Source organism: Seongchinamella unica (assembly GCF_004354085.1).
GTDB lineage: Bacteria > Pseudomonadota > Gammaproteobacteria > Pseudomonadales > Halieaceae > Halioglobus > Halioglobus unicus.
Genome location: NZ_SMSE01000003.1, coordinates 57,672 through 114,508 on the forward strand (window position 1 = coordinate 57,672; position 56,837 = coordinate 114,508).

The 56,837-nt window shown below is 58.7% G+C and carries 53 protein-coding genes and 1 tRNA gene (2 of these 54 cut by a window edge); 30 read left to right on the top strand and 24 right to left on the bottom strand.

The genetic code is table 11. From position 1 onward, the window contains the following. Positions 1-601, bottom strand: the 5' end (the start) of a protein-coding gene (gene hemA / locus E2F43_RS12330) for a glutamyl-tRNA reductase (RefSeq protein ID WP_133214292.1). The gene continues 758 nt to the left of window position 1, outside the view; 601 of the gene's 1,359 nt are visible here — the first part of the coding sequence; its start codon is at positions 599-601; its stop codon lies beyond the left edge, outside the window. A 183-nt stretch (positions 602-784) separates the two neighbouring features. Between hemA and E2F43_RS12335 the strand changes: the two genes are divergently transcribed. The 8 genes from E2F43_RS12335 (at position 785) to ychF (ending at position 7,595) form a co-directional block, all read left to right on the top strand. After that, positions 785-2,566 (top strand): tetratricopeptide repeat protein, encoded by a 1,782-nt coding sequence (locus E2F43_RS12335; RefSeq protein ID WP_133213149.1) that lies wholly within the window; start codon positions 785-787, stop codon positions 2,564-2,566. 17 nt (positions 2,567-2,583) lie between these two features. Then, positions 2,584-3,168, top strand: coding sequence for a lipoprotein insertase outer membrane protein LolB (lolB, locus tag E2F43_RS12340; protein ID WP_133213151.1), 585 nt, complete (start codon positions 2,584-2,586; stop codon positions 3,166-3,168). Beyond that, positions 3,165-4,013 (top strand): 4-(cytidine 5'-diphospho)-2-C-methyl-D-erythritol kinase, encoded by an 849-nt coding sequence (ispE, locus tag E2F43_RS12345; RefSeq protein ID WP_133213153.1) that lies wholly within the window; start codon positions 3,165-3,167, stop codon positions 4,011-4,013. The genes lolB and ispE overlap by 4 nt, the downstream gene beginning before the upstream one ends. A 1-nt stretch (position 4,014) precedes the next feature. Further along, positions 4,015-4,089, top strand: a tRNA-Gln gene (locus E2F43_RS12350). Between the two features lie 102 nt (positions 4,090-4,191). Continuing rightward, entirely contained in the window at positions 4,192-5,124 is a 933-nt protein-coding gene (locus E2F43_RS12355) for a ribose-phosphate pyrophosphokinase (protein ID WP_133214294.1), read from the top strand. A gap of 71 nt (positions 5,125-5,195) precedes the next feature. Further along, entirely contained in the window at positions 5,196-5,864 is a 669-nt protein-coding gene (locus E2F43_RS12360; protein ID WP_133213155.1) for a 50S ribosomal protein L25/general stress protein Ctc, read from the top strand. Positions 5,865-5,887: 23 nt separating this feature from the next. Continuing rightward, positions 5,888-6,475 carry an aminoacyl-tRNA hydrolase gene (gene pth, locus E2F43_RS12365; RefSeq protein WP_133213157.1) on the top strand — a complete coding sequence of 196 codons (588 nt, stop codon included), beginning with the start codon at positions 5,888-5,890 and terminating at the stop codon, positions 6,473-6,475. A gap of 25 nt (positions 6,476-6,500) precedes the next feature. After that, complete coding sequence (gene ychF / locus E2F43_RS12370; RefSeq protein ID WP_133213159.1) at positions 6,501-7,595, top strand: redox-regulated ATPase YchF; 1,095 nt, start codon at positions 6,501-6,503, stop codon at positions 7,593-7,595. A 294-nt stretch (positions 7,596-7,889) separates the two neighbouring features. Here ychF and E2F43_RS12375 read toward each other — a convergent pair whose 3' ends face one another. The 3 genes from E2F43_RS12375 to E2F43_RS19295 are packed head-to-tail and all read right to left on the bottom strand — an operon-like array spanning position 7,890 to position 9,895. Beyond that, the gene (locus tag E2F43_RS12375; protein WP_133213161.1) at positions 7,890-8,789 is read right to left on the bottom strand and encodes a transporter; all 900 of its coding nucleotides are present in this window, start codon (positions 8,787-8,789) and stop codon (positions 7,890-7,892) included. 47 nt (positions 8,790-8,836) lie between these two features. Beyond that, entirely contained in the window at positions 8,837-9,652 is an 816-nt protein-coding gene (locus E2F43_RS12380; protein ID WP_133213163.1) for an ion transporter, read from the bottom strand. Between the two features lie 60 nt (positions 9,653-9,712). Next, complete coding sequence (locus tag E2F43_RS19295; RefSeq protein WP_238946899.1) at positions 9,713-9,895, bottom strand: hypothetical protein; 183 nt, start codon at positions 9,893-9,895, stop codon at positions 9,713-9,715. 126 nt (positions 9,896-10,021) lie between these two features. Between E2F43_RS19295 and E2F43_RS12390 the strand changes: the two genes are divergently transcribed. Then, on the top strand, positions 10,022-10,825 hold the full coding sequence (locus E2F43_RS12390; RefSeq protein ID WP_133213165.1) for an enoyl-CoA hydratase: 804 nt from the start codon (positions 10,022-10,024) through the stop codon (positions 10,823-10,825). Here E2F43_RS12390 and E2F43_RS12395 read toward each other — a convergent pair. The 8 genes from E2F43_RS12395 to E2F43_RS12430 form a co-directional block, all read right to left on the bottom strand. Continuing rightward, positions 10,822-11,730, bottom strand: a complete 909-nt coding sequence (locus E2F43_RS12395; protein ID WP_133213167.1) for a hydroxymethylglutaryl-CoA lyase — start codon at positions 11,728-11,730, stop codon at positions 10,822-10,824. The genes E2F43_RS12390 and E2F43_RS12395 overlap by 4 nt on opposite strands. After that, on the bottom strand, positions 11,727-13,751 hold the full coding sequence (locus E2F43_RS12400) for an acetyl-CoA carboxylase biotin carboxylase subunit (RefSeq protein WP_133213169.1): 2,025 nt from the start codon (positions 13,749-13,751) through the stop codon (positions 11,727-11,729). The genes E2F43_RS12395 and E2F43_RS12400 overlap by 4 nt, the downstream gene beginning before the upstream one ends. 12 nt (positions 13,752-13,763) lie before the next feature. Then, a complete protein-coding gene (locus E2F43_RS12405) occupies positions 13,764-14,552 on the bottom strand; it encodes an enoyl-CoA hydratase/isomerase family protein (RefSeq protein ID WP_133213171.1) in 789 nt (262 codons plus the stop codon). Positions 14,553-14,577: 25 nt separating this feature from the next. Beyond that, entirely contained in the window at positions 14,578-16,188 is a 1,611-nt protein-coding gene (locus E2F43_RS12410; protein ID WP_133213173.1) for a carboxyl transferase domain-containing protein, read from the bottom strand. A gap of 13 nt (positions 16,189-16,201) precedes the next feature. Beyond that, entirely contained in the window at positions 16,202-17,371 is a 1,170-nt protein-coding gene (locus E2F43_RS12415) for an isovaleryl-CoA dehydrogenase (protein WP_133213175.1), read from the bottom strand. A 12-nt stretch (positions 17,372-17,383) separates the two neighbouring features. Then, on the bottom strand, positions 17,384-17,788 hold the full coding sequence (locus tag E2F43_RS12420; protein WP_133213177.1) for a MerR family transcriptional regulator: 405 nt from the start codon (positions 17,786-17,788) through the stop codon (positions 17,384-17,386). Between the two features lie 95 nt (positions 17,789-17,883). Further along, positions 17,884-18,768, bottom strand: a complete 885-nt coding sequence (locus E2F43_RS12425; RefSeq protein ID WP_133213178.1) for an HpcH/HpaI aldolase/citrate lyase family protein — start codon at positions 18,766-18,768, stop codon at positions 17,884-17,886. A 71-nt stretch (positions 18,769-18,839) separates the two neighbouring features. Then, the gene (locus tag E2F43_RS12430) at positions 18,840-19,193 is read right to left on the bottom strand and encodes a DUF3127 domain-containing protein (protein WP_133213180.1); all 354 of its coding nucleotides are present in this window, start codon (positions 19,191-19,193) and stop codon (positions 18,840-18,842) included. 202 nt (positions 19,194-19,395) lie between these two features. On the opposite strand from E2F43_RS12430, the gene E2F43_RS12435 reads away from it, so the two are divergent. From E2F43_RS12435 to E2F43_RS19305, 4 genes are all read left to right on the top strand, one after another. Continuing rightward, positions 19,396-20,157, top strand: coding sequence for an enoyl-CoA hydratase/isomerase family protein (locus E2F43_RS12435; RefSeq protein WP_133213182.1), 762 nt, complete (start codon positions 19,396-19,398; stop codon positions 20,155-20,157). 97 nt (positions 20,158-20,254) lie between these two features. Beyond that, a complete protein-coding gene (locus E2F43_RS12440; protein ID WP_238946900.1) occupies positions 20,255-21,649 on the top strand; it encodes an APC family permease in 1,395 nt (464 codons plus the stop codon). A 174-nt stretch (positions 21,650-21,823) separates the two neighbouring features. Beyond that, a complete protein-coding gene (locus tag E2F43_RS19300) occupies positions 21,824-22,321 on the top strand; it encodes a PfkB family carbohydrate kinase (protein WP_238946901.1) in 498 nt (165 codons plus the stop codon). Between the two features lie 38 nt (positions 22,322-22,359). Further along, a complete protein-coding gene (locus tag E2F43_RS19305) occupies positions 22,360-22,668 on the top strand; it encodes a PfkB family carbohydrate kinase (RefSeq protein WP_238946902.1) in 309 nt (102 codons plus the stop codon). Between the two features lie 3 nt (positions 22,669-22,671). Here the strand turns inward: E2F43_RS19305 and E2F43_RS12450 are convergent, their stop codons facing one another. Then, positions 22,672-23,778, bottom strand: a complete 1,107-nt coding sequence (locus tag E2F43_RS12450; protein ID WP_133213184.1) for a hypothetical protein — start codon at positions 23,776-23,778, stop codon at positions 22,672-22,674. A 111-nt stretch (positions 23,779-23,889) separates the two neighbouring features. Then, a complete protein-coding gene (locus tag E2F43_RS12455) occupies positions 23,890-27,345 on the bottom strand; it encodes a TonB-dependent receptor domain-containing protein (RefSeq protein WP_133213186.1) in 3,456 nt (1,151 codons plus the stop codon). Between the two features lie 503 nt (positions 27,346-27,848). Between E2F43_RS12455 and E2F43_RS12460 the strand changes: the two genes are divergently transcribed. The 5 genes from E2F43_RS12460 (at position 27,849) to E2F43_RS12480 (ending at position 35,379) form a co-directional block, all read left to right on the top strand. Then, the gene (locus tag E2F43_RS12460) at positions 27,849-28,502 is read left to right on the top strand and encodes an HD domain-containing protein (RefSeq protein ID WP_133213188.1); all 654 of its coding nucleotides are present in this window, start codon (positions 27,849-27,851) and stop codon (positions 28,500-28,502) included. A 48-nt stretch (positions 28,503-28,550) separates the two neighbouring features. Beyond that, the gene (locus E2F43_RS12465; protein ID WP_133213190.1) at positions 28,551-30,728 is read left to right on the top strand and encodes a CHASE2 domain-containing protein; all 2,178 of its coding nucleotides are present in this window, start codon (positions 28,551-28,553) and stop codon (positions 30,726-30,728) included. Then, positions 30,725-32,938, top strand: coding sequence for a SulP family inorganic anion transporter (locus E2F43_RS12470; RefSeq protein WP_133213192.1), 2,214 nt, complete (start codon positions 30,725-30,727; stop codon positions 32,936-32,938). Before E2F43_RS12465 ends, E2F43_RS12470 begins: the two co-directional genes overlap by 4 nt. 25 nt (positions 32,939-32,963) lie before the next feature. Further along, a complete protein-coding gene (locus E2F43_RS19310; RefSeq protein ID WP_238946903.1) occupies positions 32,964-33,344 on the top strand; it encodes a zf-TFIIB domain-containing protein in 381 nt (126 codons plus the stop codon). A gap of 478 nt (positions 33,345-33,822) precedes the next feature. After that, entirely contained in the window at positions 33,823-35,379 is a 1,557-nt protein-coding gene (locus E2F43_RS12480; protein ID WP_133213194.1) for an amidohydrolase family protein, read from the top strand. 222 nt (positions 35,380-35,601) lie between these two features. Here the strand turns inward: E2F43_RS12480 and E2F43_RS12485 are convergent, their stop codons facing one another. The 4 genes from E2F43_RS12485 to E2F43_RS12500 all read right to left on the bottom strand — a co-directional run bounded on the left by E2F43_RS12485 (position 35,602) and on the right by E2F43_RS12500 (position 38,923). After that, positions 35,602-36,285: a TetR/AcrR family transcriptional regulator gene (locus E2F43_RS12485; RefSeq protein WP_133213196.1), complete on the bottom strand. Its 684-nt coding sequence runs from the start codon at positions 36,283-36,285 to the stop codon at positions 35,602-35,604. Between the two features lie 109 nt (positions 36,286-36,394). Beyond that, positions 36,395-36,727 carry an AtuA-related protein gene (locus E2F43_RS12490; RefSeq protein WP_133213198.1) on the bottom strand — a complete coding sequence of 111 codons (333 nt, stop codon included), beginning with the start codon at positions 36,725-36,727 and terminating at the stop codon, positions 36,395-36,397. 1 nt (position 36,728) lies between these two features. After that, entirely contained in the window at positions 36,729-38,105 is a 1,377-nt protein-coding gene (locus E2F43_RS12495) for an acyclic terpene utilization AtuA family protein (RefSeq protein WP_133213200.1), read from the bottom strand. Continuing rightward, entirely contained in the window at positions 38,102-38,923 is an 822-nt protein-coding gene (locus E2F43_RS12500; protein WP_133213202.1) for an enoyl-CoA hydratase-related protein, read from the bottom strand. The genes E2F43_RS12495 and E2F43_RS12500 overlap by 4 nt, the downstream gene beginning before the upstream one ends. Before the next feature lie 224 nt (positions 38,924-39,147). On the opposite strand from E2F43_RS12500, the gene E2F43_RS12505 reads away from it, so the two are divergent. Genes E2F43_RS12505 through E2F43_RS12520 form a run of 4 tightly spaced genes read left to right on the top strand, consistent with a single transcriptional unit; the run spans position 39,148 to position 44,835 of the window. After that, positions 39,148-40,758, top strand: coding sequence for an acyl-CoA carboxylase subunit beta (locus tag E2F43_RS12505; RefSeq protein WP_133213204.1), 1,611 nt, complete (start codon positions 39,148-39,150; stop codon positions 40,756-40,758). Next, positions 40,758-42,755, top strand: coding sequence for an ATP-binding protein (locus E2F43_RS12510; RefSeq protein WP_275259658.1), 1,998 nt, complete (start codon positions 40,758-40,760; stop codon positions 42,753-42,755). Before E2F43_RS12505 ends, E2F43_RS12510 begins: the two co-directional genes overlap by 1 nt. A gap of 13 nt (positions 42,756-42,768) precedes the next feature. Continuing rightward, complete coding sequence (locus E2F43_RS12515) at positions 42,769-43,938, top strand: acyl-CoA dehydrogenase family protein (protein ID WP_133213208.1); 1,170 nt, start codon at positions 42,769-42,771, stop codon at positions 43,936-43,938. 9 nt (positions 43,939-43,947) lie between these two features. Continuing rightward, on the top strand, positions 43,948-44,835 hold the full coding sequence (locus E2F43_RS12520) for an SDR family oxidoreductase (protein ID WP_133213210.1): 888 nt from the start codon (positions 43,948-43,950) through the stop codon (positions 44,833-44,835). Positions 44,836-44,969: 134 nt separating this feature from the next. Here E2F43_RS12520 and E2F43_RS12525 read toward each other — a convergent pair whose 3' ends face one another. Beyond that, complete coding sequence (locus E2F43_RS12525) at positions 44,970-45,116, bottom strand: VOC family protein (RefSeq protein ID WP_133213212.1); 147 nt, start codon at positions 45,114-45,116, stop codon at positions 44,970-44,972. Positions 45,117-45,229: 113 nt separating this feature from the next. Next, positions 45,230-45,403 (bottom strand): hypothetical protein, encoded by a 174-nt coding sequence (locus tag E2F43_RS19080; RefSeq protein ID WP_165954303.1) that lies wholly within the window; start codon positions 45,401-45,403, stop codon positions 45,230-45,232. Between the two features lie 83 nt (positions 45,404-45,486). Between E2F43_RS19080 and E2F43_RS12530 the strand changes: the two genes are divergently transcribed. The 3 genes from E2F43_RS12530 (at position 45,487) to E2F43_RS12540 (ending at position 47,626) form a co-directional block, all read left to right on the top strand. Beyond that, complete coding sequence (locus E2F43_RS12530) at positions 45,487-46,317, top strand: phytanoyl-CoA dioxygenase family protein (RefSeq protein WP_133213214.1); 831 nt, start codon at positions 45,487-45,489, stop codon at positions 46,315-46,317. Positions 46,318-46,534: 217 nt separating this feature from the next. Further along, positions 46,535-47,110, top strand: coding sequence for an amidohydrolase family protein (locus E2F43_RS12535; protein WP_133213216.1), 576 nt, complete (start codon positions 46,535-46,537; stop codon positions 47,108-47,110). Between the two features lie 180 nt (positions 47,111-47,290). Then, positions 47,291-47,626 (top strand): hypothetical protein, encoded by a 336-nt coding sequence (locus E2F43_RS12540; protein WP_133213218.1) that lies wholly within the window; start codon positions 47,291-47,293, stop codon positions 47,624-47,626. Between the two features lie 182 nt (positions 47,627-47,808). Here E2F43_RS12540 and E2F43_RS19545 read toward each other — a convergent pair whose 3' ends face one another. After that, positions 47,809-48,300: a Tn3 family transposase gene (locus tag E2F43_RS19545; protein ID WP_133214298.1), complete on the bottom strand. Its 492-nt coding sequence runs from the start codon at positions 48,298-48,300 to the stop codon at positions 47,809-47,811. Between the two features lie 94 nt (positions 48,301-48,394). Between E2F43_RS19545 and E2F43_RS12550 the strand changes: the two genes are divergently transcribed. Then, positions 48,395-48,577 carry a hypothetical protein gene (locus E2F43_RS12550; RefSeq protein ID WP_133213220.1) on the top strand — a complete coding sequence of 61 codons (183 nt, stop codon included), beginning with the start codon at positions 48,395-48,397 and terminating at the stop codon, positions 48,575-48,577. A 577-nt stretch (positions 48,578-49,154) separates the two neighbouring features. Here E2F43_RS12550 and E2F43_RS12555 read toward each other — a convergent pair. Next, positions 49,155-50,498 (bottom strand): metal-dependent hydrolase family protein, encoded by a 1,344-nt coding sequence (locus tag E2F43_RS12555; protein WP_133213222.1) that lies wholly within the window; start codon positions 50,496-50,498, stop codon positions 49,155-49,157. Positions 50,499-50,858: 360 nt separating this feature from the next. Between E2F43_RS12555 and E2F43_RS19435 the strand changes: the two genes are divergently transcribed. Together E2F43_RS19435 and E2F43_RS19440 are read left to right on the top strand one after the other, a co-directional pair. Beyond that, positions 50,859-51,170: a transposase gene (locus tag E2F43_RS19435; RefSeq protein ID WP_275259662.1), complete on the top strand. Its 312-nt coding sequence runs from the start codon at positions 50,859-50,861 to the stop codon at positions 51,168-51,170. Further along, entirely contained in the window at positions 51,167-51,619 is a 453-nt protein-coding gene (locus E2F43_RS19440) for a transposase (RefSeq protein WP_275259663.1), read from the top strand. The genes E2F43_RS19435 and E2F43_RS19440 overlap by 4 nt, the downstream gene beginning before the upstream one ends. A 615-nt stretch (positions 51,620-52,234) precedes the next feature. Here E2F43_RS19440 and E2F43_RS12565 read toward each other — a convergent pair. Next, positions 52,235-53,755: a transposase gene (locus E2F43_RS12565; protein WP_133213224.1), complete on the bottom strand. Its 1,521-nt coding sequence runs from the start codon at positions 53,753-53,755 to the stop codon at positions 52,235-52,237. 396 nt (positions 53,756-54,151) lie between these two features. Further along, positions 54,152-55,105 (bottom strand): IS481 family transposase, encoded by a 954-nt coding sequence (locus E2F43_RS12570; RefSeq protein ID WP_133213226.1) that lies wholly within the window; start codon positions 55,103-55,105, stop codon positions 54,152-54,154. Positions 55,106-55,470: 365 nt separating this feature from the next. Here E2F43_RS12570 and E2F43_RS12575 point away from each other — a divergent pair, with 365 nt between their 5' ends. After that, positions 55,471-56,250, top strand: coding sequence for a type IV toxin-antitoxin system AbiEi family antitoxin domain-containing protein (locus E2F43_RS12575; protein ID WP_133213228.1), 780 nt, complete (start codon positions 55,471-55,473; stop codon positions 56,248-56,250). Continuing rightward, a protein-coding gene (locus E2F43_RS12580; protein ID WP_165954305.1) for a nucleotidyl transferase AbiEii/AbiGii toxin family protein crosses the window boundary here: on the top strand, positions 56,240-56,837 show its 5' portion. It continues 320 nt past the right edge of the window; only the first 598 of its 918 coding nucleotides appear in the window; the start codon lies at positions 56,240-56,242; its stop codon lies off the right edge, out of view. Before E2F43_RS12575 ends, E2F43_RS12580 begins: the two co-directional genes overlap by 11 nt.

The following is a 56,837-nucleotide window of genomic DNA, read 5'->3' on the forward strand; positions in this document are numbered from 1 at the left end:
TGACCAGCTCGATGGTTTCACCAGCCCCCACCAGCAGCGCCCGGCACTGGCTGAGGTCAGAAAAAATATGGCCGGCCAGGTCCACCGCCGCATAGGCCACAGACACCGGGTTTTCACCGATGGCGGTGTCGGTTCGAACCCGCTTGGCGATGCTGAACACGCGCTGGAACAGGCGGCTGAGCTCACTGCCAACCGTCCCTGACTCCACGGCAACCGCATAGGCCGACTTGAGCTGGCCAAATATCTGGGGTTCTCCGAGCACCATGGAATCCAGCCCGGCGGCGACCTGGGCAATGTGCTTCAAAGCGCTTTCACCTTCGTGGTGATAAGCCGACTGGCGCAACTCGTCCGAGGACAGGTGATGGTAATTGGCCATCCAGTCGATCAGTTGCACCGCCTTGTCGGCAAGGACGGTGCGGGCCGGGGCCAGGGCGTAAATCTCGGTGCGGTTACAGGTGGACAGAATGACCACTTCTTCCAGCTGGGCGGCGCTGCAGCAGTCGGCCAGCGCCTCATTGACCTGCTCCGGCGCAAAGGCCACACGCTCGCGCACCTCGACGGCGGCAGAGTTGTGATTTATCCCCAGGGCAATCAGGTTCATGGTGTCGGTCAATACTCCGCTGCGGGTGCGCTGGCCGCACCCGGTCATAAACCGGCGCACCTTAGCACATCCGGCTAAAATTGGCTGTGATTTTAACAAGTTAGCCCGAAAATAGCCCGTCGGCCGGCAGCCGGCACAGACCTTGGGTTTCGGACCCGGCCTGTGTCATCATAGGCGGCCCTGATGTCACGGATTGTTCGCGGTAACCCCATGCGCCGTTTTGCCACCATTGTCTTCGGCTCCTCGCTGTTGGCGGCCTGTGCCACGCACACCCCGCCGGAACCGGTGGCGGCGGTCACCGAGCCGCCCCCTGAGGAGGCGGCCGAAGTGCCTGAACGGGCCTTCCCCGCGGACAGCATTTACCCCCTGCTGGTGGCAGAATTCGCCATCCGTCGCCACGACTACCAGACGGCCCTGGATAACTACCTGCAGCAGGCAAACAAACTCCAGGATGCGGGCGTATCAAAGCATGCCACCCACCTGGCCCAGTTTATACAGGATAAGGAGCAGGCACTGGCGGCAGTGCAGCTGTGGCTTGCCGAGGACCCGGACGACCTGGAAGCCAACCACACCGCTGCGACCCTGCTGGCCGGTGCCCGACGGCCGGTTGAAGCTCTGCCCCATATGGCCTTTGTCGCCCGCGCCGGCAAACAGGCCAACTTCCCCCTGCTGCTGCAGGGCTTCGGGGAGATCACCGATGAGCAACAGTCGCAGCTGGTCCGGGGGCTCAACGAACTGCTGGCAGAATTCCCCCGGGACCCCGCGCTGTTACTGACCCTGGCACTGCTCAATACGGAATTTGAGCAGTACCAACAGGCCCTGGCCAGGCTGGATCGGTTGTTTGACGTTGAACCGGACCAGCACCAGGCCCTGCTGCTGGAAGCGAGAATACTGGCCCAGACCGGCGCAGCATCTCCCTTTGCCCGGATCGACAGCGCATTGAAGGCCAACCCTGAGGATTCGCGGTTGCGCCTGGAGTATGCCCGCCTGCTCACCACCACCGATATCGAGGCTGCCCGCAGCCAGTTCGAGGTGCTGTCGGTGCAGTCCCCGGGCGATGCCGACCTGCTGCTGTCGCTGGCACTGATTAACCGGGAGATCGGCGATGACCTGGCAGCCAAGGCCTACCTGAACAAGGTGCTGGCCACTGGCAAGCGCCAGGACGAAGCCTATTACTATCTGGGCCGCATCGCTGAAGACCAGCGACAACCGACGGAAGCGCTGGAGCATTACATGAAAATTGGCGACTCCCGGCAATATCTCGCCGCCAGCCAGCGCATCGGCCAGATTCTGGTCGAGGGCGGCCAGATCGACGCCAGCTATGCCTGGTTTGCGCGACAGCGACGGGAGCTGCCTGCCCGCAGCGAACAACTCTACGGCATTGAAGCCGATATCCTCAGCACCGCAGGGGCAAAGCTGGCAGCCATGGCGGTGCTCAACGCCGGCATCGAGGACTATCCGGATTCAGCCTCGCTGCGCTACGCCCGCTCCATGCTTGGCCAGCAGCAGGATGACCTGACATTGATGGAAGCGGACCTGCGGGCCATTCTCGCCCGGGACCCCAACAACGCCACTGCCCTGAATGCACTGGGCTACACCCTGGCGGACCAGACGGACCGTTTCGATGAAGCCTACAGGCTGATTTCGCGGGCATTGGAACTGGACCCGGACGAGCCGGCAATACTCGACAGCATGGGCTGGGTACTTTACCGACAGGGCAAGTACGAGCAGGCCATCGAATACCTCACCCGCGCCTACGCCGCCTTCCCCGACCCGGAGGTGGCCGCCCACCTGGGAGAGGTCCTGTGGGTCAGTGGAGACACCGAAAAGGCCCGGCAGATCTGGCGTGGGGCCCTGCTCAAGAACCCGGACCACCCGATACTGAAGGACACCCTCCAGCGCCTCGGTATTGATAACCTGCTTACCGCGCCGGAACCTCCCGGGGCTTCTGCCCGGGCCCTGTGAGCACGCTGCTGCGCCCAATGGCCTGGCTCCTGCTGCTGGCAATGTCCGGTTGTGCCGGCCTGCCCGGGCCCGCACCCGGCGAACAGAGCTGGCAGCGCCACCGCGAACAGCTGCAACAGCTGAGTCACTGGACCGCCAGCGGCAAAATTGCCTTGCGCACTCCCGACCAGGCCGAATCCGCGAGCCTGCTGTGGCAGCAAATGGGCGAGTCCAGCCACCTGCGCCTGTCCGGCCCCATGGGCATCAGCGCCACGACCGTGGACAGTGACGGCAGGCTCCTGGAGGTGCGCCAGGGCGAGGATTACAGCCGCTGGGACCTGGACGATCCGGGGCTGGGTGCTGAACATACCTGGGATCTGCCGGTGCGCTCCCTGCACCACTGGCTGAAGGGAATCCCGGCCCCGGAAGCGCCGGTTGAATCGCTGTTACTCGACGAGGCCGGGCAGCTGCCGCAGCAACTACAGCAGTCGGGCTGGACCATCGACTACCAGCAGTTCTCCAGCTTTGGCGACTACCTGTTACCGACCAGGCTCCAGCTGTCCCGGGGAGCGACAAAGGCACGGATAATACTGCGGGAATGGGGTGACCTGTCAGCGCCATGAGTAGCTCCCTGACCCTGCTTTCCCCGGCCAAGCTCAACCTGTTCCTGCATATCACCGGGCGGCGCGCGGACGGCTACCACCAGTTGCAAACCCTGTTTCAACTGCTGGACTGGGGCGACACGCTGACCTTCATCTCCAACAACAGTGGTGAAATCACCCTCTCCGGCAGTGAGCTGGACATCCCGGCGGAGCAAAACCTGATTATTCGCGCCGCCCAGGCCTTGCCCCGTGCCCACCGGGACCAGGGGGTGCACATCATACTGGACAAGCGGATTCCCGAGGGTGGCGGCCTGGGCGGTGGCAGCTCCAACGCCGCCACCACCCTGCTCGCCCTCAACCAGCTCTGGCAACTCGGACTGGCTACCGTTCCGCTGCAGCAGTTGGGGGTAAGGCTGGGGGCGGATGTCCCGGTGTTTACCGCCGGCCATACCGCCTGGGCGGAAGGGGTTGGCGACATATTGACGCCCGTGGAATTAGCCGAAACCTGGTACCTGGTCGTCGTACCCCCGTGCCATGTTTCCACCGCGGAAATTTTTTCAAATGAGCGATTGACACGGAACACGTCTCCCATCAAAATAGCCGCCTTTTTCGAGGGCCACTCCCGCAACGACTGCCAGAAAATCGTTAGAGAACTCTACCCGGAGATTGATAACGCTTTGAATTTTCTGGAGAATTTTGGAGAGGCCAGATTGACCGGCACCGGCGCCTGCGTGTTCGCACGCTTCCCGGATGAAAGCCGGGCCAGGTCAGCCCTTGGCCAGTTACCAGACTCGATGACGGGTTTCGTAGCGAAGGGCATTAACGAGTCGCCAGTGTTAAGCGCACTGGCTGGTCCCAAAGATTGATTGGGGTGTCGCCAAGCGGCAAGGCACCAGGTTTTGATCCTGGCATTCGGAGGTTCGAATCCTCCCACCCCAGCCATATTCAAGGTGCCATGCATCCTGTGGTGTATGGCACTATTTTTATGTGCGGCAGTTTTCTCGAACACACCATGAAAGGTAACGCTTAGTGTCCTCGAAAATGATGGTCTTCACAGGCAACGCCAACCCGGAGTTGGCGCAAAAAGTTGCCAGCCGGTTGTATTTGTCACTGGGTAACGCTGACGTGGGCAAGTTCAGCGACGGCGAAATCGCCGTTGAACTGAACGAGAACGTGCGGAGCAAGGATGTATTTGTCGTCCAGTCCACCTGCGCTCCCACCAACGACAACCTGATGGAATTGCTGGTGATGATCGACGCACTGCGTCGCGCCTCGGCCGACAGCATCACTGCGGTGGTGCCCTACTTCGGTTACGCCAGGCAGGACCGGCGAGTGCGCTCCGCCAGGGTACCCATTACCGCCAAGGTGGTAGCGGACATGATGGTCAGCGTCGGCGTCGACCGCGTACTGACCATGGATCTGCACGCAGAGCAGATCCAGGGCTTCTTCAAATGCCCGGTAGACAATGTATACGGCTCACCGATATTGAATGACGATATCGTGGCCCAGAATTATGAGAACCTGATTGTGGTATCGCCGGACATCGGCGGCGTGGTCAGGGCTCGCGCCATCGCCAAGCAGCTGAACGAAGCTGACCTGGCGATTATCGACAAGCGTCGCCCCAAGGCCAACGAGGCCCAGGTCATGAACCTGATCGGTGACGTTGAAGGCCGCACCTGCGTGCTGGTGGACGACATGGTCGACACCGCAGGCACCCTGTGCCAGGCGGCCAACGCGCTGAAAGAGCGCGGTGCAACAGCGGTTTACGCCTACTGTACCCACGCGGTGCTGTCGGGTAAGGCGCTGGACAATATTCGGAACTCCCAGCTCGACCAGCTGGTAGTCACCGATACGATTCCCCTCAGTGAGGAAGCGAAATCCATCAACAAGATTCGCGTACTCACTACCGCCGACCTGCTGGCCGAGTCCATGCGCAGGGTAGCAAACGGGGAATCTATCAGCGCGCTGTTCACCTAGTAACAGCGTTTAATTGAACTCGCTGCCGCGCTGGTCGCAGGCGTTGCAGCGTCAATCAAAGGAGTCTGGCTATGTCCGACCAATTTGAAGTACAAGCCGAACTGCGCGAGGACATGGGGAAAGGTGCGAGCCGCCGCCTGCGTCGTCACGCCGATAAAATCCCCGCCATCATCTACGGTGGTGACAAGGAGGCCCAGCCTCTGACCCTGGTGCGCAAGGACATCGAAAAGTCCCTGGAAAACGAGGCCTTTTACTCTCACGTGCTGGCGATAAACGTCGGCGGCGATGTGCAGAAAGCGATCCTCAAGGACCTGCAGCGCCACCCCGCCAAGAACACCGTCATGCACGCCGACTTCATGCGCGTCGACGATAAGGTGGCGATCAAGGTACACGTGCCGATTCACTTCCTGAACGAAGAGAGCTGTCACGGCGTCAAGATGGAAGGCGGTATGATCCAGCATCAGGAAACCGATATCGAGGTCTCCTGCCTGCCCGGTGATATTCCCGAGTATATCGAGGTCGACATGCTCAACGTGGTAACCGGACAGATCGTTCACCTGTCCGAAATCCAGCTGCCTGAGGGCGTGACCTCTGTGGCCCTGGCCCTCGGTGAGGACCACGACCTGGCTATCGCCTCCGTCATCGCACCCAAGGGTTCTGCGGATGAAGATGAGGAAGAGCTGGAAGCCGCGCCTGAGGCTGACGAAGAAGACACTGAAGAAGGTGACAGCGAGGACTAATCCCCTCGCCCGTTGGCCCCGCGTTGACAGCCATCAAGCTGATCGCAGGACTGGGTAACCCCGGTAGTGAATACCGGGGTACCCGTCATAACGCGGGTGCCGACTTTGTAGAGGAACTGGCGCGTCATTGCCACACCTCTCTCCAGCCGGACTCAAAGTTCTTTGGCCTGGCTGGCCGAATCAATTTTGCCGGCCACGATCTTAGGCTGCTGATCCCCACCACCTTCATGAACCGGTCAGGCAAGGCGGTCGCCGCCATGGCCAGCTTTTACAAAATTGCCCCGGAAGAAATCCTTGTTGCCCACGACGAGCTGGATATTCCCGCGGGTACTGCCCGGTTCAAGCGGGGTGGAGGTCACGGCGGCCACAACGGCCTCCGCGACATTGTGCCGGCTCTTGGCAACAACAGGAATTTTTATCGCCTGCGCATCGGCATTGACCATCCGGGTCACGCTTCCAGGGTTTCCGGATATGTCCTCAGCCAGCCCTCGCAGGTTGACCGTGCACGCATCGAGGCGTGTATCGACGAAGCCATCGCCGCCCTGCCGCTGCTGCTTGCGGGGGATACCACCAAAGCGATGACACGACTCCACAGTTTTAGCGCGGCCTGAGCTGCACAAGTAATAGGACACTCTCATGGGTTTCAAATGCGGTATTGTCGGTCTACCCAACGTCGGCAAATCCACCCTGTTTAATGCCCTTACCCGGGCAGGCATCGACGCCGAAAACTTCCCCTTTTGCACCATCGAGCCCAACGCCGGCATCGTACCCATTCCCGACCCGCGGCAGGACAGAATCGCCGCTATTGTGAAGCCACAGAAAACAGTGGCCACTACCATGGAATTCGTCGACATTGCCGGCCTGGTGGCCGGCGCCTCCAAAGGCGAGGGCCTGGGCAACCAGTTCCTGGCCAATATCCGCGAGACCGATGCCATTGCCCACGTGGTGCGCTGTTTTGAAGACGAGAATGTCATTCACGTGGCCAACAAGATCGACCCCGCCTCCGACATCGAGATCATCAACACCGAACTTGCCCTGGCCGACCTGGAAAGCTGCGAGAAACAGCTGCAGAAGGTGGTACGGATCGCCAAGAGCGGTGACAAGGAAGCGGTGGCGATGAAGGCGCTGCTGGAGAACAAACTGCTGCCCCAGCTGAACGAGGCAAAACCCGTGCGCGCCCTGGCGCTGGATGACAACGAACAGGCGCTGGTAAAAACCCTGTTCCTGCTCACCGTAAAGCCCACCATGTATATCGCCAACGTGGACGAGGACGGCTTTGAAGACAACCCGCACCTGGACGTGGTGCGAGGCATTGCCGCCGAGGAAAGTGCCTCGGTGGTGGTCATCTGTAACAAGCTCGAATCAGAAATTATCGAGCTTGACGACGACGAGCGCGCAGAATTTCTGGCGGACCTCGGCATGGAAGAACCGGGGCTCAACCGGGTCATCCGCGCCGGCTACGATTTGCTTAACCTGCACACCTACTTCACTGCCGGCGTAAAAGAAGTTCGCGCCTGGACGGTAAAAGTCGGCTCCACTGCTCCCCAGGCAGCGGGCGTGATTCATACCGACTTCGAGAAAGGCTTTATCCGCGCCGAGGTTATCGCCTATGACGACTTTATCGAGTACGGCGGTGAGCAAGGGGCAAAAGACGCCGGTCGCTGGCGCCTGGAAGGCAAGGATTACGTGGTCCAGGACGGCGACGTTATTCACTTCCGGTTCAATGTCTGAGGCAGGGGGAACTCTCACGCCGTCACCCCGGCTAACAAGGTGAATTGCGCCGCAGGCGCAAGAGAGGGTGCCCTGGGGTACAAGGTGAATTGCGCCGCAGGCGCAAGAGAGGGTGCCCTGGGGTACAAGGTGAATTGCGCCACAGGCGCAAGAGAGGGTGCCCTGGGGTACAAGGTGAATTGCGCCGCAGGCGCAAGAGAGGGTGCCCTGGGGTACAAGGTGAATTGCGCCGCAGGCGCAAGAGAGGGTGCCCTGGGGTACAAGGTGAATTGCGCCGCAATGACGTGACCGGACCTAGAAAACGCGCGAATAGCTCAGCAAGAACGTGTCGAAATTTTCTTTCGAATCGTTCACCGAGCCCTTCGCATAGCTGAACCTCAGTGCGTGCTTGCGCGCGAAGGGGTAAGTCAGGGTGAAACCCATCTTGGAATCACGCTGCAGGTCGTCCAGCCGTCGGCCATCTACCTCGCTTTGTCCCCCGCGGTAGCCATTCACATCCAGTGAGCCCCAGAAGCCCGGGGAGAACCGCCTGACCAGGTGAAACTCCAGGGACTTGATCGAACCCTGCTTGCGGGTCATCCCCAGAAAGTCGTCATTGTTGTCAAACACCCACACCCCGAGCTCGAACTCCAATAACCACTGTGGGTGCAGTACCGTCATATACCCCAACTCGGCCTTGGCCGCCCAGCGGTTGCTACCCACATTCAGCAGCTTGTCCTCGTCATAGCGACCGGTGGGCGCAACCAGTTTGAGGCTGGCCCCCAGGATTGGCCTGGGATTACGACGCAAGTCCGCGAACTGCTGCGGGTTCATCGCCGGCGCGCCCATCAGGTTGACCGACAGGGTCGCGGCCACATCACCTGCGCCCCGGTAATCCCGTTCGACGGTGCCACCGCCCGGGAAGCTGACCGTAGTTTCACCAAAGGAATAGGCCTGCTCAATAATCAGGTTACTGGTGCGCCCGAAAAGGTCCAGCGTCTGCAGGTAGGCCACCAGTCCGGTAGCAATCTTCGAATCGAAGCCGGTTACCGGCAGCGAAGGGTCCGGCACCGTGTCACCATCGGTATAGACAGCACCCAGGGTCAATACCCGGGTGCCCTGCGGCGCAGGCCAGTAGGCTCTCGGGGTCAACTCCTGTGCCAGTCCGGTAGTCGCCCACAAGCAGATAACCAGCAGTGACAACGTCAGTTTCATCAACTGATTATGACGGAGGCTGTTCCGTTGAGCCAGTATCAGGCCACTTACCGCTCCCGGTTGCCGACTTCAAGCAACTGGCGCAGGCCAGCGATCTCGTCGCGCAGTTCAGACAGGGTGGGCTCTCCGGCGGCGATGGCATCCGCCTTCGCCTGCCGCTGGTGCTCCTCTTCCAGCACGTTGACCACAATGCCAATGATCATATTGAGAAAGGCAAAGGCCGAGAGGAAAATAAAGCTCAGGTAGAAGACCCAGCTCAATGGATAGACGGTCATGGTTTCATACATGACATCAGTCCAGTCCTCGAAGGTCATTACCCGGAACAGGGTGAGCATTGAAATCGCAATATCGCCCCACAGATCGGGGTTGATCGTGGCGAAGAAGGTGGTGCCCACCGCGGCGTAGATGTAGAAAATAATAAACATCATCAGCATCACGTAGCCCAGTTGGGGCATCGCAGCCAGCAGCGAATTCAGCAGCGTGCGCAGTTCGGGAATGATGGACACCATCCTCAGCACCCGGAATATGCGCACCAGACGCCCGATCAGGGCCAGCTCTGAATCCTCGATTGGAATGAGGCTGACCACCACGATCAAGGTGTCGAACACATTCCAGCCGCTGCGGAAAAAACGCTTCCTGTCGCTCTCGCCGAGGAAACGCACGGTGATCTCGGCGAGGAAAAACAGGGTGATGCCCCAGTCGAGGATAACGATCAGCTGGTTCGCCAGCGGCGGCAGCGGGTAGGTTTTGACCCCGATGACCAGGGCCGACATGAGGATGATGGATATAACCAGCAACTCGAACAACTTGTTACTGCGCAGGCGTTCGAACCTCGCCTGCCAGGCGTCTGTTTGGGTGGACATACCGGGGAACTTTCTCTAAATCTGGAAGCCCCGGGCGGGCTCGCCCGGGAGGTCGCCATTCTAGTTCATTGCCACGCCGCTGCCCAGTATCCTGCGGCCCTGCCCGGTCAACTGGCGGGCCAGTTCCAGTCCGATTCCCCTGTTAGCGCCGGTGACCAGTACCGTCATTGACGTCTCCTCTGCTCGTACTGGCAGCACCAGCACGGTTAACACAAACAGCGCGATATAAATAACTCTGAACATAGCTGAACCCCACTACTTTGCAATCAAGGGGTTTTGTGGCCGATCCTCAACCAGGGTGGCCGCGGGGGTCATTGGAGACTCCCTGGCCGTATTCTACACTGAACCAAAAGCACGGAGCTTATCTGCATGTCCTACGTCCTCGTCGAGTACCCCAGGGAAGGTATCTGCCTGATCACCCTCAACCGGCCAGAGCGAATGAATGCCATGGCCTTTGATGTCATGGTGCCACTGAAGGAAGCCCTGGAGGAGGTAGGCTATAACAACGATATACGGGCAGTCATTGTTACCGGCGCCGGCGAGGGTTTCTGTGCCGGGGCGGATCTGGAAGATCCGGGCTGGCTGGATATCTTCAATGGCCTGACAGTGCCAGGCATTGCCCGCCGGGCGATGCGAGTGCTGGAAGACGTGGTACGCACCATTAACAACCTGCCGCAGCCCGTGATCGCCGCGGTCAATGGCGCCGCTATCGGTGGCGGCTTTTGCCTGGCCATGGCAGCCGATATTCGCATCGCCTCGGAAAAGGCCTATTTCCGCCCGGCCGGTATCAACAACGGCCTGACCTCTGCAGAACTGGGTTTATCCTACCTGCTGCCCCGGGCTATCGGTACCAGCCGGGCTTTCGAGATCATGCTGACGGGCCGGGACGTCGATGCCCTGGAGGCCGCTGACATGGGTATCGTTTCCCGCTGCGTCCACCCCGACCAGCTACTCGAAGAATGCTGTGCCATGGGCGAACGCATTGCCGGTTTCAGCCAGCTGGGTGTCGAGATGAGCAAACAGATGCTATGGGCCGGCGTGGACGCCGGCAGCCTGCACACTCACATGAATCACGAGGGCCATGCCCAGCTGTATGTGCGCATGACTACCCGCAACTTCGAAGAGGCGATCCGGGCCCGCAAGGAAGGACGCCGGCCCGAATACAAGGATTAGCCCTTGTTGGCGAGGGCTATCGCCACTTTGGAACCGTTGTCCCGGCCCAGCGAGTCACAGATAAACTGTCCTGCGGCAGCCAGTTTATCCAGGTCGACACCGTGATGGATACCCAGCCCATTGAGCATGTAGACCACGTCCTCGGTCGCCACGTTACCCGAGGCTCCTTTGGCATAGGGGCATCCGCCGAGACCAGCGACCGAACTGTCGATGACCGCAACCCCCACCTGCAGGGCCGCGTAAATATTGGCCAGGGCCTGGCCATAGGTGTCGTGCAGGTGAACGGCGATATTTTCCAGCGGAATATGCGCCAGTACCGCATCCAGCATGGCGGTCACACTGGCGGGCGTGCCCACACCGATGGTATCCCCCAGGGAAATCTCGTAGCAGCCCAGGGCCAGCAACTGTTGCGCCACCTCAGCCACCTGTTCCGGCCTGATCTCCCCCTCGTAGGGACAACCCACCACACAGGAGATATAACCGCGCACCGGCAAACCCTGTTCAGCGGCCGCTGCCATCAGCACCTTTGCCCTGTCCAGGCTTTCGGCAATCGAGCAGTTGGTGTTCTTGCGGGCAAAGCTCTCAGATGTCGCGGTAAACACCGCCACTTCGCTGGCACCGGCGGCATGGGCTCGCTCAAAGCCCTTGAGGTTGGGCGTCAGCGCCGAATAAGTCACGCCGGGACGGCGCTGCAGGCTGGCAAACACCGCTTCACTGCCTGCCATCTGCGGCACCCACTTGGGGTTAACAAATGAGCCCGTCTCGATGGAGGTCAGCCCTGCATCCGCCAGCATCTCCACCAGTTTTACCTTGACCGCCACATCGATCGGCTGTTTCTCGTTCTGCAAGCCGTCGCGCGGTCCTACCTCAACGATACGGACCTTGTCGGGGAACTCCCTGCTCATTGTTCGCTCACCTCGAATTCAACCAGTTCCGCCCCGCCATCGACCAGGTCTCCGGGCTGGTAGTAAAAGGCTATCACCTTCCCAGCTTTTGGCGCCCGGATCGTATGCTCCATTTTCATCGCTTCCATCACCAGCAGGGCGTCATTTGCTTTCACTTCGGTACCCGGTTCAACCAGCAGGGTGACCATGGTGCCGTTCATGGGGGCTGTCAAACCGCCTCCGGCTGCGGCATCGTCAGCGTCACCGATATCCGGGGCAACCAGGCTGAAAGCGAGGGCACTGTCCTGGGTGTACAGGCTGAAACTACCGTCGTGTTCAGCCACCGAAGCCCGCACCAGGTACCCATCGAGATTGGCACTGAGTTCGCTGTCATTCAGGTTGCCCTGGGCCTGTATGGTCTTGCCGCCAAAGCTGATGCGATAGCGGGTCCCGTCGGCCGAACCTGTTTGCTCGACACTGACCGGGTAGTGATTGTCATGGATGGCCAGTTCAAAGCTGTGGACGCTGGGCTCATTCAGGCGCCATGCGCCGGCATCAAACCAGGGCGAGTTGGCATCACCGGAAGCCGCCCTTGCCCGCTGGGCCGCCCGTTCCTGCTCCAGCACCAGGTACAGGGCAGCGAGGGGAATCTCCTGTTCCAGTTCCGCCTCGCTGTCATGAAAAATCTCGCTGTGGTGTTTTTCTATAAAGCCCGTATCCAGCTCTGCCGCCCGGAAGGGCGCGCTATTGGCCAGGTTGTAGAGGAAATCCAGGTTGGTAGTCATGCCGCTGATGCGGTATTCACGCAGGGCCCGGGTCAGCCGCTGCAGGGCCTTGTCACGGTTTTCATCCCAGACAATCAGCTTGGCAATCATCGGGTCGTAGTAGACGCTGACCTCATCGCCCTGCAACACGCCGGTGTCCACGCGCACATGCCTGGAGGTTTCCGGAGGCTGCAGGAAAGACAGGGTGCCGGTCACCGGCAGAAAATCGTTGTCGGGGTCCTCGGCGTAAATACGCGCCTCGAAGGCGTGACCGCTGAGCGTAAGCTCATCCTGGGTCGCCGGCAGGGGTTCGCCCGCGGCCACCCGCAGCTGCCACTCCACCAGGTCCTGGCCGGTGATCATCTCGGTCACCGGGTGCTCCACCTGCAGGCGGGTATTCATTTCCATGAAGTAAAACGCCCCGTCACTGTCGAGCAGGAACTCGACCGTACCGGCACCCTGGTAGTCGATAGCCCGGGCCGCGCGCAATGCCGCCTCACCCATCGCCGCTCGCAACTCGTCCGTCATGCCCGGAGCGGGCGCTTCTTCAATCACTTTCTGGTGTCGTCGCTGCACCGAGCAATCCCTTTCAAACAGGTAAACCCCGTTGTCGTGGCTGTCGCAGAATACCTGGATCTCCACGTGGCGCGGCTGGGTCAGGTACTTCTCCACCAGCATGTCGTCATTGCCAAAGCCGTTCATGGCCTCACGGCGGGCGGCATCCAGCGCCTCGTCGAATTCGGCGGCGGACCATACCTGGCGCATTCCCTTACCACCGCCACCGGCCACCGCCTTGAGCAGCACCGGGTAACCCATGTCGTCGGCGGCCGCCTTGAGAATCGCCCGGTCCTGGTCATCGCCGTGATAGCCGGGAACCAGCGGCACGCCCGCCGCCTCCATGATCTGCTTGGCGGCGGATTTCGAACCCATGGCCTCGATGGCAGCCACCGGCGGCCCGATGAAAACGATGTCGTTGTCGCCACAGGCCTGGCAGAAGCCCGCGTTTTCCGACAGGAAACCATAACCGGGGTGAATGGCCTGGGCCCCTGTCTTTAGCGCCGCATCGATGACCCGTTCATAGACCAGATAGGAATCCCGTGAGGGTGCGGGACCGATGTGCACGGCCTCATCGGCCATGCTCACATGCAATGCACCCCTGTCGGCATCGCTGTAGACCGCCACGGTACGGATACCCATCTGGCGGGCGGTGCGGATCACCCGGCAGGCGATTTCACCGCGGTTGGCGATCAGGATTTTTTCAAAAAGTTGTTCAGACATGCGGCTACCCGTTTACTGGATCCAGCTTGGCTTACGTTTTTCAAGAAAGGCGCTGAGCCCCTCCTGACCCTCGGTCGAGGCGCGAATGTCGGCGATTCGCTGGCAGGTCATTTCGACAAGTTCCGTATCAAGCGGCCGATCTGCCACATCGAAAATCAGCTGCTTGGAAGCAGCAACTGCGGCAGGGCTGTTGACCAGGATGGCATCCACCAGCGCGGCGACCGCCGCGTCGAGTTCACCGTCGTCCACCACCTCGGAGACCAGGCCCATTGTCTGCGCCTGTTGCGCACTGAACCGCTCGGCGGTGGTGAAGTAGCGACGTGCAGCACGGGCGCCGATGGCCGCCACGACGTAAGGGCTGATGGTCGCCGGCATCAAGCCAATTTTCACCTCGCTGAGGCAGAACATGGCCTTGCTGCTGGCCACCGCCATATCACAACAGCTCACCAGGCCGACAGCGCCGCCGAAGGCCACCCCCTGAATCCGGGCGATAGTCGGCCTGGTCATAAAATTCAGTGTCCGGAGCATGTCCGCCAGGGCACGCGAATCCTGCAGGTTCTCCTCGTGGCTGTACGCGGCCATGCGCTTCATCCAGTTGAGGTCGCCGCCGGCGGAAAAGTTGCGGCCATTGGAGGCCAACACCATGACTCGCGCATCCACATTGGCCTCTACCTCGGCAAATGCCGCGGTCAGCTGGGCGATAATGATATCGTCGAATGCGTTGTGCTTTTCCGGGTTATCGAGGGTGACCGTGGCAACGCCGCGTTCATCGATCACCGTGCTTACAAACTCTGTGCTCATCCGCTAATTCCCCTTGCGACTTCGCTTACATCCGGAACACGCCGAACTTGGTCTCTCCGATCGCCTGGTTGAGGCTGGCTGATATCGCCAGGCCCAGTACCGTGCGGGTTTCCGCGGGATCGATAACACCGTCGTCCCACAATCGCGCCGAGGCGTAATAGGGATGCCCCTGGTGCTCATAACTGTCGATGATGGGCTGCTTGAACGCCGCTTCCTCTGCCGCAGACCAGCTGTCACCCTTGCGCTCGATCTGTTCGCGCTTGATTTGCGAGAGGACGCCCGCCGCCTGCTCGCCACCCATGACCGATATCCGGGCGTTGGGCCACATAAACAGGAAGCGCGGGTCATAGGCCCGCCCGCACATGCCGTAGTTGCCGGCGCCGAAGGAGCCACCGATCAACACGGTGAACTTGGGCACCGCTGCGGTGGCAACGGCAGTCACCATCTTGGCCCCGTGCTTGGCAATACCACCATGCTCATACTGCTTGCCGACCATAAAGCCGGTGATATTCTGCAGGAACACCAGCGGAATCTTGCGCTGGGCACACAATTCCACAAAGTGGGCGCCTTTCTCCGCCGACTCGCCAAAGAGAATGCCGTTGTTGGCGACAATACCCACCGGGTAGCCGTGGATACGGGCAAAACCGCAGACCAGGGTGGTGCCGTACAGGGCCTTGAATTCGTCCAGCTCCGAGCCGTCGACAACGCGGGCGATCACCTCGCGAACATCGTAGGGCTGGCGGGTGTCTTTGGGTATGACACCGTAGATTTCACTCTCGTCGTAGAGGGGCGGCACCGATGCGGTCACATCCAGGGCCACCTTCTTGACCCGGTTCAGCCTGCCTACCGACTGACGCGCCAACTGCAGGGCGTGGTGATCATTCCGGGCCAGGTGGTCTGCCACCCCCGAGATCCGGGTGTGGACATCACCACCGCCGAGTTCCTCCGCCGTGACATCCTCCCCCGTGGCCGCCTTTACCAGCGGCGGGCCGCCGAGGAAAACGGTGCCCTGTTCCTTGACGATGATGGATTCGTCCGCCATGGCGGGGATATAGGCACCCCCGGCGGTACAGGAGCCCATCACCACGGCGATCTGCGGAATACCCTTGGACGACATCACCGCCTGGTTGTAAAAGATATGGCCGAAGTGATCGCGGTCGGGAAAAATGTCGTCCTGGTGGGGCAGGTTGGCGCCGCCCGAATCCACCAGGTAGATACAGGGCAGGTTGTTTTCCTCGGCAATGGTCTGCGCCCGCAGGTGTTTCTTGACGGTAATCGGGTAGTAGGTGCCGCCCTTGATGGTGGCATCGTTGGCGACAATGACACACTCCTGCCCCTGTACCCGGCCGATGCCGGCTATCACCCCACCGGCATTGACCACATCGTCGCCGTACATTTCGTAGCCGGCCAGCTGCGACAGCTCGAGGAACGGCGAACCCGGGTCCAGCAACCCGGCCACCCGATCCCGGGGCAACAACTTGCCACGGCTAACGTGACGGGCGCAGGATTTTTCGCCGCCACCCTGTTTCACCGCTTCCAGCTTCGCCCGCAGGTCGTCAACCTGCGCCTGCATGTGCGCCGCATTTTCAGCGAATTCCGGCGCCCGCACATTCACTTTTGACTTGATGACAGACATGGTCGCTTGCTCCCTACTTGGTGTCGTTGAACAGCTCGCGGCCGATCAGCATGCGCCGGACTTCCGACGTACCGGCGCCGATCTCGTACAGCTTGGCATCGCGCAGCAGGCGACCGGCGGGGAACTCGTTGATATAGCCGTTACCCCCCAGCAGTTGAATCGCATCCAGGGCCATCTGCGTCGCCTTCTCGGCGGTAAACAGGATCACCGCCGCGGCATCCTTGCGGCTTTCCTCACCACGGTCACAGGCCCGGGCCACCGCGTACAGCAGCGCGCGGGACGCGCTGAGGTGGGTATACATGTCCGCCACCTTGCCCTGGATCAGCTGGAATTCGCCGATGGACTGGCCGAACTGCTTGCGGTCGTGGATGTAGGGAATCACCTGGTCCAGGCAGGCCATCATGATGCCCACCGGACCGCCGGAGAGCACCGTGCGCTCGTAGTCCAGTCCGGACATCAGCACGGCCACGCCCCTGCCCTCCTCACCGAGCACGTTTTCCGCCGGTACCACGCAGTCTTCGAACACCAGTTCACAGGTGTTGGATCCGCGCATACCCAGCTTGTCCAGCTTCTGGTGGCGGGAGAAACCCGGGAAATCGCGTTCGACGATGAAGGCGGTAATTCCACGAGAGCCGCCCTCGGGATCGGTCTTGGCGTAAATGACGTAGGTGTGGGCATCCGGGCCATTGGTAATCCACATCTTGTTGCCGTTGAGAACGTAGCTGTCACCGCGCTTCTCGGCCTTGAGCTTCATGCTCACCACGTCGGAACCGGCATTGGGTTCGGACATGGCCAGGGCGCCGATGTGTTCGCCGCTGCAGAGTTTGGGCAGGTACTTCTGCTTCTGGGCCTCGCTGCCATTCTTGTGGATCTGGTTGACGCACAGATTGGAGTGCGCACCGTAGGAAAGACCCACTGAGGCCGAGGCCCGGGAGATCTCTTCCATCGCTACCACATGACCCAGATAGCCGATGTCCGAGCCGCCGTATTCTTCTTTCACGGTAATACCCAGCAGGCCCATGTCGCCAAACTTGCGCCACATGTCCATGGGGAATTCGTTGGATTCATCGATTTGCGCGGCCCTGGGCGCCAGTTCGGCGTCACAAAACGCGCGTACCGAGTCTCGCAACATGTCGAGTTCTTCGCCGAGGCCAAAGTTCAGGGTGGGGTAGCTGACAGACATGTAGTCCTCCGTTTACTGTTTGGCTGCCCGGGGTCGGGCGATGTCGTTGAGGGCCCGGGTGCAGCGTTCGCGCACCTCCTGCAGGCCCTTGATGAGTAGTTTGATATCTTCCAGCTGGGACTCCAGCTGAGCTTGACGCTCGTCGACCTTGGTGAGCAGGAACTGGTACTGCTTGTAGTTGTCGCCCTCAGGGTCGTACATGTCGATGATTTCCCGGCTTTCTTCCAGGGAGAGACCGGCGCGCTTGCCGCGCAGGATCAGTTCCAGTCGTGCGTGGTCCTGCTTGCCGAATATGCGGTGCTGGCCATTGCGGGAGGGACTTAACAGCCCCTTCTCCTCATAGAACCGGATAGTACGGGTGGTGACCGCGAACTCCCGGGCGAGATCGGAAATGGTATAGGTCTTGTCTTCGCCCATGGGCTGGCTCCGGATTGAGGTAGCGGAAATATAGGGCAAGTTTACGTTAACGTCAACTGGTCACTCTGCCTCCGCCCCAGCGGGTTCATTCACCGCTAGCCGGCGTTAACCGCCTCGATAGCCCGGGCGATGGCCAGCAGTTGCTGCGCCTGCTCGAGGTGCAGCAGCTCCACCATTTTGCCGTTGACCTGGATGACCCCCTTGCCCTGGTTCTCCTCCAGGGCAAACGCCTCAACAATGATCTGCGCCTGGGCGACGGCCCCGGGTTCCGGCGCAAACACCCGATTGGCGGTTTCGAGCTGGGCCGGATGGATAAGGCTTTTACCATCAAAACCGAGCAACCTGCCCTGCTCGCACGCGGCCGCAAGCCCTTCGGGGTCGCGAAAGTCGTTGAATACCCCGTCGATGGCTACCAGCCCGAAAGCCCTGGCCGCAGCCAGGGTCAGCGCCAGGTGCACCTGGAAAGCGGACCGCGATGGGTCCGTCACTGCCTGGAGCTCCTTGGCCAGGTCATTGGTGCCTACCACCAGGCCCAGCAAACGGGTCTCCTGCGCCGTGGCGGCGATTTCCCGGATATTGAGGATGGCCAGCGGGGTCTCGATCATGGCCCACAGGCCAGCCTGGGAATCCGCTGCCTTAAGCAGTTGATCGGCGGCCCTGACCTGGGCCGCAGTGGACACCTTGGGCAACAGGATGCCATCGGGGGCCGCCTGCAGGGCAGCGTCCATGTCTGCCCGGCCCCATGGGCTTTCCAGCGCATTGATACGCACCAGTAACTCCCGCTGGCCGTAGGCCCGCGAGCGGACAGCCTCGGCAACTGTCTCCCTGGCCTCGACCTTGGCATCCGGCGCCACCGCGTCTTCCAGGTCGAACACCAGCATATCTGCCGGCAGGGACTGGGCCTTTTCCAGGGCCCGGGCATTGGCTCCGGGCATATACAGGCAGGACCGTCGTGGCCGCAGCTTATCTGTCGTTGGCATTGCTGTTCCTCTGGCCGGAGCCGACCATGCTGTCACTGGCGCCCGGTAGCGCCGGCAGCCCGCGGGGCTTGTTAAAACGGGATGTCCTGGTCCTCGAAACTGTCGCCACCGCCGGCAAACGGGGCTGCAGCAGGCGAATTGGGGTCCGAACTGGCCCCCTCTGCCGCCACCACCTTCCAAGCCTGCAGGTTATTGAAGTACCGGCCGTTGTATTCGCGGCCGCGAATGTCGAAAGACACGGTCACCTCCTGCCCGGCCTGGAGGTTGTCCAGCAGGCCCACTTTGTCCTGCACGAACTCCAGATTGATATCCTGGGGATAGCGACCGTCCTCCACCGTCACCACCATCTCCCGCTTGGTAAAGCCACTATCAAAGGTCTTGGGTTCCTGGATAAGCTTGATTTTGCCGCTGAGTTCGTATGTCACGCTAATTGGTCCGCCATGAGTGTTTGCTGTATCGAGAGACGCCAACTATACCGCCACCAGAAGCAACGACAACAGCAATCGGGAAAAATCGCCGGCTATCGACAGGGACCGCCGTCCGCTAGCGGTCTTCCATCGGGAAACTGGCCAGCGCTAACCGTCATGAACTAGGATGTCAGCAGGACTCACACAGCGGGGAATTTCCATGTACTCAACTCTGGACGTCACGGCGGAGGGCGCGATAGGCAGGATCTGGCTTAATCGCCCGGAGCGCCTGAATGCACTGTCGATCGAAATGCTCAATGAACTGGCCGACGCCGCTCGCTATTTTGACGGCCAGGCAGAGGTAAGGGTGGTCGTCATTGCCGGACGCGGGAGGGCCTTCAGCGCCGGCGCCGACCTGCAGGGGTTTCCACAACTGGACGAGGCCGGATTGCGGGCAGCCGCGGACGCCGGGAGAGTCATGGCCGACGCGGTGGAAAACATGCGGGCGCTGACCGTCGCGCAGATCCACGGCTGGTGCGTGGGAGGCGCTCTGGTGCTGGCAGCGGCCTGCGACCTGCGCCTGGCGGCTGACGACGCACAATTTTCCATTCCCGAAATCGACCTCGGCATTCCCCTGGCCTGGGGCGGTATCCCCCGCCTGGTGCGCGAGATCGGCCCCGCCATGACCAAGGAACTGGTTATCACCTGCAGAACGTTTGATGCCAGCGAAGCGCTCACGGCCGGTTTTCTCAATCGTCGGCTCAGCGCCGACAGGCTGGCAGATGCCGCACAGGAACTGGCGGAACAGGTAGCCGCAAAACCGGCATTTCCGGTGCTGGCGACCAAACGCCATACCAACGCAGTGACGGCCAACATGGTGGGCATCAGCCGCTCCTGGTCAGATGCCGACAGCCTCATCGCCGGGCTGGTAGACCCGGAATGCGCGCAGGCACGTGAGGCCTACATAAAGAGCAGGCTGTAAAAACAGCCTAACACCTTAAGGTGATGGCTCCCCCTGACGGCGGGGGCCATAATCCCCACACTGGGGATCAGTATTCATTACTGCGAGGAACGACAACTTGAACAGCCACAGCGGATCGCATCACATAAGAACCATGGGCGTCAGGGATATGACGCTGTTCACCGTTTCGGCGATCCTGTTACTGGACACCCTCGCCGCCTCCGCCTCCATCGGCGTGTCGAGCATTAGCTGGTGGCTGATCATGGGGGTGATATTTTTCATTCCCTACGGACTCATCAGCGCGGAACTGGGCACCACCTACCCGGAGCAGGGTGGCATCTACAGCTGGATCAGGCACGCTTTCGGCAGCCGCTGGGGAACCCGCGCCACCTGGTGCTACTGGCTGAATACCGCCATGTGGAACGCATCGATTTTTATCCTGTTCTCGGGCGTGTTCGCCCAGATGTTTTTCCCCGATTTGTCCTTCACCACCCAGATCGCCATGGCGATTGGCATTACCTGGCTGGTGGTGGTCATCACCTGCCTGTCACTGAAAATCGGCAAATGGGTCCCGAACACCGGCGCCACCCTGAAAACCATCACCTTCGCCGCCATTGTCGTGGGGGGAGTGGTGTACGCCCTGCAACCCGGTGTCCAGCTCGCCAATGATTTCAGCCTGCAGGCCTTCGTTCCCGAGTGGGGCAGCAGCACCCAATATGTGTCCACCATTATTTACGGGATGCTCGGCTTCGAGCTGATGTCCTCCGCCAGTGAAGAAATGAAAAACCCCCAGCGCGACATTCCGCGTTCTATCCTCAGTTCCGGGTTGATTATCTTCCTCAGTTATATCCTCGGCACCTTCGCCATTCTCGCGGTCATTCCCGCTGGTGATATCAACCTGGTGGAAGGTCTGGTGGACACCCTGCGCCTGCTGTTCGGGGAATCGCAACTGGGCCAGTTGGCGGCCACCACGCTGGGCATATTTGCCCTGTTCACCTTCTTCTCCAACGGCACGACCTGGGCCATCGGTGCCAACCGCGCCGCCGCAGAATCTGCGGCGGATGGTGAACTGCCAAAGCTGTTTGCTGTGGAGAGCGCCAAAAATGGCTCGCCGGTAGGCGCCACTGTGCTGATGGGGATCGTCTGCACCGGGGTATTGCTCGCGTACGGTGCGGTTGCCGGCACCAATGAAGACCTGTTCTGGTCCCTGTTCGCTGCCAGCGCGGTGCTGTTCATCCTGCCCTATATCGCCGTGGTAGCGGCGTTCTACCGCGCGCGCCAGATCGACGGTGAACGCAGCCGGCCTTTCCGGGTTCCCGGAGGGAACACGGCCGCCCTGGGCATGAGCAGCCTGTGCGTCTTCCTGCTCGCCCTCACCGCCCTGCTTTTCATGTACGTCCCGGGTAGCGGCTTTGACTGGCCGGTGGTGATTGGCTCTGTTGGCTGCATCCTGTTAGGCGAGGTGGCAATGCGAATCGCTGAATACGAGAACCGCCGGGACGCTGAGAAATAGCCCTGTTTCTCGGTCCTGAAGCGGATATCTACAGGGGACCGAAAGACCTCAACTGTTTCCTCAAACCAAAAAAATAACAACGGTTAGTTACGCCGAAACGTGTAGCAATGATTGGTGAGTGCATACTGGAACTCACCCCACAGTCCCAGGTACGAACCCTGCCGAACCTTAGCCATGAATCTGTCCTATGGAGGAGAGACGCTTAATTCGGCGGTGCACCTTGCCCGCCAGGGTATTGGGGTCAATTACGTGGCAGCACTGGGTGACGATCCCATGAGTGCCTGGATGGTGGAGCACTGGCGTGGTGAGGGGCTGGGGTGCGATCTTGTCGATTTCCACGCTGGTGAAGTACCAGGCATCTATCTCATCGAGACTGATGATCAGGGCGAACGCTCATTTTACTACTGGCGTGAAAGTGCGCCTGCCCGTCGTCTGCTAGACGAGCCGGACAGTGCTGTAAGTTGTTTTCCCGCTTGCGGGACTTCCCCTGGTTGTGCCTCTCAGGGATCACGCTGGGCATTTACAGCGAGTCATCCAGGCAGCGCCTGTACAAGTTTTTGGCCACGTACAGGCAGGATGGCGGCAAAGTCGCTTTCGACAGTAACTGCCACCCCCAACTTTGGTCGTGCCAGGAGAGTGTCCGGAAGGCCTACGAGTCAATATATCGCCTGACGGATGTAGCTTTAGCGACGATTGAAGATGAGTAGACAGTGTTTGCCGACGCCGACACGAGCGGGGTTATCCGGCGCTTGCGGTACTCGGGTGTCGGCGAGATCGCATTGAAAATGGGTGCCCGGGGTTGGCTGATGGTGGACGATCATGAGCAAGAGCTGGTCGCTGCCAATAAGGTATCGGTTGTCGACACAACATCTGCGGGAGACTCCTTCAACGCCGGTTACCTTGCGGCGCGCCTCAAAGGCTGCCCTGCCTCGGAGGCAGCGAACCGGGGCCACCGCCTGGCGGCGGTGGTTATTCAGCACACCGGCGCCATCATCCCCCTGAGCGCCATGCCCGATTAAAGCCTACCAGGTCCAGGCGCCACCGCCCCAGGAACCCCAGCCGCTGGTGGGATTGGTTTCCGTCGCCTGCAACTGGAAGTTCCAGTTGTGGCGCATCATAGGTGGTTTCCATGTGGGCCAGTCGGGCTCACCCGGCCGGTATGAAACCGTTTCCCAGCAGTAGGGCTGACCTAACAAACCGGGGTCGGCATCGAGATCATCACACTCAGTACCCGGGCAGCTCCAGTTGCCGGAAACCTTGCAGTCAAGGCCTAAAGCGGGATTGTGTGGACAGGCAGGGTCACCTCCCAGTATCCCTCCCTCACAGGGCTCGCAGCGATCGATACAGGCGTTCAGTTTCCTATTCTCTCCTGATGCCTCATCAATGATACAGGTCCCCACCTTGGAGGGGTTAACCGTGCTAAACAGCAGCGCACTATAGCCGAGGCCATGTAACCCCGCCTTCAAACTAGCTATCGCAGCTGCTTTTTCTGGTGGAAGTTGGTCTGGTGGAGTTTGCGGGTCGGTCGGGTCGGTTAATTTACACAGATTTTCCACGTCCTCCTCGTCCTTGGGAATCACCCCCGCCAGGTTTTCCCCACCGGAACAGAAGCTGGCCCCTCTCAGCCCGGATATCGTGCCTCCCTTCTTCTGGAAGTAGATACCTTCTCCCTTGGCCGTGCCCGCCGGCCAACTGTAATTACAGTAGTTGGAGCCGGTGGTACCCTCGGAAAACATATTGTTGATCTGGGGGATAAGCTCGCCGCCAGCCTTAGCATCGAATCTGAGAATACCGGCTGCATCGAGCGTTGCTGTTACAGTGATAGTGTTATCGTCGTCCGTGAAGCTGCAAACACCGGTACTGGTGATGCCGTCAGGGTTAGGAATAAAGTCCCCGGCGTCGAGATTACAACCCACGTATGGTGTGCCATCCTGCGGGTCGATAATACTGTCACAGAAAAGGCGCGATCCAATCTGTGTGGCCGAAGATGGGTAGGGGGTGAGGGGGTCCGACAAGCCCCCGGCCTTGCACTCCGCCTCCTGAGCGACCACCCCCGGGACAGCGCCCAACAGGAGAATTAATCCCATCCCCGCCGCAAGGATCAGGGACGTTCCAGTTTTACTGTTCATGACTCGTTTACTCCTTCAGAATAATTTACCAACCGATTACGTCTGCCCCGCGGAATTCATCTCCCGATTTTTCCCCTGATCAGCGTACAGAGCGCCGACTCGAATTCGTTGTTAGAAACTGAAGGTCGCCTTCCCCACCACACTCACTTCCGGCAAATAGGGTGACAGCGAAGGCTGCTCGCTGAATGCCATGAAGGTGTCGTCCTGGTAATCAAATGTTTCATCAGTGGCATTCTTCACCGTGAGACTGAGAATGCCCCGGCGGGCGCGCATGCGGTAGCCGGCAGTGAAGTCCAGTACGGTGAAGTCGCTACTACCCTGTTTGAGGAAGGACCCCGTGGGTCGCTCTACGTCCTGATCCACATAGGTCACCCGGGCGCCGCCGAAAAGCCCGCTGGCATGGAAGTAACCCAGTGATAGTGGCAAGTGCAGGGTTTCCACATCCATGGGCTGGTCGAAGCGCTGGTCCTGGTTGCCCTCGTACTGGTCGTAAATCGCTTCCACGCCGAGTGAAATCCGGTCGCTGGGTGTCCAGTAGAAATAACCGCCGTAAGAGGATTCCTCCCGGTCCCGATACTCCCCGTCACCCGTGCGCAGGTTAGCCACCAGTATTTCAAAATCCCGTTCCCAGGCCTCCAACCCCAGCTTGATCGAAGTCGATACATTCCAGTCCATACCCAGGCCGTAGCCCTCTGTTTTGGTGCCATTGGCATCGTCGAAGAACTGGTTGAAACCGGCGATCTGGGTGGGTTCGATGGTGCGATTGCCCGCCAGTGGCGCTTTGATGGTCTCATAGTAAGCTCCCCGTAACTGCAGCCGGTCAGTGAGGTCCCAGCGCAGGCCCAGCTTGGGGTTCCACTGGTCTTCGGACACTTTCCCCTGCTCATACTCCTGGTAACTCACGCCAATGGTCCAGTTGAGATTTGCGGGCAGCTCGATGTTCGAGTAGGCGTAGCCCACCACGTTCTCCAGGTCCTGCTGAAAGCTGAGCTCATCGCCAAATTCCAGATTTACCGGCGGACCAACCTGCTGCAGCACCCGTGCGGCCAAATCCCAGTCGTTATCCGAATACGAAATACCGGTGACCAGGTTGAACCACTCATCCATGAGCTGGTACTGGATTTCGCCGAGGACTGTTTCCTGCTCCAGATGACCGCTCTCTTCAATGCTGATCAGCACGGGCAGGCCGGGAATGGTGATATCGTCTGTAAACTCCTGCTTGGACGTGGTGTCTTCTTCAGTCTCGCTGTAAATCAGTGACAGCAACAGCGATGATTCCGGTGACAAATTCAACCGGCTACCCAGACGCAGGCTGTCGTCCTCGAATTCCCGCCGGCGGCTGGCGTCGAAGTCATCAGGGTCAAAGTTCATACTGATATCGCCGTGTTCGGTTTCCCGATGACGCAGTTCCATCTGCAGGTTTACGCGGCTGTTCACGGCATACTGCAGGAAGCCGTTGTACACTTCGTTATCCAGATCGTTGTTGCCGCGAAAGCCATCGGTATCGTAGACATAGGCGCCAGCGCTGTAGGACAGGCGGTCGTATACCCCGGACACCACCGCCTCCCCGCTATAGGTATCGTTATTGCCAGCCAGGGCGGAAACATTGAAAACGGTCTCATTTCGCTGGAACAGTGGCGTGAACTCATTGAACCCGGCAGCCGCCGGACCTCCCAGGGTGACAACATTCAGGTGGGTCTCTGCGATGCTCGGTTGCACGGGGTTGATATTCACTTCCTGGGTCAGCTGTGATTGCAGCAGTTCACTGACCCGGGAAATTTCGCGGCGGTGCAGGCCCTGATAGGTATCTGAAAGAAAACGATGTCCCGACGCATTTCCCGGGTCAACGGTCAGGAATCGAGTGGCTTCCTGCAAAGCCACTCGCTGGAATCCCAGGTCGCTGTAGACCCTGGCCAGGCTGGTACCCCTTGCTGCCCGGTCCTTGTCGAGCAGGAGACGACTTCGATACACCGCCCGATTGTCGTTGCGAATGATGGATTCCTCAATCTCCTGCAATGCCGGAATGGGCTGGTTGCGAGTCTGCCTGGCGATACCGGCATAGAGGAAAGGAGTGGGATCCATGTTGTCCAGTTCCTTGGCAATGTCCCATTGCTGGATGTCCAGAGGAGGCCGCTTCTCCTCAAAATAGGCCTTGCCCAGATAGGATCGCAGCAGCGCGCGATTGGCATCCAACGCCACCGCCGCCTCCAGATCGGCCCGACCTGCGCGCAGATCGCCACTGCTGATTTTCGCCAGGCCCAGGCCCATATGCGCCAAGGGGTCGGCCGAGGATAACTTCAGAGCTGTCTCGAAGGCTGCTATTGCTTCGTCGTTACGGAATTCCGCAAGTGCGGTGAAGCCTCTGACCAGCTGTGTTCGGGACTGCTCCGGATCGATGGCAATCGCCCGGTCGGCAGTGGTCATGGCTGCCGAGCGGTCACCCTGCATGAGTTGCAATTCGGCCAGTCTCGCCAGCGCGAGCGCATTGTCCGGATCGGCATTGACCGCCGCCTGCGCGGCGTTGAGCGCAGCCTGAATGTCGAACATTGCCTGCAGGGCATACGAATGTGCGATATGTGCCGAGGCGCTATCGGGGCTGAGATCTACTGCGCGCTGGGCGTCGGCAAGTCCCTGGGCCGTGTCATTATTGACCACCGCCATCACTGACCGCAGGGCATAGGCGTCACCGCGGGATGCATCGGCACCCAGTGCGTTGTCGGTTGCTTCCGAGGCTTCCCCGATCCTACCAACAGACAGCAGCGCCGCGGCCGAGAGTAAGTGATAATCGGCCCCACGCTCTGCAACGGGTATGTTAGCCAGAGCGTCAAAGGTACAGGCAGTATCGCCTGCGTCGACACAGGCGCGCACATTCCCCATACCGGGAGCAGCATCGTCCCCCAAAACCAACACAGGCGGATAATACAGGGACCATTGCACGGCATCGCGAGGATTCACCAGGGTTCGCGGTTGCGGTGGGCTACCCTGCGAGGCGGCTGCCGTTTCGCCGCCAGCAAGGGTCAACTGGCCGTGGTTGTTGGCAGCCACCACCGTTCCCTCCAGAACAGTGATCGAGCCTTCGCCTTCGCCCGCCCGGATAACAAACTCGGTGCCCTCGATCGACCCGTTGATATAAGGTGTATTGACAACCAGCTTGCGAGGCTGGCGGCTGAACGACTGTATGGCTCCAGCGACCATGTCGAGAATGGACGGTTCCTCCGCTTCAGGAACAATATTGACCAGGCGCAAGGTAGTGTTTGCGTCGATGCGCAGGACCGCATCGGTGATCAGGGCAACCGCGGCGCGGCTACGGCTGCCGACCCGAATCGTGTCGCCTTCACACAGGCCTTCCCTGAGCGCGGCCTCCGACCAAACGGTTGAGTCGCTGGGTTGAATGGACACCGCTCCCTCGAGGGAAACCACCTCCCCCACTTGATTTTCGCAGGCAGACAGAGAGGCGGAAGACCAGCTCACGCCGAGTACTGCAAGCACTGGCAGCAGCAGCCACAGGACACGGTGAGCGGATCGCTGACTCTGCACCACACAGTAATCTCGATTAAAATCAGTCATGGTCTATCTCGCCAATTCCCTTTGAAGAAGCATTTTTTGAAGGCGCAAATAACCACCCCGGGGCGAACACCCATCCCTATAACGATTAGTAAAGTTAGAACAGACTGTCAATGAAACAGTCTTGTTGCGCCTGTTGCTATTGATTACTGGTGACCATGGCATGTGCAGATGGGCGTTACTTTGCCTCAGGAATTGACGCTGGCTTGAAAATTCCTTGCACAAAAAACAGGCTGATTATTAATAGGTTAAACCGGACAGCTTGAGCTGTTTCCAGCATTAAACTTGCTGAACTATTTGAAAACCCATGTCAGTTCTGTACATTTTTCAATCAGCTTTATAATTAAATATTCTAAGGGATCATGGCTTTCATCCTCCCGCTTTGAGGCTGATGAACCTGGCGAACCATCGTTCTTTTTGCGACAACCACGCATGCTGCAGCTCCTCGCGTGTCCTATACTCAAGCAAATCCACAAGGTTCACCTGACTGACGGGGTTTCCGCTCTATGGAATTGAATCTCGCGGTACGGTTTGCTGCACTCTGGAAGCGCTGCACCGACACAGACAGTGACAGGGCAACGGTGTGGGAAGCCCTCTACCAACGCTATACCGAGGATCACCGGTGCTACCATACGCTTGAACATGTTGCCCATTGCCTGCTGGAGTTCGACAGAGCCGCTGGCAGAATCGGGGAAAACGATGCAGTGGAATTGGCTATCTGGTTCCACGACATCATTTACGAACCGGACTGCAAGGACAACGAGGCGGCCAGTGCAGATTTTTTCCGCACCGTTGCCCGGCCCGTGATGGACGCAAATCTTGTCGAGCTGGTATGTCAGTTGATTCTCGCCACTGTCCACGCCGACGAACCCCTGTGTGGAGCACCGGCCTACATGGTGGATATCGATCTGTCTTCATTCGGACTGCCCTGGGATGACTTTCTCAGAGACAGCAACAATCTGCGCCGTGAGGGTAGCGCAATCCCGGACGCTGAGTTCTATCGTAACAAGGCGGGATTTCTGAACGCATTGCTGCAACGCCGATACATTTTCAATACCGAGTTCTTCCGCGAGGCCCACGAACGGAAAGCAAGGCAGAATATCGAGCGCTATCTGGCGATGATCCATGATTGGGGTTTTGACATCAAATCACAGGCTTAAGTCCAACAATGAGAGATACGACCAATTACGGAACGGAAGCGGCTAGCCATGACACGGTTGCTTAAAGCCATTGTGCTGGGTCTGGCCACGGCCTTGCTGGGCGTACTCCTCTCGTTTTCCCCTTATGGGACAGGGATAGAACGCGGTTTGGGGCTTCCCTGGCTATTCGGCATACGCGGACCGGTACCCAGCCCTGCTCACGTGGCTGTCATCGGCATTAACAGCGAGACCGGCGCAGAGCTCAACCTGCCATCGCTTCCCAGAGACTGGCCACGGGGTATTCACGCGACGCTTATCGAGCGACTGGTGGCATTGAATGCCGCGGTCATTGTCTTTGATATTTTCTTTTCCCAGGAAAAGGAAACGGAAGAAGACGCGAAACTGGTCGCCGCGGTTAGCGCTGCAAAACGGGTAATCCTGTTTGAGCGCCTGACCGGAAAAACTGCACCGGTGGTGGATGTGGACGGAAACCAGGTAGGTGAAATTTGGTCCGAAACGCTCGTCCCACCCTTCGACGCCCTGGCTTCTGCCGCCACTGCCCTGGGCGTTTTTCCCCTCCCCAAGATTGACGCCGCAGTACACGAGTTCTGGACGTTCAAGGATTCAGTCAGCTATGAACCGAGTATGCCTGCCGCGGCAATGCAATTGTTTGTTCAGCGACTGCAACCAGACTGGTCCGAAGCCATGCGCCTGCGTTTACGCAAGGACACGGGTAACCCTGATACGCTCGGCGCCCAGATGCGGGCCCTGCGTAACCTGTACCTGCAGTCGCCCAAGGCTGCGCACCACGACGGCGGCGGAAGCGCCTTTATCGCTGCGCTGGAGGCGCTGTACAGCGGTGATGAGCACCGCTATCTCAATTTCTATGGCCCCCCGGGCACTATTCGCAACCTGAGCTACCAGGAGGTAGTAAACTCACCGGAAAGTATCGGCCGGACACTGCAAGATACCGTTGTCTTTGTTGGCTACTCTGATCTCTACGACCCCGGTCAACCCGATCGATTCTACACAGTTTACACACGTGATGATGGTGTAGACCTGGCCGGTGTAGAGATCGCAGCGACTGCCTTTGCCAACCTGCTGCACGACGAGGCGCTAAAGCCACTGTCCACCGCCTTCACCCTTGTAGTGCTCACCACGGTTAGTCTGCTATTTGCCATAGCGGCCTACATGCTACCGGCTGCATTGGGTGTTGTCGTGAGCCTGGTGCTGTGGATCGGATATGCCGCATTAGCACAATGGCAGTTTGGACAAAGCCACTGGCTACCCTTAGCTGTGCCTTTGCTGGTACAGGCACCACTTGCCGTTTTCCTTGGCGTATTCGGTCAGTATCGTTTTGAAAGACAACGCGGGCAGCGCATATCGGAAGCTATTAATTATTACCTGCCCGAACATATAGCGAAGGAGTTTGCTGCCGGTCGCATTGATCCCGATTCTGCCAACGATGTCAGTTATGGTACTTGTCTCGCTACCGATATGGCGGGTTTTTCGACAATTGCGCAGGACATGAACCCGCGTGAACTCGCTGTTCTTCTTAATGAATACTTCGAGGTATTGGCCAACGCGCTCAACGCGCATAAGGTTGACGTCACAGAGTTTCGCGCCGATGCCATCATGTGTGCGTGGCTGGGGGATGAATCCGGGGAAACGCCTCGCAGGAGGGCAATACAGGCTGCCCTGGAAGCACGTCGTGTTATTGCCGGTTTCGGAAAACAGTATGGTGCTTCCATTGCAGGCCTGCGCGTCGGGCTCGAATCTGGCTGGTTCTATGTGGGGCATGCTGGCGGAGGTGGCCATTTCGTCTACAGTATTGTAGGGGACTGTGCGAACACAGCTTCGCGTCTCGAGGGACTGAATAAATATCTCGGAACGCAGATTATCGCTTCTGCCGAGGTCGTCAACGACCTCGACGGGTTCTTGTGCAGACCCCTGGGATTGTTCCAGTTAAAAGGCAAGGACAAGGCCACAGACGTGTATGAAATCCTCGGGGAGCTCGGCGAGGATGCCGGTGAAACTGACTGGCTGCCCACGTTCGGAGCAGCACTCACCGCGTTCCAGGAGAATCGCCTGGAGACCGCGCGGGACGCTTTCAAGGCAGTTTTGTCAGTGCGCCCAGACGATGGGCCGTCACGATTTTTTCTCGACCAGTGCGGGCAGCTGTTGCAGGAAGACGCGCCGGTCGAAAGCATGAGCGTGCCAAGAATCATAAGCATGGACAGCAAGTGAGCATCTTCACCAAATTCAGCCCGGAGTTCTTATTATCCAGTTTGCTGGCCGGCATCATTGCAGGACTGGTGGCGCTGGTATCCTGTGTAAGCTTCGCCGCGCTGATCTTCCATGGCCCGCTTACCCCCTACCTGTCGACGGGCATTTCGATTGCCATCAGCACGGCAGTGATCGGTGGTTCCGTACTCACGCTATTCAGCACTTGCCGACCAGTGGTGGCCATACCGGATGACGATACTGCGCCGGTTCTGGCGCTGATGGTCACGTTACTGATAGCCCTGTTCCCCGCGGGTACTCCACTGGAAGTGCAGTTCGTCACCGCGTTTGCCGCACTTGCGCTATCAGCGCTCACCACAGGAGTCGCGTTGACTTTGTTGGGCTTTTTTCGCCTGGGTTCACTGGTCAGGTTTCTCCCTTACTCGGTGATGGGTGGCTACTTTGCCGGAGTCGGATTGCTTCTAATCCAGGGAGCCTTGCGAGTAGTAACAGATTTACCCCTGTTGACTCCTGCCAGTTTCGTGCAACTTTTTTCCCCGAACCAGTTCCCCCTTTGGCTGCCTGCCTTTGCATCTGCCATCGCCATTCGGCTCGGCATAGGGTACCTCAACAAGTCGATCGCTATGCCCGCAATCCTCGCCATACTGATAGCCGCCTACTATGCGGGAAATGGATTGCTGGGCCATGGTCCGCATCAGCTGATGACGAATGGCCTACTCATGGGCCCCTTCCCTGAGACGGAGACGGTCTTCGTTCGGCCAATACTTCTCCAGCGTTTGCCCGAGGTCAACTGGGGATTGGTCTTTGGAAGCGCGGATGGAATTGCCACCATCATCATGCTGAGTAGCGTCTCCCTGATGTTGACTGCCAGCGGACTCTCGCTGGTGCAGCGGGAGAATATCAATATTAACAGGGAGCTTGAAGTGGCCGGCGTCGCCAACGCTGTGAGTGGTTTGAGCGGTGGCTTGCTGACACTCCCATCCATGACCCTGTCTACCCTGGCACACACAGTAGGCGCGCCAAAGACTCGGCTTGTAGGTCTGGTAGTCGCCGCTTTTTGCGCCCTGATTATGATGTTTTTCATGGGAGCCATAGCCTGGTTACCGAAAGCAGTGGTTGGCGGTTTACTGCTGTTTTTGGGTTGGTCATTTCTCGAACGATGGCTGATTGAGGCCCGACTGCAACTGCCTCTGCTGGAATACGGCGTGGTGCTGGTGATAGTTGCAGTTGTCGCGTTCGCGGGTTTCCTAGAGGGTGTTTTTTTCGGCTTGATCTGCGCGATCATGCTGTTTGTAGTCAATTACAGCCGCATTAATGTCGTTCGCTACGCAATGACCGGCGAACAGCGTCGAAGTAATGTTGACCGTAACAGTAAACAAAGCCACTACCTCCAGGAAGCGGGGGGTCAGTCCTTTATGCTCAAATTGCAGGGATACCTGTTTTTTGGGACGGCAGCAGCCCTGGGCACGCGCATTGAGCAACGCCTTGAAGACAAGTCCCTGCCAAAATTGCGATTTGTCGCAATGGACTTTGCCCAGGTTACCGGCATGGATTCTTCCGCGGCTTTGTCGTTCATGAAACTTGCCCAGCAAGCTGCCAGATCAGATTTCTTCCTCATTCTCACTGGGTTGTCAGCGGAATTGGAGGAACGGCTGAAGAGTAGCTGGTTCGAGGGTGAAACGACCAGCTATATGCAATTATTGCCTGACCTCGATCGCGGGGTAGAGTGGATTGAAGAACGGATTCTGAAAGAAGCCGGAATGGAGGAGGAGTGCGAGAGCATTTTGACGCAACTTTCGCGTGTTCTCCCCATGGAGTCGGATCTGACGGTCTTGCTGAAATATCTTGAAGAACGCCAGGTCAATGCGGGCGACGTGCTTGCCGAACAGGGCAAATCTTCAGACGAGCTTTTTTTGCTGGAGTCCTGTACTGCGTCGGTGTACCTTGGGACCGCTTCAGATAGGCGCCACCGGATCCGTCGAGCCGGTTCGGGCACCGTATTTGGTGAAGTGGGCTTTTATCTCGGCTCTCCCCGTACAGCGACCGTGGTTGTCGATAGCAACGGCAAACTGTTTGTTCTTAATCAGGATAAGATGGCTCTTCTGGAACAGGAACACCCGCAAATTGCAGCGGCGGTCCATAAATTCATGATTCGGGTCATTACCCAGCGCCTACAGCTGACGACTGCGACCCTGCAGGCTGTGCTGACTTGAAAAATTGTGTTGACGGAGGTGAAGGATGACCTGCCCTAAGTGCAACGACACCCTGTCGGTGGTTTACTTTGGAACGGATATCGAAGTGAAGCGATGCAATAACTGCGCGGGTATTTTCGCCCGGCGAGAGATGTTGCAGAGGATACGGGACGAATGGCTGGTTGAGTCGATCATTGACGTGGGCGCGAATTCTCGCCATAGCGTTTCGGTTGAACCCGGCACCGACGTTATCTGTCCAGCCTGCGGTGCTGTAATGGATCCGGTGCGGGATGACCAGCAAAAGCATATCGTCATTGATGTCTGTTCATCCTGTGATTCCGTGTTTCTCGACCCCGGTGAACTGACCGACATGAAAACTGTGACACTCATTGACCATATTCGAAAATTATTAGGCAAATTTTCCTGAATAATTCGAGACACCAGCCGTTCAGGCCTGATAGAACTGCCAGCTGCCATGAAGCCTCTCAACTTGACGCTGGCACCTGAGCTGTCGCTGTTCACGGGCGCCTATCTCATGATTACAGCTATGGCCGACATCCTTGATTGATACCATGCGTTTATCTCCTTATACCGGTGCCTGACTAGTCCAGCATGGCCACAACGCGGGCCGGGGCAAGTGTCATTGCCCCTTGGCGTGCACGGGTAGGCAGATACGGGGACAGTTCACTGAACTTCCCCGCTCACCACCGGGATAAGTAGACTGTTCCCGAAGTTCATCCGAAATTCAGTGAACTCCAGAGACATTTGACAGCCAGCACGGTTGCTGCTTCCCTGATAGGAGCACCTATGGCGCTCACGGGGAGAGCCATGGGCACTGTTTCCCCCACTCGGCTTGCCAATACGCGCTGCTTTAGCGGTACTGCGGCCACAACGGAGATCATCGCATGAGATCCAACCTTCAGTTTTTTTTCGCTCTCGCTACAGTTCTTTTTGCCGCAGTAGCCAGCGGCCAGGATCACGACCTCGTGATCAAGAACGGTCGCGTCATGGACCCTGAGACCGGATTCGACCAGGTCGCGAACGTCGGCATAGACAAAGGCGTGATTACGAAGATCACGGAGGAACCGATATCCGGAAAAGAAACCATCGATGCCACGGGACATGTGGTGGCGCCGGGGTTTATTGATTTCCACAACCATATCGCAAATACCCCATTCGGTCAGAGGCTGGCCTTACGCGATGGCGTTACGACCCCTTTGGAGATGGAAGCAGGCGGTTACCCGATTGACATGTGGTACAAGCAATTGGAAGGACGTTCGCAAACCAATTATGGAGCCACAGTTTCAACAGCCGGAATTCGGGAAAAGATTGCACATCCGGATTACAATACCAATTCAGGTTCATTCATTATGGATATCACAAATCCGGATACAGAAAGTAACCCTGATCTTCAGTTTGCAACCCTTTTGGCAACGCCTGAACAGCTAGAAGAAATGCGGCAGATGTTTATTGAAGGTGTTGAACAGGGTGGTCTTGGTATCGGAGGCCTGCCCGGTTATATGACAGATGGAACGAAAAGTGAAGAAACCATTATGTGGCAACAGGTGGCCGGGAAATATGGTCTGGCGGTTTATATTCACGGACGTTTCTCCAGCCAGATGCCGCCAACCTCCGGCATCCTGGGGACTCAGGAGTTCCTTGCCAGTGTCGGTATCTATGGTGGTGGCTTATATGTCCACCATGTCCATCAGCAAACCCTGGATCTCACACCCGCTGTATTGGATTTGATCGAAGATGCCCAAAATAAAGGAATGAAGGTTCTTGCCGAGATCTACCCTTATTACCAGGGACAGACCATCGTATCAGCTGATTATTTAAAGCCGGAAACGTATGAGCGCAACATGGGTCGTGACTACGGTGATCTATTGGAAATCTCGAACATGCAGCCATTGACGAAGGAACGTTATGAGGAAATGGTAAAAACAACTCCACAAACACAGGTTATTTTTGGTGGAATCTCGGAAGAAGGCATGCTCAGTGCCCTGGCTGACCCAAGAACGGTAGTAGGAAGTGATGCACCGCCCATGGTAATTCCGGCAACCGGTAAGTCAGCCATGGATTTTGATGTACCCTTCGAGTCTGTATCGGGGCACCCCCGGGCTGCCGGCACCCATGCCAAAGTGTTAAAACTTGTACGCGAACAGGACCTGATGCCACTAATGTTGGCCATTAAAAAAATGACCATCATGCATGCTAAATGGCTGGAAGAAAATGGCGCCAAGATGATGTCACAGAAAGGTCGTCTGCAGGTTGGAAAAGATGCTGATATCACGATCTTCAATCCGGAAACCGTGACAGATAATTCCACGTTTGAGCAGGGTGCATTACCTTCGACCGGTATTCCCTACGTCGTGGTCAACGGGACAATAGTGGTCAAAGACTCAAAAGTCCTGAAGGGTGTCTATCCCGGGCGGCCCATAAAGAACGACGTCGTCCAATAATCACCTGGAATTCGGGAGACCATCCCCCGGCCCGGGCGCGGAAGAGAGGAATCGTCGCGTAGTGCGCGTACAGGAGTTCGCACGATGATGAGGTCCCCGCCCGGGAGTCACTCGACAGTGTTCTTTCAGCTATTGATTTTTAAATTGACCGGGCTCCGCTTCGAGGAGGCCTTCACCGAGTAAAAATCATAGTGATGATGAAACGATCGCCTTACCTGAATCCTAGCCGCCCGCCAGCAGCCGGTTCAGTTGCCTGATCAGGGAGGCAATGTCGCGCTGGTCCGGTTGATCGGAGCTGGCGATGCCCTGGTAGACCAGGCCGGTCAGAGACCGGGCCTCGGCCTCCACGTCGACCTCCAGCCGGTCATTTATCACCGCCCACAGCGTGTGTTCGATACTGCCGTACACAGTATTTCTCACCAGTGGTATCGACGTGTCCGGGGCGATCTCACCGGTTTCGATCCCCTCTTTGATGACCTCGGAGAGGCACCGGGTGTATCCCTGGTTCAGCTGGCTCACCGCGTGAGCCAGTTCTCCATCCAGGCCCCGGGATTCCCTGAGGATTTCACCGCACAACCGGCTGTTGCGGGTCACCACCTCGAGGTGAAAGCGGATGATGTAGGCCAGGCGATTGCGGGTACCGGCTATTCCCACCAGTCCGGCGCGAACGTCTGTGGTGACCTGCCTGTAGAAGTCCTCGATGATCCTCACCATCAACCGCTGCTTGGTGCTGAAGTAGTGAAAAACGGTTCCCTCCACCACACCGATACGCCTCGCGATGTCGGATATTTTCGCATCCTGGTACCCGACCTCTTCGAAGACCTCGGTCGCTGCCGCCAGAATAGCGCTCACCCGGTCTTCCTTGCTCTTCCGGGGGCTGGCGCCCCGTTGTGCAACTTTTGCCATGATCAGTGCCAATCCCTGTGTTTTGGTGAACGCCCCGGTGCGGCGCTACTAACGGTAGCATCAACGCCCTATCCGCGCGAGATTCCGAAGCGGCAGCTGCATCCGTGGCTCAGGGCAGCAATTCCGCCGGCACCTCCAGTTCCATGTGCAGCAGCGCTGCGCCGTGTACCTTGCCCTGGGGGTCGGTGATCAGGCTGCGGGTACCGCCGCCGCCCAGCGAATCGCGCAGTACGAAGTTCAGAGAGAGCAGATTGGGTAACTCGTATCGGGTCACCTCGCCCTTGCAGATCTCCCTGAACACTTCCCTGACCACCGGGCCTGTCAACTCCCGCCGCAGAAACTCGTAGATTGCCGGTGTCCTGGCAATCACCCCGATATTACTGCTGTTGCCCTTGTCGCCAGAGCGGGCCAGGGCGATTTTTCCGAGTACAACTCTGGGCATTTCAAATTTCCTCGACCGTGACGCGCGTGGGTATTTTCTCCCTGCTGACCAAAGCTGGCCAATAGCCCACCACCTCGCTGGGGCGAGCGCGCCCACCGGCAAAGCCCGTCAACCCGGGCGGACCGGAGGTGAGCAGTGGGGCGATTTCCGTGCCCAGTAGGGACAGGGCTTTGCGATCCCTGCCGCGGGCACCGATGCGCATCAGTATCTCGTGGGGCGCCTCGGCTGTCGGCACGATGCCCCGATAGAGCACATGGGTGCCGAACAGCTCGAGAAAGCGGCTTTCCTCGGGTATGGGTGAGCCGAGCACCGCCAGGCGCTCGAAGACCATCTCCGCCAGGGTTTGTGCCTTGTCGACTGCATCAGGCCCGGCCACACACAGTGTGGCAAGTACCCTGTAGCCGTCGGCGTAGGACATGGACACCTTGAAAGTGGGGGTGGGAGCCCGGCCTCGGATGCCGGATAGTTTCACCCGGTTCTCACCTGCCTGCTCTATCCGGATCGAGGTGAAGTCGGCAATACAGTCCGGGCTGAGGTAGTTTTCCGGGTCCCCCAGTTCGTACAGGAGCTGTGACGTTACCGTGTGGATGTCCACCAGGCCGCCGGTGCCATCGTGCTTGGTCACCACGAAACTGCCATCGGCACTGGCTTCCACTACTGGAAAACCGATTCCTGCCATGTCCGGTACCCGGCGCCAGTCGGTAAAATTGCCGCCGGTGCACTGCGGCCCGCATTCCACCAGGTGACCCATGATGGTCCCGGCAGCGAGTTTGTCGTAGTCATCCATGGGCCAGCCGAATTCGTGGATAAGGGGCGCTAGCACCATCGAGGGGTCGGCGACCCGGCCGGTGACCACGATGTCCGCTCCCTGTTCGAGCGCTTCCACTATGGGCAGCGCACCGATATACACGTTGGCGCTGGTGATGCGTTGGCGCACCGCATCAATGGTCTCCCCGGACTCCAGGTTGGCGAAGGCCTCGCCGGAGGCGATCAGCGCGTCGAGCTCGTCGAGGATGTCGTCACCCGAAACCACCCCTACCTTGATGCCGTTCAGGCCCAGTCGCTGCACGGTCTGCAGAATGGCGTCGCGGCAGGCTGCAGGGTTGACCCCCGCGGCGTTGGCGATGATCCTGATGCCCTTCTGCTGGCAGGTGGGAAGGATATTCTCGAGCACCTGGATGAAGTCCCTGGCGTAGCCCGCCTGCGGATCGCGCATCTTCTGTTTCTGCATGATGCTCAGCGACAGTTCGGCCAGGTAGTCGAAGGTGAGGTAATCCACCGGCCCCTCCTGCACCAGGCGCAGTGGCCCCAGCTGGCTGTCGCCCCAGAAACCCTGGGCGTTGGCGATTCTCAGTACCCTTGGTGAATTGTCGGTCATGATTCGGCCCCGGTTGAACCGACTGCCCAGGCGGGCCGGCGCTTTTCGAGGAAGGCGCTCAGGCCTTCCCGGCCCTCCTCCGAATCCCTGATGTCGGCGACAAAGCGAACGGTGTGCTCGATCAACTCGTCATTGACCGCCGTGCCGGCGACATCAAAGACGATCTGCTTGGCCTTGCCGACGGCGCCCGGCGCGTTCCCGAGCAGCGCTGAGATAATTCCTTCGATGCAGTCGTCCAGTTGTTCCTCCGGGACCAGCTCGGATAACAGGTTCAGCGCCAGCGCCTTATCTGCCGGAATGATTTCCCCAGTGGTAAAAAATCGGCGCGCTGCCTTCTCGCCGATGGCTCGCACCACGTAGGGCGCTATTGTGGCGGGCGCCAGGCCGATCCGCACTTCCGACAGGGCGAACCTTGCGGCGGGTGTCCCGATGGCAATATCGCAACAGCTCACCAGGCCGACCGCGCCACCGAATGCGCCGCCCTGCACTCTGGCGATGGTGGGTTTGGGCAAGGAGTTCAGGGCCTTCATCAGCCTCGCCAGCTGGCCAGCGTCCGTCAGGTTTTCTTCGCGGGTGTTACTGCCCATGCGACGCATGTAATGGATGTCGCCGCCCGCGGAAAAGCTCTTGCCGCTGGCGCCGAGCACCACTACCCGTACGGCCCGATCCACTCCCGCGCGATCCAGTGCCTGGATCATACGCAGCGCCTGGCGGTCGTCAAAGGCGTTGTGCACTTCCGGCAGGTTCATGGTCAGGTAGAGCACGCCGCGCGGATCCAGTTCCACCAGCAGCGGCCCGGCAGCGGGTTTGTCAGTCATCGGGAGCTCCACCTGTAATTGATTAAGTTAAACTCAAATAAATATTCCAGCAAATACTCTGCATGTCAATGCGGCGTTTAAGCTATTATATTTATATTCGATAAAAACGGCATTTATCAACATATACTGGAGCGATTTCATGCCCGATTCTTTATTGAGTATTACTCAGTTTGGCGCTATTATCCGGTCGATTGCAGTGCCTGGAGGGGAAGACCGTGCCCTGGATGTCAAAGATATCGCCCGCATCACCGGCCTTCGAGCAGAACCGGCGGGAGATGCTGGCGCTGGTCGATCGTCTCAGACGCCTCGAGGCCCGCGCCGTGACGACCTCAAACCGGCGCCGACATACCTTCGAACAACGTGGCCAGGTCTGTCCGCACGAGCGCATCTCCCTGCTGCTCGACCCAAGCATGCCCTTTCTGCGCCTGCACACACTGGCCAACTACCTGGTGTCCGATGAGGACCCGGAAACCAGCGTGCCAGGAGCCAGTGTGATCATGGGCATAGGCTTTGTCAGCGGCGTGCGTTGCATGATCTGGGCCGACGACAGCGGCATCCGCGCCGGCGCCTATACACCGACCACCATTTCCACCGCCCTCAGTATCCAGCAGATCGCCCTGCGCCAGAAACTGCCGCTGATCCACCTGGTGGAAAGCGCCGGCGCCAACCTTATGGACTTTACCGTGGAGAACTGGGCCCACGCCGGCGGCATGTTCCGCAACCTGGCCCGGTTCAGCGCCGCCGGGGTGCCCACCATGACCGTGCTGCACGGCCCCTCCACCGCAGGTGGGGCCTATATGCCGGGTATGTCCGACTATGTCGTGGGTATTCGCAACAACGGTCTGGCAGCGCTGGCCGGGGTCGCCCTGGTCCAGGCGGCCACCGGCGAGGAGGCGGAGGAGCGCGAGTTGGGTGGCTCGGAAATGCACGCCTCGGTCTCCGGGCTGGTGGAATACCTCGCGGACGACGACGCCCAGGGACTGGCAATGGCGCGGGACATCGTGGCCCGTTGGGACTGGAACCGGCACGGGCAGCCGCCGCGCAACGAGAGCTATGCGATGCCGCGCTACGACGCTGACGAACTGGCCGGCGTGGTGCCGGTGGACTACCGGGTGCCCTACGACGTGCGCGAGGTGCTGGTGCGGGTGGTGGATGGCTCATCCTTTGATCAGTTCAAGCCCGACTACGGGGCCGCCACCGTGTGCGTGCATGCCGCCATCATGGGCACTCCCTGCGGCATCATCGGCAACAACGGGCCGATTGATCCGGCGGGTGCCACCAAGGCGGCGCAGTTCATGCAGCTGTGCGATCAGGCGCAGTTGCCGCTGGTGTTCCTGCACAATATCACCGGCTACATGGTCGGAACCCAGGCCGAGCAGGATGGCATGATCAAGCACGGCTCGAAGATGATCCAGGCCGTGACCAATGTGCGGGTGCCGAGGATATCGATGTACCTCAGTGGCAGTTTCGGCGCGGGTAATTACGGCATGTGTGGCTATGGCTATGAACCCGATTTCCTGTTTGCCTGGCCGAATTCGGCCACCAATACCATGGGCGGCGAACAGGCGGCGCGCACCATGACCCGGGTGGCAGAGACCGTCGCCGAACGGCGCGGCGAGGAAATGGACAGGGCGGCACTCGCCGAACAGGAGGCCGCCATCCGCCAGCACTTCCTGCGCCAGGAAAATGCGTTCTACACCGCTGGACGCAATCTCAGTCATGGGGTGATCGACCCGCGGGACAGTCGCAAGGTGCTCGGCTTTACCCTGGGTACCTGTGTAGAGGCGCGCTGCCGCAAAACCCAGCCCAACAGCTTCGGCGTGGCGAGGATGTGATGACCTTTTCCAGTGTGCTGGTAGCCAACCGGGGAGAGATCGCGCTGCGGGTGATGCGCACCGTCCACAAACAGGGAATGCGCTGCGTTGCCGTCTACTCCGACGCCGATGCCCTAGCGCCCCACGTGCAGTTCGCCGACGAGGCGGTGCATATCGGTGCTTCCCCTGCAGCGGACTCCTATCTGGCGGGGGACAGGATCATTCAGGCGGCACTGGCCGCCGGCGCCGAGGCGATTCATCCGGGATATGGTTTCCTTTCCGAGAATGCTGACTTTGCCCGGGCGGTAGTCGCCGCCGGGCTGGTCTTTATCGGGCCGGGGCCCGAGGCGATCGAGGTAATGGGTGACAAGGCGGTGAGCAAGCGCGCCATGCTGGCGGCCGGGGTGCCCTGTGTGCCGGGTTACCAGGGTGAGGACCAGTCCGATGAACGGCTCAGCCAGGAGGCCGGGGCGGTCGGCTTTCCGCTCATGGTGAAGGCGGCCGCCGGCGGCGGTGGACGGGGCATGCGCCTGGTGCAGGAGGTCGCCGGGGTGGCCCATGCCATCAGGCTGGCCCGCTCGGAAGCGCAGAACGCCTTTGGCAGCGGCGACCTGATCCTGGAGCGTGCCCTGACGCGGCCCCGCCATGTGGAGTTCCAGGTCTTTGCCGACCAGTTTGGCAACGTCATCCACCTGGGTGAGCGCGACTGTTCCGTGCAGCGCCGGCACCAGAAAGTCATCGAGGAGTGCCCTTGTCCGGTGATGACGCCCCGGCTGCGCGAGCGCATGGGCGCGGCGGCGGTGGAGGCGGCCAGGGCGGTGAATTACCAGGGCGCGGGGACCGTGGAGTTTCTGCTGGACGAAGCGGGCGAGTTCTACTTCCTGGAGATGAATACCCGGCTTCAGGTTGAACACCCGGTAACTGAAATGGTGACCGGGCTCGACCTCGTGCAGATGCAGCTTGAGGTGGCGCAGGGATTGCCGCTGCGCCTGGAACAGGGGCAGGTCGCACTGCAGGGACACGCCATCGAGGTGCGCCTGTACGCGGAGGACCCGGCCCGGGATTTTCTGCCCAGTGCCGGACCGGTGGTTCTGTGGAGCCCGCCGACCGGGGATGGGGTTCGCGTTGATGCCGGCATCGTCTCCGGGTCCGAGGTGTCCCCCTACTACGACTCCATGGTGGCGAAAATCATCTGTCGGGGAGATACCCGGGGCCAGGCGCGGCAACGGTTGCTGCGCGCACTCGATGATACGGTGCTGCTGGGGCCGGCCAGTAACCGCGATTTCCTCCTGCAGGCTCTGAGCCATCCCAGCTTCGCCCGGGGTGAGGCCACAACGGCCTTCATCAGCGAACAATATGCCGGCGGGTTTGATGAGTTCCTGCCTTCGTCGGCGGACCTGGCCGCCGCCGCGGTACTGCATTACGTGCTGACTGCAAAGCGTAACAACAGCCGGAGCATTGCCGTTCCGGCGGAACTTCGCAACTGGTGCAGCACCGGAGATCTGATGAGTGTCGTGCATGTCGAGTGCGCCGGTGGCGCGCGCAGCCTACAGATTCAAACTCGGGAGGTCGGCACCTATCAGGTGAGCGACAAGGGCGCGGTCTCCACCGTTCAGGTGCGGGAGATCGACGCAAAGCAATGCAGGTTGATTGTCGATGGCAGAAGCTGGCGCGCGCGTTATCAGGACACCGGTGACGGCAGTCTGTATCTGTCTGTTGCGGGTGCAGGCCAGTTCTGCCTGGTCGATGTCCGCAGCCGGGCATCCGGTGGCGATAGCAAAGATGCGGGCCCGTTGATACGGGCGCCAATGCATGGACTGGTGATGACGCTGGACGTGGCGAACGGTGATCCGGTCGAGCTGGGGACGGCGCTGCTGACGCTGGAGGCGATGAAGATGCAGCATGTCATCAGCGCACCCCTGTCCGGGACCGTCGCGAATGTAACGGCCGCGGTCGGTAGCCAGGTCGCCTCGGGCGAGCTGCTAATGGAAATAGCGAGTGACGAACAAAGTACATAATGAGGAGTCTTCAGTGAATACACAGTTTGGCCTGAGCGTCGATCAGCGGGCCTTGATCGACCATGCCGACAAGTTTGCCCGCGAGCAGCTGTATCCACTGGCGGCAAAAATGGACGAGGAGGAATGGTGGCCCCGGGATCTGATGCCGAAGCTCGACGAGTTGGGTTTTCTGGGCGTCACCGTAGACCCCAAATACGGCGGCGCGGGGATGAGCATCATGGACGCGGGCCTGATCCTGCAGGCTTTCTCCCGGTATAACCACGCAGCGGCCTTGGCGTGGGTCGCCCACGACAACCTGTGCGCCAACAATATTTACAACAACGGCAGTGAAGCCGTGCGCGAGCGGTTTCTGCCCAAACTCTGCTCCGGCGAGTGGATCGGTTGCCTCGGCCTCACCGAGCCCGGTGCCGGTTCGGATGCTCTGGGTTCCATGCGTACCCGGGCGGTCCGCGATGGCGACGACTACGTGATCAACGGCTCGAAGCTGTACATCACCAACGGCCCGGTGGCGGACATCTGCCTGCTGTACGCCAAGACCGAGCAGGACAGGGGGTCGAAAGGCATCACCGCGTTTGTGGTGAAGACCGACACCCCCGGTTTCAAGGTGGCGCAAAAGTTGATCAAGATGGGATTCCGCGGCAGCCAGACCGCCGAACTGGTTTTCGAGGACATGCGGGTGCCAGCGGAGAACATCGTCGGTGTGGTCCACGAGGGGCACCAGGTGGTGATGAGTGGCCTGGATTTCGAGCGGGCGTTGATTTCCCCGATCAACGTCGGCATCGCGGAGCGGACCCTGGAGCTCGCCATCGAGTTCGCCAAGACCCGGGAGCAGTTCGGCCAGCCGATTGCGAATTTCCAGATGGTGCAGTCCCGGCTGGCCGATATGTACGTGTGGAAGGAGACCATGCGGACCTACTGCTGGTCGATTCTCTCGGAAGTTTCCCAGGTGGATGAGTCCCAGGCCGGGCGCGGGGAAATTCACGCGAAAACCGCCGCGTCGGTGATGTACTGTGCCAATATGTGCAACAAGGTACTGGACAACGGTGTGCAGATATTCGGCGGCAACGGCTATATCTGGGAGTCGGAGATCAACCGCCTGTTTCGTTCCACCAAGCTGCTGGAAATCGGTGCCGGAACCACCGAGGTCCGCAAGATGATCATCAGCGGTGAGCTACTCAAGTAAGGTGCAGGCATGGAAAAACGGAGCGCCGGTGATTCCGGCGATACAGAAGGCATCGAGTTCAGGTTCGGGATGAGCGATTCGGAGCTGGCCGAGGCCCGGACCATCTATGCCAGCGACCTGTTGCGCGACAAGCGCGCCCTGATCAGCGGCGGCGGCAGTGGTATTGGCTACGCGATAGCCTGGCTGTACGCCCGGTTGGGGGCGACTGTCATTCTCTGCGGGCGCAGCGAGGACAAGCTGCGACTGGCGGTGGACGCGCTGACTGCGCGGGGTCTCGCTGCCCGCTACCAGTTGCTCGATATTCGCGAGCCCGGGCAGATCGCCGGGGTGATGGACGGTATCTTCGCCGAGGGCGGGCTGGATATCCTGGTGAACAACGCCGGTGGCCAGTATCCCCAGCTGGCGATCGACTTCAGCGAGAACGGTTGGAAATCCGTGATCAACAACAACCTCAACGGCACCTGGTTCATGATGCAGGCGGCGGCAAAGCGCTGGCGTGACAGCGGCAGCACCGGAAATATCATCAATATGGTCGTGGTGGTGAACGACAGCATGCACGGCGTAGCCCATACCTGTGCGGCGCGCTCAGCCGTGATCACCCTGTCGGAGAAAACCTCGGTGGAGTGGGCGCCCTGGCAGATCCGGGTCAATTGCATCGCCCCGGGGGTGACCGACTCCGCGGGGATGAAAGTGTATTCCGAAGAGGCGCGCAAGGCGTTTCACCTGGCCAACCCGATGCAGCGGGCCGCGAGTATCTGGGACATCGCCCAGGCCAGCGCTTACCTGGGAAGCGATGCGGCGAGTTTCATAACGGGAGAAGTGCTGCACCTGGACGGTGGCTCGCGCCATTGGGGCGAGCTCTGGACCTGTCCAAAGCCCGGGTATTTTGACAGGTAACCGGGGCAGCGCACGCCTGTGGCTTTGCTGGGAGAGAGTTACTCTCCGCCTGGCAGGCCTGCCTGCCAGGCGGCCTCATTCACAGCCAGGGCATCCCAGCCGATTTCCAGCTCGAAGCCGGAGGGGGTCATCATCTAGAATGACAACTCCCGGTCGTTGGGGTGTCGTCCCACGCCCCGCGTTATTTTGTAACCCGATTGCGCGCAGCGTTCGCGGGCGAATGCCAGGTCATCCACGGTAGCTGCCTCGAGATTGAAGTGATTGATTCGGTTCCTGGACATATCGATGCGCGTCCCCGGGTCATTACCCAGGTTCCTGTGGGCTACGGCCTGGAAACGACCACAAAAGACCGGCACGAGGACCTATGCAAGCGCGATTTCAGCAAACCCCGCGGCTATCCAGCGATCAATTCCGGCAGGGCAGCGGGATTGTGGAAATGAATTTTTTCCTCTAAATGCCGTTTGTTTTTCTTATACTTCGCCGCCGCCGTCAAGGAGACCAGCTGATAGATCAGTTTCAGAGTTTTGAGGCTTTTGAAGCTTAACGCGCTGTAATCAAATTTTTTCATAACTCATATCAAATTTATCGACTTAATCAATACTACTGATAGCGTTATAGTCAGGTCAGCAATCAATATAAAAGGAAGCCGACATGACCCAGAGAAATTTAACAGAAGATGAGATCCGCCAGTATCAGCAGAATGGTGTTGTCTGTGTCCGTAATGCAGTGGACCCGCAGTGGATTGAAAAGCTAACGGCCTTTGGCAGACACCAGCTGGAAAATCCCGGAGAGCTGTGCAATGACGCTAACCCGGGGGCCGACAAGGGGCGCATGTTCACCGACCGCTACCTGTGGCGCTCTAATGATCTAGTGTATCGGTACGCCAAGAACTCCGGCTGCGCCCGGCTGGTTGCTCAGGCGATGCAGAGTCAGACTGCCCGTTTCTATTTTGACCATCTGCTGATCAAAAAAGCAGAAACCACCACCCCGACACCCTGGCACCAGGATGCACCTTACTGGCCCTTCAGGGGTAAACAGATCGCTTCGATCTGGCTGGCCCTGACGCCGGTCACGGTTGCCGGCAGTGGTTTAGAGTTTGTCAGAGGTTCCCACAGTGATGATGTTTTTTATCTGCCTGAAGCCTTTGGTGCGTCAGGCGAAAAAGCCAATAGCTGGACCGGCACCGGCGAGGGTATTCCCTGTCCCGATATCGAAGCCGGGCGGGAAAACTTCGATATTATCGGATTCGACCTGCAGCCGGGAGACGCCTTGCTGTTCTCTGCCTGGACGCTACACGGCTCGCCGGGCAATCAGTCAACCACGCAGGATCGTATGGCATTCTCAACCCGCTGGCTGGGCGACGATGCCATCTGGGACCCAAGGCCCGGCACCGACCCCAGCGTAAACCCGCAAGAGGTGCGCGTCAGCCCCGGCAGTCATCCCGCAGATAATGCAATCTTTCCGGAGTTTTATTCTGGTTAAAGCGTTGAGATCAGGCTGACGGGGACAGAGTAATGTGGTTTTTACACTGCCCCCATTGGGTTTGTGTTTTTCTGGTTGATGAAGAGATGCCTGGCTTTTTGTTCCGTCCTCGCTGTGCACTTCTTGGTAGCAGAGAGTAAGCCTTTAACGGCAAAGGCCGTAACAATCCCAACCCGTCCCCTTTATTCCCCTTTATTTGCATCGAGATGGCTCGAAGATGGACCCGGTCATCACTGTGGTGCGCCCCAACAGCTATGTCGCGGCGCACACTTTTACCGACAAGGCGGTTCAGCAGGCCGTTGAGGCCGGTATCAAGAGCATTGAGCACGGCATGCTTATCGGCCGGGATACCCTCAAGATGATGAAGAAAAACGATGTCTGGTTGAGCACCCAGGCATTGCTGGACGACGAAGACCGCATGGTATTCCCCACCGAGTCATCGACCAAGAAATGGCTGGAGGCAACCGCGGGAACCGAAAGAGTCTACAAGCTGGCCAAGGGAATCGGCGTCAAGATCGCGTTCGGAACAGACGCTATCATGGATCCGGGAATGGCCGCCAAACAGGGCAAGTATCTCAGCAAGTTGTCGCGCTGGTTTACCCCCTATGAAGTGCTGAAAATGGCGACCTCGGACAATGCCGAACTCATGGAACTGGCAGGACCGCGCAATCCCTATCAGGAAGGGCCCTTGGGCGTGATCCAGGAAGGCGCCTACGCCGACCTGATCATCGTGGACGGTAACCCGCTGGAGAACCTGGACCTGGTGGCCGATCCCGACAAGAATTCGAAGTAAGCCAACAACCTGGGCATAGCCTGTGCAGGAAGGGTTAATCCTTGCGTACCTGCCACATTGTCACCTAGGCTCCCTCACAAGGGCTGGATCTCAGCCTTGGCACGTCATCGAAATCGCGAGTGAAATTGCGCGCAGAGCCAGGTCACGTTTGGTGATTGATGGCGACAACAGGAGAAGACAATGGGTACTGATTTTCAGCTTCATCGAGCGGCGGTTAATGCCGCCAAGGGCATCCGCGAGTTTCAGAGAGCGGATGACGCGTTTGTGAAAGATAAGGGTGATGCCGCAGTGAGGCACCTCAACAAGGGCCTGGATAAGTTTGCAGCGGCGTTGGGCCACCTGGAGAAGTCTGCAGACGATGCCTATGCCAAAGCCGCAAAGGAGATCGATCAGGGCAACGGTCAACTGGAAAAGTGCATCAAGGCTTGGGCCGATGGTAAGGACAGTGCCGCGGAGTCGCACTATGAAGACGCCCTGGTGAAGTACGACGAGGCGCTCGACCTGCTGGACGACTAACTCCCCGGCCCCATCTGCTCATCGAATGTGCTGCCGCGACGTCGTCGTATTGCTGTCCGGCTGGTGCGAGGACACGCCTGAGCAAGGGCGTACTGAGTGGCGATAGAGCTCCGGACGCTGCTGTCCCTGACACGAAGGTCCGCTGGGCTTGACGGTTAAAAGTACGTGTTGCCTGATCACTTTCAACGGTAATCCATTGGAACAACCAGAGCCTGCAGTCTATCTTGAGCGCTATCCTTATCGACCAGAGACGTTACGCCGGTCCTCGCATCCTGCCTTCGGGCCATTACATTTCCCAGACTCCGGTCATGGCGATGTTCGCCTGTCAGGCTCTTTGCGTTGCCACTCTTTGGGCGCGCGGGCACGACGTAGTGGTTCACCCTGGGCGGCGGAGCCATAACGGCGTAGCGCCATTTTGCGGAACACCAACCAAACTGGATGGAGGCCGCCAGCCTTACAAACTCATCCCAGTCCCGCTCGATGGCTTTCAGGGGAACGGTGGCGCCTATGATGGACCTGAGGGGTATGGGTACATCAACACCCCGCGGAACGAATAGTTTCTGGTACTTCAATTTCCGCAAGCGCGGATAAAGATCCAGCCCGAGCACCTTCGATAGACCTGACGCAAAATGCGTGTGGCAACGACGACAAGATGACCGAACTGGAGCAGCAATTCATTGAGATGATGGAAGACCAGGAGCTCACCCGGGCCATGCTGCACACCACCACTGCGGTGACCATCATCGAAGGCGGCGTGAAACCAACGTGATGCCCCCCATGGCGCGCGACGTGGTGAACTTCAGGCCCACCATCGGCGACAGCAAAGAGTACATCATGAACCAGGTGCGGGACGTGATCGACGATGACCGAATCACCATCACGGACGTGTCCCATTCGATTCCGGCCACCAACATCGCCGACCCCCCACAGCGAGCAGTACGCGCTGATTGAGAAAACCCAGCGCCAGATCTACGGTAACGAGATCATCGTTGCACCGTCTTCGTTGTTGGCGGGGCGGACGCGAAATATTTTGCGGCCAAATCGCTGGGGGTCAACACCTATACGGTAACCCCGCTGCAGCTGGAATCAGTTGCAGACCTGCCCCAACTGCACGGCGTCGACGAGCGCATCCAGCTCAAGGAGATCGGCCGTTCCATCGGGTTCTACTATCAGCTGATGGCCAACCTTGAGTCGCAGTCGTCATTAGCACTTGAGCTGGCGGCGCGCTTCAGGAGCGCCGCCACAATGAACGCAACAAGCCTCTGACCTGATATATGGGGATGCTCGAGTATTGATACGCCATTTCGCAGCCACGGAGCATCCAGGCCACTGCTCTTTTGACTGCCGAGGTCGCGGGCGTGCCCATCCAGAGGCTGACATCATCCTGCGGCGCCCGGACAGCCGGGAGCCTGTTGCAATGCACTATCACAGCAACCTGAAACGTCGCTGTTCCGTCACATTTTACGCCAGTGAGCAAGCACACTTGATTTGCCAATTTCTGGCCGGCAGACCAAGTGTGCCGGATTTGTCACAGCGTGTTCTTGAAGATTTCACCGTCTTTCATAATCAGCACAAAGTTCTGATGCGGATCGGCCAGCAAATCTATGTTCTCAAGCGGGTTACCGTCAACAAGGATCAGGTCTGCGTAGGCACCCTCGACAATTTCACCCAGAGGGCCATCCTGGTATGGGTGGCGAGGCCCTGCAAGCTCCAACAACTGGGCGTTGTCGTGCGTCGCCATTTTCAGAATTTCATAAGGCGTAAACCAGGGTTTGAGTTTGGTCAGGAACTGCGTTTGCGCCTCAGCGGTCACCGGATCGAAAAGCATGTCGGTTCCGAAGGCAATCTTGACACCTATTTTTTTCGCAAGCGGATACAGATTTTCCGTTCCCTGGGTCACCTCGATAAACTTTGCGTTGCTCTTGGGGTCGTCGAACTTGAGAGCCTGGTCGTCGTTGAGGATCGGCTGGGTCGATAGCCAGACGTCGTTCTTCTTCATCATCCGCAGAGTTTCTTCGCTGAACAGCATCCCGTGCTCCAGCGACTTGACACCAGCTCTGATCGCCTGTTGCGCGGCGGCATCTGTGAATACGTGTGCGAGCACATAGGTATTCCAGGTGTTTGCGACGTCGACAATCGCCTTCATTTCCTCGAACGTATACTCTGTTACATCAATGGGGTCGTATACCGAAGAAACCCCGCCTCCGGCGGTAAATTTGATCTGGGTTGCGCCAGCTCGAAGAATTTCGCGGGTTCGCTTAAGGAGTTCGGGAACCCCGTCTGCGACCAGCATCAGGAGGTTGGCGTTCCAGTAGTCCAGTGAGTCTCCCGGATTGGTTGGTGTGGCCTGTGCTGATCTGTAGTCGAGATGCCCCGACGTCTGGCTCAAAGGCGGCCCCGATGGCAGAATGCGCGGTCCCACGAGTTCGCCTGCATCAATCATTTTTTTGATCGAGAATGGATTTCCGCCGGTATCACGGGTAGTCGTAAAACCCCGCATCAGTGTCTTTTCGGCGCCGAGTGCGCCTCGGATAGCGATTTCGGAGATGTCGCCGGTAATGACGGTGCTCTGTGCTGCGTAGGCGTACGTCGTATGCCAATGAGCGTCGATCAGACCGGGTATCAAAGTGCGCCCGCCGCCGTCGATGGTAGTGGCGCCATTTATGTCGAGCGCATCTGTGGTGACCCGTTTGATGAGATTGCCTTCGATCAGAACGTTTGCATTCTCAATACGTTTTTCGCTGACGCCGTCAAAAACGTGAACGTTGGTGAGGACGACTCGGCTATCCTGTGCAGTGGCAATGCCAACAAAGCACAGCAAGACAATTCCGATCAAGCCGTGACGTCGTTTGTCATGAGTATTTCGTTTCATCTGGTTCTCCGAAGTGTATTTAATCAAGCCCTTTCAAGGTTGGCTGAATGCGGTGGTAGCTGCCAATTGCTTCGTCTGGAGGCAATGTCTTTTGCTGCTATACCAGCCGTGTTTCAAACATGTTACGGATGCGCGTCGGGAGCTGACCTGTTCGTGGCCTCAACACATCAACCTTCAGGATAACACTGAATTTCGCCAGAAAACCATTCTGGCTCTTCATCATTAACGGGGGACACCGGCATTCATTAAACTGATTTTGCGAAGATCGTTTAATGGAGAGAACACCGATGTCCCACGCAGCAATGATTATAGGCATACCTGGCCTGGAAGCAATGCGGGTCAAGAGCAAATGCCGTGTTGATGTCTGGGCCGGGCCGTTTCGGCGCCAGGCCAGTTGCCAGCATTGTGGACATCAAGAACCACAAGGAGTTTGACGTGAAACTGGGGCGCTCAGAACCCAGTTTACGCCCTTCTTTGAAGGGTTTGCGGGGCAAAGACAACGTGCAGGTGGCGGTCATGGACCTGTCGGAAACCTACCGCAGTATCGCCCGTGAGTACTTCCCTGGGGCCACCATGGTGGCTGACCGGTTCCATATGGTCACTTTGATCAACCAGCACTTCCTGAAGGTCTGGCAGCAGCACGACCCTGTGGGCCGGAAGAACCGCGGGTGACCAGCCTGATGCGACGTCACCAGTGGAACCTGAAGGACGAGCAGCACGCCAACCTGATGCGCTACCTGGCCGACTACCCGGTGCTCCAACAGCTCTATGTGGCCAAGCAGAAGCTGATGCGGCTCATGCTCCTCAAAACGCTCAAACGGCGCAGAGCAGAGCGCATGCTGCCCCGTCTAACAAGATTACTGGATCAATTCCGAGATAGCCCGCTAAGAGCCCTGGCAAGGACTCTGACCAGCTGGTTGGAACCGATTGTGGCCATGTGGCGATTCAGTAAAAGCAACGGCATCACGGAGGGCTTCCACAACAAGATGGAAATGATCTCCAGGAGGGCCTATGGTTTTAGAAACTTTGAGAACTATCGGTTGAGGGTGCTGACCCACTGTGGGTGGGATGGCATTATCAATCGGGTACAGATGAATGCCCGTCCCCCGTTAATTGGGTAGAGCCGAGCCGTAGAGCCTAATTGGGTAGAACCGACGAGAAAGCGTAAAACTGGTTTAATAAATTTGTAAGTTACTGTTTTTTAAAGGAATAAGTGGTAGCTACGGGTGGACTTGAACCACCGACCCCAGCATTATGAATCGTGTTGGATATTTTTAACTTATTGAATTTATTAACTTAAAACCGAACACCCACAGCGCATTTTGTACCACAGAGCACAATAAGTCACAGCAAGTCCCGCAAATCTCCCGCAAGTGGTGCACCGACCCCCTTTAGCTCGAGGAGCTTGCCACCGTTCAGCTGCTCTTAGCGATCCATCTAGTCCCAGAGCTACTCCGGGCCTTCACTGTTGAATGCCGTAAAGGGCAGCAAGCTATCCGCCCGCTACTTGCCGTCGCGGTAAATCACATTGCGGTGCAATGTATAGGACATATTAACTGCCTATCGAGAGTAGACATCCTCGCTGATTGTGTCGACTGGACCTGCAGACCTGTCGAAGTTTCTATCTATTGACCCGAAAATCCTGTTCGCGGCGTTGGGTATGCCATTCATATCCGTTCAAACCTGGACGCGAGCACGTAACAGTTCATGCCATGCGGTGTTCACTGGCGTCCTTGCTAGTGGGTTGCTGTTGGTCTGGAATCCTTCCCAGCGAAAAGTGACAACGTTCCAGGTGGCGCTCTGGTCGGTGGCACCAGCAATGGTCTAGTCGGTGTTTCCCGTTCTTTCTGGCGCAGGTGATCCAGTATCCGATCGATGACGTCCTGGTCCTCGATACATGCGATGACCCTGACAGATCCGCCACAAAGACTGCAGACCTCGATGTCGATGTTGAAAACACGCTTTAGCCGTTGAGCCCAGGTCATTGCGGCATGGCGCTCGGCGGGTGTGCGGACTTCTGTGTTGGAGTTGGACTTGACGCCTTTCCCGCGTCTCGCTGGCGTGACGAGCCCTCGCCAGCGATGGTTCGGTGCCAGGGCGCCATGGTAGCGGGTGAGGTTGACTCTTGGTTTGGGTACCAGGGCGGCCAACCTGGCGATGAAATCCACCGGTTCGAAGGCCACCTGGGTCGTGCCATCTCGGTACGGAGTTTTCAGCGTGTAGACCACCTTTCCTGTGGAGCTCAGTGACAGGCGGGGAACAGCCACGGCCGGACGGGATATATAGCGGCACAGCCTCTCACGTTTTTCTTTTTGATGCCCTTCGCAACTCACACCGGCATGCAGGGAAAATCCGTTGGCCTTGGCGACCCGCTCCAAACCATGATCAGGTCGCTCCAGCGGGCGGATAGTGCGGATCATGAACGCTTTCTGGCCTTGCTGTGAGCCAACGGCTATGCGGTAGGAGATGGAGCTGCCCAGGATCTGTGGCATGGCATCGGTATCCTCGGCGGGGTCGAGGTCCAGCCAGGCACTCTCGGTGTCCTGTTCCAGCAAGCCTTGGCGCTCGAGGCAGCGGCCGACGCGCTGGCTGATCAGTTGAACCAGTTCCTCCAACTCGCCCTTGTCCGGTGCCCGGACGCGTTGAAATCGGGGTGGCCTATTGTCGCGATACACATAGACGCCATCCAGGAACAGGATATGAAAGTGTATGTTGAGATTCAGGGCGGAACCGAATCGCTGGATTAGCGTGACTGCCCCGGTGGCTCCATCCTTTAGCGAGAATCCGGCCTTGTGGATCAGGTGGGTGGAGATCGCCCGGTAAACGATGCCCAGCACCTTGCCCATGGCTTGGGGATGGGCAGCAAACAGGTAGCGCAGAGGGAAGGGGAAGCTGATGACCCATTGGCGCAATGGCACATCGGGGAAGACTTCATCCGCCAGCAACGCGGCGGTCTCCGCCATGCGGCGTGCTCCGCAACTGGGGCAGAATCCGCGCTTCTTGCAGGAGAACGCCACCAGCCGCTCGAAGTGGCACTTGTCGCAGCGCACCCGGAGAAAGCCGTGCTCGAGTCGGCCGCACTTCAGGTAGGCCTCGAATTCCCTGTGGACATGGTCTGGCAGGGATTTGCCCTGCTGGGCCAGTTGGTCAACCAGGGCAGGGTAGTGTGCTTCGACGAGCTGGTAGAGCAGTGTCTGCTCGGGTTGATGGCGCTCGTAGGCGGTTTTGCCAAGGCCATCCCTGCCTTGTGCCAACATGGTGGTTCCGCCTTGGAGACCAGGAAGACCGAACAAACCAGCCTGTATCGGGAGGCCGGATAATGCCACATCAGAAGTGGCCTCCGAGCCTGTCGCGATTCATCCAATGCGGTAGTTTACCGGGGGGAAGAAGGCGTAAGACACTCGCTGCTCACGTCACTACAGAGCGAATGTGGGTAGTGACGTGGGCGCCCGGCTTCGACCGCGGCGGTGGCGGGATTTATAACGGCGATGGCGCCACGCTGAACCTGACTACTAAGTCTCGTCACAGACGACGGACTTCATTCGCCTTCTGCACAAGCAACTATTGGTCAGCCTTTACCCTGGTTTTGAGGCGCAATGGCATGCTTAAGACCAGGAGGGACCAGTTCCTGTCGGGGCCGAATCAAAGCCTCCCTAGGTGTGCAGTTCCAGCAGGTTATTCACGGACAGGCCACTCCGGCTCATCGGTGGGTGATAGTTGAGGCTAGCATGGGGGCGGTGCCAGTTGTACTGGTGAATCCAGGGCAGCAGATACTGAGCCCGCTCCTCCGAACTCGTGTAGGAGTACGCGTACGCCCATTCGCGCAGGGCTGTCTGTATGAATCGCTCTGCTTTGCCGTTGGTCCGCGGGGTATAGGGGCGAGTCCGACGATGTTTCAGTCCCAGGCGGCAACAGAGCCGCTTGAATCGTCTCGACACGTACGGCGAACCATTGTCGGTTAAGACGTGACTGAACCTGATGCCGAGGCCCCTGTAATAGCGAACGGCTCGCAGTAGCGCATCACACGCACTACGGCCCTTTTCATCTGCGTGGATGGAACCAAAGGCAATCCGGCTGTGATCGTCGATAGCGATACGGACGTACTCCCATCCAGCACCAGCACTTTTGCAGTCCACACGGGTTCCAGTGACGCGATGCCCCGGACGGTTGAATCGCCCTAACTTCTTGATATCCAGGTGAAGAAGATCGCCCGGTGCCGCGTGCTCATAGCGGTTCTCCGGTCTGGGAGGTTCCAACTGGCATAGCCGATTCAGTCCTGCCCGAGCCAGGATACGAGCGACCGTGCTACGACTGACCCCCGTCGATTGAGCGATCTGCAGGTAGGTCTGGCGCCGACGCCTGAGATGGCTCACACGCTTGATTGTATTTTGGGGTGTGGCGTGTGGGCATTGGTGTGGACGTGACGCACGGTTCAGCAGGCCGGCCTCGCCCTCTGCTTTGTAGCGGTGAAGCCACTTGTAGGCCGTGCGTACGCTGACCCCCATGGCTTGGGCTGCTTCGATAGGTCTGAGGCCATCCTCGATAATTCTACGCACCAGCAGCAATCGACCGTGGACGGTTAATCGGGCATTCTTGTGGTTGTTCATTCGGGGCTCCTGAAGAACTGGTTTGGTTCGCACCTCCAATTCTCCGGGTATGCCCCGAGTGAACAACCTATTGAGAGATCACACCTAGGCCCTGTGAATTGCGCATTTCACATGGGTCACCGCAATACGCAACTATTGGAGCTATGGAGTGAACCCCTGGAAGTGGAATCAAGTAACTCCCTCAATTGACCGCTCCTGTCAAAGGGTCAGTGTATTTTGTGAATGGAGGGGGCTGTGGCTTGAGAGAAAGTGAAGGATTTATAAGGTTTGCCAAAGGCACAAAATGTATACCAGTGGTATATCTACATTAAAATATCCAAACCACTTGGGTTGAAATGGTTTACTAATAGATATATAAATAAACTATGGGTATACGAAAAGACAATAAACTGAACAAACTCATGCGAGTGATTCCGGAAGGGGTCGCCGTTCCCAGCACCTGGCTGACGGCAAATGGCTATTCGCCCCAACTGGTTCGAAAGTACCTACAGAGCGACTGGCTGATACGTCTGGGCAGTCGCGTCTACGCCCGCCCGGGTAACCCGGTTACCTGGGAAGGCGTCATCCTTGGATTGCAACGGCTTGGGGGATTTCAATTGCATCTGGGGGGAGTAAGCGCACTGAATCGTCAGGGGTTGGCGCATTATCTCTCGCTTGGTGGCGATGCTGCTGTTCATGTATGGACGCAGGATCGCTTGCCGGGCTGGATGGAGCAGGTCCCGCTGGACGTGCGCTGGAGTTTCCATCGCAGGAAGCTATTCGAAGGCGACGCGGAGGCAGGTTGGGTGCAGTTGCCTACGCAGGTGCGTGATTGGACGATGCAGGGCTCGGCACCCGAGCGCGCGATCCTCGAAGTGTTGAGCCAGGTGGACGATACTCCTACCTCCTTTACGTTTGCCGCCGAGCTGTTCGAGGGGTTGACCTCACTGCGCCCCGCTGCGGTGAACACCCTATTGCAGTCTTGTCTCCACAATGAGGCGAAGCGCCTGTTCCTGTTCTTTGCCGCTCGCTATGACTATCCGTGGCTGAAGCGGGTTGATGTTGATGCGGTAGACCTGGGGCGGGGCAAGCGCCTGGTGACCCGTGGCGGAAAACTGGACAAGCGCTACCAGATAACGGTGCCAGAGGCTTTTCATGCTGGATAGGAGCAATCCCTACTTCCGCCAGGTGGAGCTCGTGGTGCGAGTGTTACCACTGGTAGCCTCTGAGCCTTGCTTTGCACTTAAAGGTGGCACGGCAATCAACCTCTTTATCTGTGATTTCCCGCGCCTGTCCGTGGATATCGATCTCACCTATCTGCCGCTGGACGATCGCGATAATGCGTTCGGGGCAATTGAGGGTGGCCTTGGCCGGATTGCGGACAAGATCCGTCGGGTGATTCAGGGTGCAAAGGTAACGGCTGCGGCGGGCGAGGCTGGTCGAGTCCAGCGGCTGCAGATCGCGGCGGGCGGTGTCAGCATCAAGGTGGAAGTCTCGCCGGTGCTCCGCGGCAGCATAATGCCTGCAGTACAAATGGCGGTAAGCCAATCTGTGGCGGACCAGTTCGGGTATGTCGAAACACAGGTGCTCGCTGCGGATGAGGTGTACGCCGGTAAACTGGTCGCCGCGCTCGACCGGCAGCACCCTCGGGATCTGTTCGACGTGATGCAGCTTTGGTCGAATGAAGGTATTACGCCAGCGCTGATGGATTGCTTTTTGGTTTACCTGGTGAGCAGCAACCGGCCTATAGCGG

What these genes read in the sequence shown, in the direction of transcription:
- E2F43_RS12335 (WP_133213149.1), top strand. Translation starts at nt 785, where the DNA reads ATGTCACGGATTGTTCGCGGTAACCCCATGCGCCGTTTTGCCACCATT.
- lolB (WP_133213151.1), top strand. Translation starts at nt 2,584, where the DNA reads ATGGCCTGGCTCCTGCTGCTGGCAATGTCCGGTTGTGCCGGCCTGCCC.
- ispE (WP_133213153.1), top strand. Translation starts at nt 3,165, where the DNA reads ATGAGTAGCTCCCTGACCCTGCTTTCCCCGGCCAAGCTCAACCTGTTC.
- E2F43_RS12355 (WP_133214294.1), top strand. Translation starts at nt 4,192, where the DNA reads ATGGTCTTCACAGGCAACGCCAACCCGGAGTTGGCGCAAAAAGTTGCC.
- E2F43_RS12360 (WP_133213155.1), top strand. Translation starts at nt 5,196, where the DNA reads ATGTCCGACCAATTTGAAGTACAAGCCGAACTGCGCGAGGACATGGGG.
- ychF (WP_133213159.1), top strand. Translation starts at nt 6,501, where the DNA reads ATGGGTTTCAAATGCGGTATTGTCGGTCTACCCAACGTCGGCAAATCC.
- E2F43_RS12375 (WP_133213161.1), bottom strand. Translation starts at nt 8,789, where the DNA reads ATGAAACTGACGTTGTCACTGCTGGTTATCTGCTTGTGGGCGACTACC.
- E2F43_RS12380 (WP_133213163.1), bottom strand. Translation starts at nt 9,652, where the DNA reads ATGTCCACCCAAACAGACGCCTGGCAGGCGAGGTTCGAACGCCTGCGC.
- E2F43_RS19295 (WP_238946899.1), bottom strand. Translation starts at nt 9,895, where the DNA reads ATGTTCAGAGTTATTTATATCGCGCTGTTTGTGTTAACCGTGCTGGTG.
- E2F43_RS12390 (WP_133213165.1), top strand. Translation starts at nt 10,022, where the DNA reads ATGTCCTACGTCCTCGTCGAGTACCCCAGGGAAGGTATCTGCCTGATC.
- E2F43_RS12395 (WP_133213167.1), bottom strand. Translation starts at nt 11,730, where the DNA reads ATGAGCAGGGAGTTCCCCGACAAGGTCCGTATCGTTGAGGTAGGACCG.
- E2F43_RS12400 (WP_133213169.1), bottom strand. Translation starts at nt 13,751, where the DNA reads ATGTCTGAACAACTTTTTGAAAAAATCCTGATCGCCAACCGCGGTGAA.
- E2F43_RS12405 (WP_133213171.1), bottom strand. Translation starts at nt 14,552, where the DNA reads ATGAGCACAGAGTTTGTAAGCACGGTGATCGATGAACGCGGCGTTGCC.
- E2F43_RS12410 (WP_133213173.1), bottom strand. Translation starts at nt 16,188, where the DNA reads ATGTCTGTCATCAAGTCAAAAGTGAATGTGCGGGCGCCGGAATTCGCT.
- E2F43_RS12415 (WP_133213175.1), bottom strand. Translation starts at nt 17,371, where the DNA reads ATGTCTGTCAGCTACCCCACCCTGAACTTTGGCCTCGGCGAAGAACTC.
- E2F43_RS12420 (WP_133213177.1), bottom strand. Translation starts at nt 17,788, where the DNA reads ATGGGCGAAGACAAGACCTATACCATTTCCGATCTCGCCCGGGAGTTC.
- E2F43_RS12425 (WP_133213178.1), bottom strand. Translation starts at nt 18,768, where the DNA reads ATGCCAACGACAGATAAGCTGCGGCCACGACGGTCCTGCCTGTATATG.
- E2F43_RS12435 (WP_133213182.1), top strand. Translation starts at nt 19,396, where the DNA reads ATGTACTCAACTCTGGACGTCACGGCGGAGGGCGCGATAGGCAGGATC.
- E2F43_RS19300 (WP_238946901.1), top strand. Translation starts at nt 21,824, where the DNA reads ATGAATCTGTCCTATGGAGGAGAGACGCTTAATTCGGCGGTGCACCTT.
- E2F43_RS12450 (WP_133213184.1), bottom strand. Translation starts at nt 23,778, where the DNA reads ATGAACAGTAAAACTGGAACGTCCCTGATCCTTGCGGCGGGGATGGGA.
- E2F43_RS12455 (WP_133213186.1), bottom strand. Translation starts at nt 27,345, where the DNA reads ATGACTGATTTTAATCGAGATTACTGTGTGGTGCAGAGTCAGCGATCC.
- E2F43_RS12460 (WP_133213188.1), top strand. Translation starts at nt 27,849, where the DNA reads ATGGAATTGAATCTCGCGGTACGGTTTGCTGCACTCTGGAAGCGCTGC.
- E2F43_RS12465 (WP_133213190.1), top strand. Translation starts at nt 28,551, where the DNA reads ATGACACGGTTGCTTAAAGCCATTGTGCTGGGTCTGGCCACGGCCTTG.
- E2F43_RS19310 (WP_238946903.1), top strand. Translation starts at nt 32,964, where the DNA reads ATGACCTGCCCTAAGTGCAACGACACCCTGTCGGTGGTTTACTTTGGA.
- E2F43_RS12480 (WP_133213194.1), top strand. Translation starts at nt 33,823, where the DNA reads ATGAGATCCAACCTTCAGTTTTTTTTCGCTCTCGCTACAGTTCTTTTT.
- E2F43_RS12485 (WP_133213196.1), bottom strand. Translation starts at nt 36,285, where the DNA reads ATGGCAAAAGTTGCACAACGGGGCGCCAGCCCCCGGAAGAGCAAGGAA.
- E2F43_RS12490 (WP_133213198.1), bottom strand. Translation starts at nt 36,727, where the DNA reads ATGCCCAGAGTTGTACTCGGAAAAATCGCCCTGGCCCGCTCTGGCGAC.
- E2F43_RS12495 (WP_133213200.1), bottom strand. Translation starts at nt 38,105, where the DNA reads ATGACCGACAATTCACCAAGGGTACTGAGAATCGCCAACGCCCAGGGT.
- E2F43_RS12500 (WP_133213202.1), bottom strand. Translation starts at nt 38,923, where the DNA reads ATGACTGACAAACCCGCTGCCGGGCCGCTGCTGGTGGAACTGGATCCG.
- E2F43_RS12505 (WP_133213204.1), top strand. Translation starts at nt 39,148, where the DNA reads ATGTCAAAGATATCGCCCGCATCACCGGCCTTCGAGCAGAACCGGCGG.
- E2F43_RS12510 (WP_275259658.1), top strand. Translation starts at nt 40,758, where the DNA reads ATGACCTTTTCCAGTGTGCTGGTAGCCAACCGGGGAGAGATCGCGCTG.
- E2F43_RS12520 (WP_133213210.1), top strand. Translation starts at nt 43,948, where the DNA reads ATGGAAAAACGGAGCGCCGGTGATTCCGGCGATACAGAAGGCATCGAG.
- E2F43_RS12525 (WP_133213212.1), bottom strand. Translation starts at nt 45,116, where the DNA reads ATGTCCAGGAACCGAATCAATCACTTCAATCTCGAGGCAGCTACCGTG.
- E2F43_RS19080 (WP_165954303.1), bottom strand. Translation starts at nt 45,403, where the DNA reads ATGAAAAAATTTGATTACAGCGCGTTAAGCTTCAAAAGCCTCAAAACT.
- E2F43_RS12530 (WP_133213214.1), top strand. Translation starts at nt 45,487, where the DNA reads ATGACCCAGAGAAATTTAACAGAAGATGAGATCCGCCAGTATCAGCAG.
- E2F43_RS12535 (WP_133213216.1), top strand. Translation starts at nt 46,535, where the DNA reads ATGGACCCGGTCATCACTGTGGTGCGCCCCAACAGCTATGTCGCGGCG.
- E2F43_RS12540 (WP_133213218.1), top strand. Translation starts at nt 47,291, where the DNA reads ATGGGTACTGATTTTCAGCTTCATCGAGCGGCGGTTAATGCCGCCAAG.
- E2F43_RS12550 (WP_133213220.1), top strand. Translation starts at nt 48,395, where the DNA reads ATGCCCCCCATGGCGCGCGACGTGGTGAACTTCAGGCCCACCATCGGC.
- E2F43_RS12555 (WP_133213222.1), bottom strand. Translation starts at nt 50,498, where the DNA reads ATGAAACGAAATACTCATGACAAACGACGTCACGGCTTGATCGGAATT.
- E2F43_RS19435 (WP_275259662.1), top strand. Translation starts at nt 50,859, where the DNA reads ATGTCTGGGCCGGGCCGTTTCGGCGCCAGGCCAGTTGCCAGCATTGTG.
- E2F43_RS12565 (WP_133213224.1), bottom strand. Translation starts at nt 53,755, where the DNA reads ATGTTGGCACAAGGCAGGGATGGCCTTGGCAAAACCGCCTACGAGCGC.
- E2F43_RS12570 (WP_133213226.1), bottom strand. Translation starts at nt 55,105, where the DNA reads ATGAACAACCACAAGAATGCCCGATTAACCGTCCACGGTCGATTGCTG.
- E2F43_RS12575 (WP_133213228.1), top strand. Translation starts at nt 55,471, where the DNA reads ATGGGTATACGAAAAGACAATAAACTGAACAAACTCATGCGAGTGATT.